Genomic DNA, 51,292 nt, shown 5'->3' on the forward strand with positions numbered 1-51,292 from the left:
TTCGTCCTGAGCCAGGATCAAACTCTCATTAAAAGTTTTGATTCAAACTCAAGCTATTGCTAGCTTTCCGTTTTATTGTTTTTGTTTTGTCATTGACGATTTATCCTTAGATAAATCACCCTGCACGTTTGGTTCGTCTTCTTTAATTTTCAAAGGTCTTGCCATTGTCGCGTCCTTGCGACAACTATCTTAGTTTATCATTTCTTCAAGGGCTTGTCAACACTTTTTTGAAACTTTTTTTCGTTTCCTTTGTATCGAACTCCCTCAAGAGACAACTCAATTATTCTATCATCTTCACTTACTATTGTCAACTACTTTTTTTAAAAAAATTTTTTTCGTTTTTTTAGCTTGAAATTTGGGCTGAAATTTAGGTAATAGGCACATTCTCATTTTAACTCATCAATGAAGGACATTTGATGAGTTGCAATCGATGATTTGTATAAACTTGAATATAGAAATAGTAAAAGCCGCAAGTTCTCTTGCGACTCAACTGTAATTCATATTTTATATTATTAGCGAACTTCAAGTAGTCCCAAATCACCATCTTCACGTTTATACAATACATTAGTTGTTCCGTCATTTGCATCTGTATAGATAAAGAAATCATGACCGAGTAACTCAAGTTGCAAGATTGCTTCTTCCATATCCATCGGTTTCAAATCAACTTGCTTTGTACGAACAACTTTTACTTCATCTTCTACTTGTTCTACCAATTCGTCTGTAAAGACTTGACCAGTTGCCACTTTTTGGCGATGTTTTCTTTCAATTTTTGTTTTATTACGACGGATTTGACGTTCAATTTTATCAACAACAAGGTCAATTGAGCCATACATCTCTTGTGAGGTATCTTCTGCTCTAAGTGTTATTCCTCCAACCGGAATCGTAACTTCTACTTTTGCTCGTTTATCTCTATAGACCTTGAGATTTACTTTGGCATTTAATTCTTGATCTTCAGCGAAATACTTTTCAATTTTTGCTACTTTTTCTTCAACGTATGTACGAAGAGCTTCTGTTACTTCAAGGTTTTCTCCACGAATACTGAATTTAATCATATTTGTACCTCTTTCTTGGCTTTCGCCTTTCTTCACTATTATTATACCATATCCTTTAAAAAATGCAACCGTTTTCTCATCTTGCTAGTGAAAATGTCTTGATTTCTTTCTTTCCTATTTTCATAATCGCATTTTTTGCCGATAATAGTGTCGATCCTGTTGTATATATATCGTCAACTAGTAGAATTTTTTCTGGGATATTTTTTTCATTTAGGAGAAAAAACTGTTGGTGCATTTCTAAACGCTCCTTCCTATTTTGCGATGATTGTTTTTTACTGTCCTGCTTTCCCAAAAGTAGTTCATAGGATATATTAGCTGCAGTCAATAACCCTTCTACTTGATTAAAACCACGTTCTTCTTTTCGATTTTCGCTAATTGGAATTGGAACAATTGTATAACCAGGGAATTGACTTAGTGCTATATTAATCTCTTTTGCAAAAACATTTCTTAAAATATAGTCCCCCTGAAATTTGTATTTACTAAAATAATTTGCCATTGCTTTATTGTATTTGAATAATGCAGTATGGGAAACTGACATTCCCTTACTTAACCAATATTGACAATCCGTGCAACGTTCGATAATTCCATTTTTATAGCAAAACGGACAATGTTTTTCTGATATTGCTTCAAAAGATGCTGAACAATCTGAGCAGATACCTGATTTTTTTCTACCAAAAATGAATATCTCCGAAAATTTTATCTGGTTTTTCAGGTTCTGGGAACAGAGCAAACAACTAGACATAACCTGCCTCCTTATTCATTTGTTTGATTTCTGCAATTGCCTTTTCAATTGACCGCGTACTTCCTTCATGAAAAAACAGAAGCAAGCCCGTCGGACGATCCATACTTCTTCCGACGCGACCTGAAATTTGCACAAGACTAGATGAGCTGTATAAGTAGTGATTGGCTTGAACGACAATGACATCTACTCCTGGGAATGTTACACCTCGCTCTAAGATTGTAGTAGAAATTAAAATTGTAATTTCTTTGTTGCGAAATCCTTCCACTATTTCAAGCCTATTGTCTGTCTGACTCGATACAAAACCAATTGTTTCTTCTGGAAAGATTTGTTCCATTATGCTTGCAAATTCCAATCCTTTCGAAATTTCTGGTACAAAAATAAGTAATGGATAGCCTGTTTCTCTTTGCTTTTGAATGGCATTCCTGAGTTTTGGAACTAATTTCTTTTTCTTCAAATATGTATCGAATTTGGAAAACCAGACCTTTTGCGGAACCACAAGCGGATTTCCATGAAAACGTCTAGGGAGACTGAGTTTTTGCAGTTTGCCTGATTTGACTTTTTTATCTAATTCATCCGTAGAGGTTGCTGTTAAAAATACTAAAACACCGTCTGCTTTAACTGCATTATCTGCTGCTCGATATAACATAGGGTTGTCTGCATAGGGGAAAGCATCTACTTCATCGATCAAGACCAAATCAAATGCCTGGTAGAACTTTAACAACTGATGAGTGGTCGCAACAACGAGTGGCGTTCTGAAATATGGGTCTGATTCCCCATGTAGCAGACTAATTGGGACCGAAAAATCATTTTGTAGTCGCTTATAGAGTTCAATACAGACATCAATTCTTGGACTGGCTAGACATACAGCACCTCCTTTATTAATTACTGATGCAACAGCATGGTACATCATTTCCGTTTTGCCCGCACCTGTTACAGCATGAACAAGCGTTGCTTGTCGTTTTTCCACATTCGCAACTAATCCATCTGATATTCGTTGTTGCCAGTCGGTCAGCACCCCCTTCCATAGAAGACAAGCATTCATTGAAAAATCTTTCTGTGGAAAATAGTAGAGTTTCTCATCTGTTCGAACTCTCCCCAAAAGGAGACAAGCCCGACAATAATACGCAGCATTTGGCAGCTTGTTTTCTTCCTCAAACGTTGTACCGCATCGGAAACAAGAATTCTTTCCTACTACACTGGAAATTGTTTTTGCTTTTTCTCTTTCTTCTGTCGTTAATTGGTATTTTGTAAAAAGTCTTCCATGGTAATTCTCTAGTTCATTCATCACTTATTTATTCGGAAATTCTTGTCAGCTTGTAAAAAAATTAGTACAATTTGATTATGAAAGAATTTAAGACAATTAAAAAAGATGGACTGGTTGAGGAAGAAATTAAGAAATCCCGCTTTATCTGCTTTATGAAACGAGTGACTAGCGAGGAGGAAGCTCGCGACTTTATCAACAAGATAAAAAAAGAACACTACAAAGCTAACCATAACTGCTCTGCATTCATCCTTGGAGAAAGTATGGAAATCAAGCGTTCCTCAGATGATGGGGAGCCCTCTGGAACAGCCGGCGTACCCATGCTAACCGTTTTAGAAAACCACGAGTTAACAAATGTTGTAGCTGTTGTCACTCGGTATTTCGGAGGCGTGAAATTAGGGGCGGGCGGTCTCATTCGTGCCTACGCAGGAGCAGTGGCTAATGCGGTGAAAAATATTGGAGTTGTAGAAGTCAAGGAACAAGAAGGAATTTCTATTATCATGTCCTACGCCCAATATCAAGAGTTTACAAATTGGAGAGCAGAGCAAGGCCTGGAAGAATTTGATACCCAGTTTACTACTGAAGTTTCATCCATGGTTTTTGTGGATAAGGATTGTTTAGAGCAAACCTTGGCAAGTCTAACTGAATTTTATCATGGAAAAATAACCGCAGAAAAAACCAACTCTCGAATTGTTGAGGTCCCAATCTATTAAAAAAAGACTATCACTGAGATAGTTTTTTTACTTATTATATAGCCGTTTATAGTTACAACTCCCCGACTACTCCCCGACCTCTGGACAAGGTCTTTTTTTATGTCCAAAAAATGCAATTTTGCAAAATGACCATCTCAAAAGCAAAGTCTATTCTTCAATTTTACCCATTTTGAGCGAATAGAAACCAAATCTAGCAACCATAATTGACAAAATCGCTATTTTGACAAAATACACTGTGTCTCGAGACCATTTTTAGCAACAAAAAAAGCCCAGCAAAAGCTGGGTTGAAATCTATTTGAATGTACCATAAGGCACAACATTACGTCGGTTTGACTCCTCGCCTGCTGCTACATACCGACGTACACCGCTACGGCTAACGTACGATACCCAAAAGTAACCGTCAGCAATATAAACAGAATCATAGTTAAATTGCTCGCCATAAGTGTAAGTGGCTACGACTTTACCATCAAGTCCAGGTTTGTCTCGGACATTGAGCAAAGACACTTTAACAGTCATTGTCCCTTGCTCGTCTTTGTATTTTCCGAGGTTGCCACTACTTGACTGAGATGGTACTGCAGTAGAATTGCTGTAAGGTGGATAAAACCAGCCGACAAGATTACTGATCTGTTGACTAGCATATTGAGCAGGACCACCGACCGACAAATTACCTACCAAGTTTTGCTCGATAGTTTGGACGGTATTGCCATTAACACCGATAATCAATCCGGTGTGACCATAGTTGATACCGTCACTTGCCCAGTAATTTTTGACGAAGATAGCCCCCGGACGTGGACGCTCTGAGGTTGGCATATAATGCACCTCGAATCCGTGTTGCTTGGCTGATTTAATCAAATCAATCGCATTGCCCCAAAGAGCCTTGCCGAAATATTTGCCACAAATCCAGTTTGGCAGGTCTACACACTGCTTGCCGTACCAACCATCATAGTCCACACCTTGACCGCGGTTGGCCAAGTCTTTGGCAAAGTTAACTACTTCATTTGCTGTTGTCATGTCCCGCTCCTTTCCACGCATCGTTCATCTCCTTGACAGCGCTCTCGATAAAGGTTTCTAGTTGAGTTTCGGTCATATAGATGTTGTATTTCTCCAATTGGCTAGTAATCCGTCGCTTGGCCATGTCTAACTTATCTACATGATGCTCTTTGTCAAGCTTGGCAATCTGTTCGACGGCATTAACAGCATTACGAGCCAAAATCTCAGTGATTTCAACGGCACGCTTACCGCCTCTTGTGATTAGATATTTTTTAACTTCATGCATTATCATTCCGCCGATAATGCCAATAATACCTGTTGCTGTACCTAAAATAAGCTCTGTTAAATGATCCATCTTTTACCTCCTACGGCATCATTCGTTGGTCTCTAACTTCTACCTTTAGTTCTGAGACCTGCTCTTTTAAATCCGCTATATCATTGCGAGTCTCGCTGGCCAAATTATTGACCGCTGTTGTCAAATGTTCCATGTGACGTTGATTGTCACTAGCAATTTGACGATTAGTTTCCATAAGTGCGTCATTCGTTTTTTGGAAATTGTTGATCAATCGCTTGACATGGGCATTTTGACTGACAACCATCGAGACAAGCATAACCGCGAGGATGACGACAACCACCCCCGCGATTTTATCTATTGTCCAAGAGGCTTTGATAGCCTCCCGAACGATGTCTTGTCCTGGCATAGGCTATTCTCCGTCGGCCACGCCGATTTCAGCCATTTCAACAAGTTCACGCACCTTCTCGCGATAACGTTTTGGCACTTGCTCCAAAGTAATCCATCCAAGTTGTACCTGCATTGCAAAATAGTTAATCATCATTGCTTCTCCTCCAATTAAAAAATCTTTAAATTTCTTCAACATCTTCTTCTGTTCCCATGACTGACGCGATTAGTTCATTGACCATCGCTGTTGTCGTCTTCATCATCTCTTCAACTCGTGTGTACTGAGTATTCGACCGCTCGAGTGATTCGTCAATTTGAGCTATCTTTGTACCTGCAAAATCCAACTGCTCACGCAATTCAGCATTAAGTGCTCTGTTTTGCTTGATAGATACCTCCAATTCATCAATTTTTTGGACCGATTCAGCCATGGCACGGTCTGCGTACTCTGACTTAAAGTAGGCCTCTTTGGCTAGTTCTACCAGTTCGACATCAGTCTTATTCAAATGATTTCCAACTATACGTTCGGTATAAGTTGCATATCCGCCTGTCGTCGACGCTATCTGGATTTCTGTATGGCTGACTTGATCATCAGTGTAAATTGGATACTTGCCAACTACATTCCAACTCCTCATTCGACTACCTCCACCGTCATATCATCGAGTCGTTTTAATAGCGACTCATTGTGTTTTTTTAAATTTGCGTTCTCTGCTTCCAGCTCATGGATGCGATTAGTAAGAGCTTGCTCTGTATTCGCTTGTTGGTCAACAGTCGCTTGCAAACTCTCATTTTGAGCTTCCAGTGTTGCGATAGTAATAGCTTTGCTTGCAATTTCAATTGCTAACTTTGATTGGATTTGTTCATTCATTTTACTTACTCCTTCTCCTTTGAATTATGTAAGTGGCAGACCTAGTTTTGAAGCGATAGATCTCAAAAACTTAATCAGATCAATCTTACCTTGGTTATCCCACTTAATGACTAGATAATCATTTTCATATCCGTATCCATGCCGGATACGAATCTCATCTCCGACAAGTTGAACCTGGTCTACAACTGTGCCGGAATATCGGCTTGGATTCGAACGGATAACACGGACACCAGCAAATGCTCCTGACGAATAATCATTTTGCGTGCCTGTATTATCTGCATTGACACCCATGGCAGTGTATACTCCATTGTAGGAATCATCCCTAAAATGGATAAATGCCGATGTACCGTTTTTTGTCCGGAAAAGTGTATTGTTTTCTGACTGAAACTCAATTTTGGCATTATCTTTAAATCGTATAAATGCATCATTAAGCCCTATTGTCATGGCTTCGTTTTGAGCGGTAATCGTTTTACCTTTCATCCACCCAATAAACGCATTCTCGATTTTAGCTTTGATAAATGCTGCATCAAGACCCTTGATATTAGACACGTCCAAATTGATGATTCTGGCTATACCTGCATCAATCTCACCGATATGTGCCGTACCGATTTGACCTTTGCCAATCTTAGCGGATGTAATCACACCGTCCTGGATGTATGTCTTACCAGTAATCTGCACGAGCTTACCGTCAATCTTAACTGACCCGTCTTTGTTTAGGTTGAGCTGATTGAGCACCGTACCAGAGTTGGTCAGATTTTTGATTGCATAAGACCCAGCAAGCGTGCTGACTTGTGTCTTAAGCCCATTAGAGCCAGATACTTCTGTGACTAACCCATTAGCCGTCTGCGTAACCTTGCTCACGTTGTCTAAGATACTACCTGTAGTACCAACGGCACCGATAGTACGTGTGTGACTGTCTACTGTGTCTGTGACATTGTGCAGAGCTGTGACGGTTGCTGTGTCATTTACAGATAGCACATAAGGTGTTGCTCTATCTCCTTTTTCGATTTTACATCGTGCATCATCTGGATAACTAACCCACAAATATTTGACATTCGTTGGTATCGTTATGGTAAAGACATTGTCCTCTCTTGCAAATCGACCGACATATGCAAAATTACTATCTAAATATGATACTCGCCAGAAATTATTTTTGCCAGATTTTGTAATCTTGCTAAATGTATATTTAGCCCCTACATCGACCAAAATCGCTGTTTTAATCGTACTGTTGTAAGGACCGACACTACTACCACTAGGGCTTGGATATGTCTCTGTGCCATACAGAATTGTGGCAGGAGTCGCATTATTTGTATCGAGCAAATTACGGTTAACTGCATCTCTCGGAATCAGCGCTTTAGTCTCGCTAATCGTACGACTAAAGCTATCTGCAGTCTCTTTGACCAGATTTTGTACAGTCGTAGCCAAAGCATAAGGTTGCAAAGCACTGCTTGTGATATAGCCACGACCTGTGATATTACTATCAACATCCGATTTAGTTTGATAGCCTTTGCTTGTCACAGTAGCGTTTACCTGAGAAGCTGTCTGATAGCCTTTAGATGTGATAGCTGACTCAACCTGCGTACTTGTCAGCCGCTTGGATATTTCCCCAGCATGAGCTTGAATAGTCGTCTCAGCGCTTGTCATACGTCCTGTCAGCGTATTGTAGTCGGTCTTTGAGACTTTAGCTGATAGCTCGTTATTAAGCGCTGTAATCTGCGTTGTGTGCTGAGTGATTGTGCTAGCGTTGCTGTTAGCTTTAGCCTGTGCACTGTCAGCTACTGCTTTAGCAGTATTGATACCAGATTGCAGACTGTTTTGCGTATTGGTTAGCTCAGTTTTCGTTGCAGCTAACTTGAGACCGTCAGCAGTTTTGGTAATGTCAAGTTTAGCGTTGGAAATTTCGGTGATAAGGTCTTCAACAGGTTTTTCCCAATAATCAGGAAAAATATCTCCAGTCGTTATCATCAACGCTCGCCAATGGAATTTACCAGATTTAGCACCATCAATTCTGACACTTAGTTCAAAACCGTTGATATTTGTGTAACTTTCTGCTGTAACCTTGCTTGATAGTTTGACGACACGATAGTTGTTGCCCGCTACTAAGTTTGTTGACCACTTATTGAAGAATGGATTATGCTTATCCCAATCAGTCCAAGTCACTTTGTTTTGTTTGTCAATGACAGCCCCCTGTATAAAGAAGCGTGGATTAATTGTGCTATCAAGCACAATGTCATCAGCTGACAAATAAACAAAGATATTGATAGTTGTCCCTGCATAAATCCCTGTGCTATCACCATAAAGGACTGTCGCTAATTTAGCGCCCCAATTGTTGTTACTGCTAATGGTAATAAAGCTATTCCACTGATCACTTGACCCAGTGGCTAGATTGCGCCCTGAAACTTTTGTCGGTATCTTTGCTTCAACTGCTGAAATAGTCTCTCGTGTTTGTTGAGCATTTTGCTCAACTTTATTTGACAGTTGAGTAAGAGTACCATCAGTAGAGTGCTTAGCTGTCTCAAGAGCAGCGACACGTCTATCGTTCGTCTCTTGATATGTAGCTAAGTTTGTTTTAGCTGTATTAGCCACTGTCTCAGTCGCTGTCAGACGTCTAGTTATACCAGCAGCATCTTCTTGATAAGTGCTCTTACCAACATAGTTATTAGCTGTCGCTGTACGCTCGGCTGTAATCTGTTTAGCTGTTTCTGTTTTAGCAGCTTCAAAGTAGGCTTGTGCACGAGTTCCCTCAGCGTTTTTAAACGTCTCAAGACTGGTTAGTCTGTTAGATAACTGCGTAGCTGTCTGATTGGCTTCGGTTTTATTTTGTGCGACCTTGCCATCTAGCGTGCTGATAGTGGATTGTAAGCCTGAATAATTTTGGTCAGCAGTCCGCTTGTACTCAGCAATTTGTTGCGCGATGTCCTCATCAGCAAGTGAGTGACCAGATGGTATAATATTACCTCTGACAAGTGTTGGCTTTTTAAATCGCATTTTACCGTTTTTTGTAAAATACAAATAAAAAGATTTTCCATCTAACACTAAATCTCTAGTAGCTTTAAAAGTTACAGCTAAATTAAACCACTTATCAGCCTGTCCTGCTATAGCTTGTGTAAAAATTGAAAGAATTAAAGAGTGATTTTTAATCGCTAAAGCTGCGCCTGCATCATTAGTGACAGAGCTATCTAAATAGACAGGTAAGAGTACCGAAAACTCTTCGCCAGCTTTTATGCTGTTGATACTTAAATCCCAACTAACACCACCCCAAGAGTTTGCTGTATAGCCAGTCGAAGTCAGCACGAAATAATCTTCTTCTGCTACTACTGTTGTATTTGCGCCATTTTGCTTAAATGGAAGTTTATCCGAATTAAGAATCAAGTTTTTTTGCCCAACCCTTAAATTCTCAAACCGCTCCGTCACCCCATCAATCCCGCTCTGCAAGTCAGCGGTTTTGCGATTGATACTATCAATCTGTCCTGTCTGAGCGTTGACTGTCTGCGTTAGGACCTCGTATTGGGCTCTGGTCTGGCTCAGAGTGTCCTCTACCGTCTTGGTCCGACTTGATACACTAGCGATGTTACCAGTGGCTTTGTTGACCGTTTTAGACAGCTCTGCGACAGTCGACCTCGTACCATCAGCTAGGGTTTCAACAGTTGATACACGGCTAGCCAATGCCGTCTGAGCTCGTGCTTGTTCCAAAATCTTGCTAGCTTGCAAGTTAAGGTCATTTCGCAAGGCTGTAGCACTTGCTTGGCTACCCCTGGCCTTTTGGTCAGCGCTAGCGATTGCCGTCTGCAGTTCAGACTTAGCTGTGTTTAACGCTTGACTAACCGTCGCAACTTGAGCTCGAGCATCTGCAATAGCTTCGGTTTTGACTTGGTTGGCTCTAGCAATTGCACTTGCTGCATCCGACTTAGCCTGGTTGGCAAGCGTTTCGACAGACTGGGTTTTAGACAGTATGTTCGCAACCTGCATGTCGTGTTCCTCAGATTGAGCTTGCATGGTCTCATTGACCTTGGCCACTTCTTCAGCAATTCGGTCTCTCAAAGCCTCGCTCTCATAAGTCCTTAAGATTTCTTCCCAGACCTCACCAGTCCATCGCAGCATGATTTTGTGTCCTTCATGCTCTGGATCTGGCTTGAACCAAATATCGTTAATCAGCACCTTACCTGGATACTTGACAGTAGGATCCTCTGTACCGTACCAGTTATTATTAAAACCGTCTGCACTCGGCAGATAATCAGGTAAGTTCTGGACAAAGTTCGAAAACTCGTTATTGACAAACTGCTCAACAGCCTTGTCCGCAATAGTTTGAGCTTTCGCTTCGTTACTTTCGCCAATTCGGTCTCCAAGCTTGATGTCGCTGGATTGATTATTCAGTCGGTTAAAGGTAATCTCGAAAATCCGAGTATCATAGTCCAATTTCTTGTCGTGCCGAACCACTCGAATCGTATCTCCAACCTTGACACCACGCAAATAGACACTAGATGTCTTCAAGGTCAACTGCGGACGTGCAGAATCCACTAAAGCCCTGTAAGTCCGTTCAATCAGTATTTCTGGATTCTCTTCTTCCGAAAAATCCACAAAGCCGATTTTAGGACGCATAGAGCCATCAGCGTTCTTGATACCATATTGCCGTGTCATCAAGGGCAATTCTAGGTATTTCTGCCCTTTAGGCTTATCAACTGGCTTGCCTTGTGTCCTTGACCAAACTACGTTTTCAAACGTGATTTTCCGACCGTAGCCGTCGCCTGTTTCCTCGCCCTTACCGCGACCGATAAGGGCAGTAAAGATGTTAGTGCGTTCCACCTCTTGTAAGATTTGCAAGGCATTGTGACCGTAGACCACACGCTTACCGACAGCCTGGCCAATCTTTTGTTTGAAGTCAATGTAACGAGCACCGATTCGATTGCCGTTCATTTCCACAAAAAATTGCATTTCCAGGTCCCAGACTACACAGACCTTTTTCAAGGCATCAAAAACAGACGTGTAGTAAAAATTGGTACTGTGTGGAGTGGTTTCGCCAACAAAACGAGCTTGCCAGTTGGTACCAGCAAGCAAGTCTGTAATCACATCACGGGCAAAGGTATTCTTTGGACGTTTGTCATAGACTGGCGACTTCCGAAGTTCCTCAATCCCCGATTGGACACCAATCAGCGTTGTCAGCTCATCAGAAAACTTCTGGGCCACGTAGAAATAATGGAAAGTGTGTGCATCTTCCATGGTCTGAATAGCCATGTACTCGACCTGTTCCAGTTCATCCGCATTCAGCCCTTTGAGTTCAACCGTCAATCGGTCAGACACGTAGCGTTCAGTGGTCAATGAGTACTTCTGCAGGGCAGTCTTGACAGCTGATTTCCTAACAATCTTTATCAGTTTTTCGTCTTTATCAAATAAATAAATCACGCTCTCTCATCCCTCCAAACTACATTTTTTACCGTGGCATTTCGTGCCGTAATCCTATCTCCGTTCTTGACCGTGAATCGTTCCAACGGGCTGAACCGCTCCAGCTCACTGAGGATACTCCTGCCGTTGTAAGTGGCAGTTACTTCCTCATCTCCAAACCTGACTACAATGTCTTTTCCTGCTGCGTATGATCCAGAGAAAGACAAAATCTTTGTGCCGTTGATAATCTGCACCTGGCTAACAGTCCCGGTCGGTGTGACCGTGATAGATTCTGGCAAGACTTCAATGGCATCAGATAAAGAAATCAGCCCAGTGGAGTTCTGGGCATTTTTCTTTTTGTAGCCGTCAGGCACTATCAGAGTGAACTTGCTGACAATGGAAAGAGATTTTTCCTCAATGTCATCCGCCCCACTAAAATAGCCATAATAGGTGTAAGTTGGTTCGTCCTTGAAGGTAATTTCCAGATACCCGCTACTTGCAAGAGTCCGCAAAATCCTGTTGAGTTTTGCGAACTTATCCCTCATGTCAGCGCTGGTTTTCGCTTCCAGTTGGTACTTGATTTCAAGCACCCGTTCATCATCAGACACATCTTCCACCCAGACACCACGGCGACCAGGTACAGAACTTGTCTTGACCGATTGACCAAGCAACCCCCTGCCTGTTACTGTCAAATGTCGGTAGCCCTCAACCAGTTGATTGAGAGGCACACCGTTGATGGACATGTTGTCGGAAGGGATAGATTCAGCGAGCTGAGTGCCTGTTGCTGTGTCTGTATAATCGTACATATCCCCTCCTAATAATTATCTAAAATCAATTCAAGATTTTGAGTGTTAGTAATATCTTCCGTAAAAGTACGAAAATTATTTGCCCCAAGTGTGAAATGGAACTCCATCGGCTGTTTTGGTCTCGTTGATTGTTCGCTATTCAAACTCAATTGACTAGCTATAGTATGCTTCATCGCACTGAACTGCTCCCCGATATTCAAAGGTTGGATGTCTGGTATAGCAGAAACCGCCAGCTTGTCAGCTACCTTGCTAACAGCTGGAATCATCCCTTCCATACCGACTACCAAGCCTTCGCCAGTGTATCCACCGAGTTTTGCCATCACCCTTGATGGCGAGTGGATATCCAAGGCCCGACGGATTGTAGCAACAACATTGCTTGCGATAGAATTGGCAACACTGTAGATATAACCAGCTTGACCAGCTAAACCATTCGCAAAACCTGCGCCAGCATAACTACCTGCCGATGCCATTTGACCTGCTAACCCTCTAAAAATCGAGATAATCTGATGACCAGATGACTGCGAAACACTCACAGCTCTACTCATTCCATTAGAAATAGCACTTACCAAAGCACTCATCGCACTTGTTGTTTGTGATCTAATTCCGTTGAATGTTGTATTGAACGTATTTTTCAGATTGTTCAAGCCGTTTTGAGATGTAGATGCAATCTTACTAAAACCACTCTGCACATTCGTAGACAAACCTTGCATGGCAGTTGAAGCCGCCGTTTTCGCTTGGTCAAAACCTGTTCGGATAGCGTTGGCAATCGCCGTTGACTGAGATTGTGCTGTAGAAGCTGCCTGTGACAATTGACCAGATATGTCACTGCTCAAACCTGCAACCGCACTTGAACCAGCTCCCTGCATAGTTTGTAAGTTGCTAGACACATTGCTATTGATAGCCTGTGCCTGACTAGTCGCATTAGCCGAAGCTGTAGCGATATTGGTTCCGATACCGTTCGCCAGTTGCAAAGTCTGATTCACACCATCCAGGTTCATACCGCTGACGGCCCCTGTCACGCCTGAAGCCATAGCTTGAGCCTGAGCTGTAGCACCGGTATTAGCAGTCGCTAAGTTAGCACCGATAGATGTAGCAAGAGACTGTACATCTGCCGTAGCTTGCATATTGGTCTGACCTGTTGCGCTGGTAACACCCAGCTGGAAGCTTTGCATATTCAAGCTCGCACTCGTTGCCATCTCAGCTGTCTTGGCAGAAACGGTAGCAGCCGTCATGCTAGTGTCAGCAGTGACTTGACTGTTGCTCTCCTTGGATTTACCTGTGATCCAATCAAATGCCGAAGTAAATCCATTCTTAATGCCTTCCCAGACACCTGTAAGAGCCTGAGGAATAGCTTCAAGCATGGCTTGACCAAGACCGATAATCAACTGAATACCTGCCACGATAATTTGTGGCAAGCCTTGGATCAAAGCACCAGCAAGCTGAACAATCATCTCTATCCCTGTCGAGATAATCGTCGGTAAGGCACCGACTAAACCCTGTATCAAGGACTGAACAATAGAAATAGCCGTTTGCACAATCTGCGGTAGATTTGTGATAATCCCCTGTGCCAAAGTTACGATAATCTGCAAACCACTCTGTAAAATAGTTGGCAGATTTGTAGCTACCGAGCTGATAAAACCTGTCACAATGCTCTGAGCAGTTGTTAGCAAAGTCGGGATATTCTGCACAACCCCCTGTGCCAACTGAACCAAGAACTGCATACCAACAGATAACAACTGAGGCAGACTGGTCAAGAGACCATTAACCAATACCCCCACAATCTGAATAGCAGAGTTAATCAACTGACCTGCATTGGCACCGACACCTTGCACCAAGGAAGAAATCAAAGCGACAGCCCCTTGGAATACCGCAGGAGCATTGGCAACAATAACCTGTGTAAATTGTTGGATTAACTGTGTCCCTTGGTTGATTAACTGAGGGATTTGACTCACTATTCCATTGACCAGATTGGTGATGATGGTCGGACCTTTTGTGACAGCTACATTGACCAATTCATTGATTTTATCTCCGAACTGCCCCTGCAACAAACCAAGACCAGCTAGAAAGACACCGAAAATCGCCGCTGGCATCAGGGCGTTCATGGCTATTCCGGCAAAGGTTGTCATAATCGAACTCATACCTGAAAATGCAGTTCCGAAAGTCCCTAAAACACCACTCAAAGCACCGGAAAAACGAGGGAACAAGGCAGTTACCCCCGAAAGTTTAGCAGTTAAGGCTGCAAACGGAGCTGTTAGTTTGGCGCCAAGAGGCGCAAATTTTGCGCTAAGAGCATCTCCCAAGTACATCCCTTTAATCGCAACAGTTTCCAGACCACCTTTTACTGTTGCCACTGCAGGTCCAAACGGAGCAAAAACATTGCTCAAATGCCCTCCGAACGTTGACAAACCAGTTTTGACCTTCGAAAATCCACCTTGAAGAGTATCCAAACCAATTCCCAATTCACCAAACTTAGCGTGTAAGCCAGCAATTCCAGCCAAAACACTTGCCCCACCAATAAATGATAAAGCCTGTTTCAAGACAGGGAATTTTTGAGCAATAAAGTCCACCTTCTCACCCAAAGAATCAAATTGATTTAGCTCTGTGCCAAATGCACGAATTTTTTCAGCTGCCTGATTCGCCCAGGTCGTGATTTGCTTCATCCCTGAAATAGCATCGTCAAAGAAAATGCTACCGATAGCAGAAGCAAGGTCTGTCCCACTTTGCTTCAAATTCCCAAGGACATTCTCAAAGCCATCTGCCTCACGACTAGCTTGACCAAGGGCACCGGACAACTCATTCCCTTCTTCCACCATGCGAAGCAAGGTTAATTGTTTCTGAGCCTCATCCAGCTCTTTGAAGGATTTACCATAGAGCTTGTTAGCTGCCGCATTCCGAGTGGTTTCTGTAGCAGAAATACCCAAAGCCGCATCATTCTCATAATTTCCTTTCAAGAAGGACTGCAAACTCTCGGTCACATCCTCGATAGAACGGTCATAAAATGCCGCGCTATCAGCCGCAACCCTAGTCGCCCGACTAGTCAAGTCTAGCGATTGAGCCGTATCCATACCTGCCGTCTTACCAAATGCCGCAATCTTCGTGAACGAATCCTTCAATCGATTGGAGCTGATATTGGTTTCAGACGAGATAGCCTTCAAGGCACTCGTCGCATCGCTCTCCAGTGTGCCAAATACCTGGCTAAATTGAGCTTGCATGGCTCTATAAGACCCTTCCGACTTGGTCGCAAAACCAACCAAGGCAGTAGTCGAAGCCCCTGCCGCTGCAATCGCAATCTTAGCCGCATTAGCAAAACCACTGGCATAAGCACTGGAAGCCTTGGTCGACACCGAACCAAAGTTTGCAATCTGCTTCTCTGCATATTTCAGCGTGCTTGTAAATCCCTTATCCACAGCCCTAAGGACCGCTTCAACAGTGTATGATTTTGACACTAATTCCCTCCTTCTCTAAATTCACGAAGCCTATTGACCCGTTGGATAAGCCGTTTATCTACCGTCTTGGTTCGCTTACCAAACAATTCTTCGTACCGTTTCTGGCGATCATAGAAATCTGACATCTCTTTATAGACATACTCACCTTTTTTATTTGTCGCCTTGGCATTACGGTTAGCCATTGCCTGCAAGTGAATGAAGTACTCCTTGTCTAAATATGACAAAAAATACCCCCTCATCCTGAGAGAGTATTCTTTCAATGTCATTCTTCTAGCCACATCGTAGTCCGTCACGCCCAACAATCCGAAAATATCCGCCAACAAACTCTCATACTGTTCTTCAGAGCTAGGGGAAGAGATTACTGTTCGACTCCGGCTCTCAACTTGTCGACTTGGAGCTTGGTAGCTGGTGCAGTCTCTAAGCTCTTTAAAAAATCTGTAAACACCGCATCCAAATCAGGCTGTTCAAAAATCCACTCTTCGATGTCCTTCTTGCTAGGAATAGACTTCAAGGTGTGGGTAGCAGATAGGATAATATCCTGCAAAATCACAGGGTTATAGGTCCCAAGATAGTACAAAGCAGACTGGATACCTGCACCAAAATGAATTCCATTGCCTGAAATACCGTATCGCTTGTCCATCTCACGAATAAAATCAAGACCATAATGCAATTCATAGGTCTTCTTGCCAATCGTAATCTCTTTCATTTCCTGCTCCTTAATCTGTAATTGCTGTCACATCTTGGAAAGCATAAGCAATTTCTTCAGCCTGTTCAGCCGTCAAAGTTGCATGGCCTTCCTGAGGTTTTCCGTCCACCTTGAACTCTGTTGACAAAGTTTCTAAGTCGTTAACGTTCGACGGCACTTCCCAAGATGCCAAACTTCCCTGCATATAGAGAGCTGGGTATTTGCCACCTTGCTTCTCGCCAGCAAGGTCAATCTCCCACACTTCCAATTTAAAGCCTTCAACTACCGAATCCTTCAACATCTTGTTCAATGGGTCGCGAGTTGTCACCGCTTCAATTTCCAACGTAACTTCCAAACCACCGACAGCGTTTACTACACCATCTTTGGTCTTCTTAGCGTCTGATTCACGCTCGTACTTGATTTTGTGTTCGATTTGTAGAGCTAATTTTGCAGCTGCAGTCTTATCTCCTAATTTACGAAACATCAGAATCTTATCTTTACCGTAGGCTGCCGCCAATTCTTTCAAATCTGTTGTCTGCTTTGCTACTGCTGTTGATGTCGTAGTAGCTTGTCCACTTGTTCCTGACATATTTTCTTTCCTTTCTTACAAAAAACGAAATGTGACATCTGCCACACCGTGATAAAGCACCTCAGGGGTACTATTGTCTTTCAAAAGTTGAGTATCACTGGTCAAGTCCATAGACCATTGCCTGCCATCTAGTCGCTTGATACGACTGCATACTTCCATCACCCTCGCCAGTGTATCTGATACAAGACGACGGTCCTTGAGAGACCCCCAGACATGAATATCTATCGCCACCGAACCAATCATTCGCGACTTGGTCGGTCTGGGCAACAAATGCGTATCTCCCATGACAATAAAGGGGTAAGCCGTCCCCAAATCAGGCAAGGTTAGGTAGATTTTCAAACCCAGCTTACTCACTTCTTCCATGATAGCATCATGGATTTGTTGATCTGGTTGCTTCATTCCAACACCTCTCCAAGAGCTTCAATAAACTCTGGCTCTACTTTTTCAAGAGCTGGCTTCATAAACGGCTGAGCTTCCTTCATAAAACGAGTTCCCTCCTCCAGATAGCCTGAATAGTCCGTCTTAGCTTCGACTGCTCCTTCAAGCCCCATCGCTCGAATTTCAGGCGTGATACTTCGCTTGGTCGCTCCTGTGGAATAACCCTTGCTAAAGAACGCTTTTCGCTTGGCAACCGTGTCTAATCGGGCTGTATAGTCTTTCACAACCCCTTTAACAGCCGTTAAATTTGCCAAAGCCTTCAAATCCTGAGCCATTTTCTTATTGCCCTTGATTTCAATCAATGCCCTAGCCATCTGGATACACCTCACTAACATACAAGACAAAGCCTTGCAGACCATGGTTGACTTTCTTCAACACCTTAAAACGTCGCCCATTCACAAAGACCTCCTGCCCAACAGGGAGTTCTCTCTGTACATGGACAGTATGCGTCGCCTCTGCCAGCTTATCCGACATCCGATTAAGTGAACGAACACTAATCGGACCCAAATGACAAGGGATAACAACCTCCTCGCTATCCCCCACCATACGCCCTAATCCAGTATCGTAACGTTCCTCAGACACCGTCACAACGGTCAATCTATCCGCATACCTCATAGCATTTTAAACCCCGCTTGGAAGTCGTTAGCAAACTGGCGGTGAATAACCTTGTCGTAGCTAGCAAAATCATCAAGGTCAAACGACATAGACAGCCCCTCGACCCCGTGACTTGACATTCCTTCCGAACCTAGCTTGTTAAATCGTTTAACCATCACTTCAACGATGATAAATTCCAGAGTGCTAGGCACAAATGCTTGATGAGTATAAGCCATGAAATGAGCTTCCGTGAGCTCCCGAATCACTTCCAAGAGATCATCTTGCAAGTTATCAGAAATCCCCAACAGAGCCTTTACCTGCTTGATAATCTCCATAAGCTTACCCTCTCAATATTCTGATGATATCTTCTTTTTTCAAGTCATCCGAAAATTCAAGACCTTTCTGTCTTGCCAGCTCGACAAGCTCGCTTTTTTTCATTTTTGAAAAATCTGGCTCGCTCGCCTGGACATTATCTTCGTAATGACGACGCAACAACATCCCCATTAGTTACCTCCAAAGCGTACTACTTTCGTATCGTCATAGAGATAAACACCATAGTGCTCATCGCCTGTGATGACCGTGGTTTTCTTCAAGATATCACGGTCAGTTTCGACAGAAACATCACGTTTCATGTTGATAACAAAAGCACCATAACGAGCATCATCCTCTGTATCTGTTGAACGTGCAGAAACGGCAACGATAAAGCCTTGGCCAGCTGGCACTTTCTTAGAACGAACGATTTCAACACCCAAGACTTCACCAAACACACCAGAGACAAGTGCTTGAGCCCCAAGCTCTGACCCACGCAAGAAGTCTTTGCCTGCTGCAGTACGTAGCTTCATGGCATCAACAGGGTTAAAGATACCAACGTAACGCACATCTTCCTCATCCGCAAAAATATCCAGTGCTTTTTGAATAGCTTCAAGCGTGTTAGGAGCATCCGTTACGTGCTGAGTAGCTGTTTTAGCCAATTCGATAATATCGTTATCGATCTTATCAGCAATAGCCATTCCCAACTGACGAACAGCCTCACCGACAGGGTCACCCAGACCAGATAGGATAGCTTCATCAGTGATTTCATAACCCGTAGCGATTTTTTTAATGGTCATTTCAGTAGTAGTTGTTCCAAGTTTATTCAATGGAATTGCTTGACCTTCTGCTACTTCGGATGCAGCACCTGTGTAAGTAAACTTAGGTACAGTCAATTTTGTACCAGGGCGACCAACAAGCGTACGTTCAATGGTTGCTAGCGGTGTAAATTTCAATAACTTAGGCAATTTGGCAGAAATATGATTCGCCATTACCTGTGGATTGATTAAATCCGCAATTTTAGTTTGTGTCATACTTTAATATCCTTTCGATAATTTCTCATATAGTTCTGGATCTGCTTTCTGTAAATCCAGTTGAGCACGATAGCTCATGCGATTAAATTGCTCTTGGGTAATACTTGACGAAGTTGTCTGTTCAACCTTCTTCGGAGTCTTACCTTTGAGCATTTCACTGACTTTCTTGTCAGCAAGGTCATTCACTAAAGCTGAAAAGCTCTCTACAGCCTCTTTGGTAGCCTCTGCGGTATCCTTAACAACAAAGCCTAGGATATTGTCATCGACCGCAATACCAACCCCAGAGAGAATTTTAGATGCTTCTTTTTCAAGACCACTACGGTTGATTGTAGCTTCCAGTTCAGCGATGTAGGCAGCCTGTTTTTGTGCCTCGTACTCTGCTTTCTGTTCCGCGTTCATCTGACGTAGCTTTTCAGCCTCATCTAACTTTTCCTGAATACGTTTGTTAAACGATTTTTCTTGCTTAGCCAAACGTTTCTCAATCAGAGAGTTTACTTCGTCTTGTGTGAATGTTTTTTCAGTAGTTTCAGCCGTTTCTGAGGTGTCGACTGTCTCTTTTTCGGTTTCAACTACTGTATCTTTAATCTCTTCTGCCATACGGCACCTCCTTTTTAAGTCCTGAGTGGACTGATAACCTTAGCTTTTAATGTCATCAAAGTTTGGACCGAAAGAAAACCGTATGGGATTTCATACGGTTTTAAGTATTTTCGAGTAGTTTCAAGTAGTCTTTCCTACCAGTCAAGATGTTTGACCACCTCCTTACCGTTTCCAAAACGGTTTCTTGGCATTACTTTTGACTACTTGCTCTTCAAGTTTGTCAAATCTCGAATTAGTAGCCTAGGCATTGCGTTCGACGATGGAACGAAGTTCAGTAATTTCGTTTGCCTGTTTGGTAATTCTAGCATTCTGTTCTGTCACAGCAGACATAAGCACATGCTCGCGAGCCAAACATTCGGCTAACTTGATTTCCAGCCAACGCTTTTTCTTGATACGCTTCTTCATAGCGACCTCCTTTCTATTTTTTTGCAACAAAAAAGCACTTAGACAGAAATCTAAGTACTAAAAGAGTAGTGGACGGTGTGCCTGTCCCGTCATTTCATGCTGTGAAGCTGCGTAGCGACACTAAAATCTCTACTTCACTTCTCTTCACTAACATTATACCATGACTACTCCTCTTTGTCATAAATTTTTGTGTTTTTTCTCAATATCCTCTTGATTGTTTTGTCAGAAACTCGCATAGCAGTGATTACTGAATTATCACGCTCGTCGCTTGATAATCTGACAGCGATGTTTATATTGTTTTCAATACCTTTACCTAAAACCAATATACTATCCTTGTTTTTATGATCGACAAGAATTTTATCTGGATTTTTGATAACTTTACGAACGCTCCCTTTTACGTCTTTGCCAATATCGGCATGACCTTCAAGGATATGGTCTAATCGTTCCCGACGTAAAACTACAACCGATTTGTTGAAAAAAGGAAATGATTCAAAAACTTTCTCTTCAGCTCGCTTTGGAAAATGCTCCTCAAATAAAATTTCTCTAAAATTATCCGTTTTTTTGTTTTGTTGCTTCTTCACCATTTCCGTTTTGGATTTCTGACTATTCCAAACACCATTTGGAGCTTCACGGTCAACCGAATAATAAGCCCCTGTCGAGCAATGGCACCACGGATGCATAGGTGCAGCGTTCTCACCAGGAATCATATCCTCGACTTTGAAAATCTTCCCGTCTTTCTTGGCGCAGTTTGGACATGCTGATGGCTCTGCAATAAATTCGTACTCATCTATCTCGTTCGCAATATAAGCTTGTTTCTGACCTTCGGTTGATACACGAGCCCCTTCAGTTATCGCCAGCCGTTTTGCTTCACTGGCAGTTACATTGAACTCCTTCCGAAGTTTGGCAACCATGGTAGTCGGATTCTTTCCTTGTAACAACAATCGTTCTGTCATGCGAGCGACAACTTCACGCAAAGCATTTTGCCTTTGCCAAATTCTTTCAGACCAGACAACGCCCTCAAAAGGCGTGTTTAGCACCGATTGAGCAACTGTTTTAATTTGACTAGCTGACAATACAGACTGACCAAGCAATCCTGATTGCACTTCAATCGCTTTGACGAACTCATCATTCAAAAAACGCTCCGTCAAATTTCGCTCGTCCTCTGCCAGAGCAATCAACTCCAGATCTAGTTGATACTGCAACAAGGCTAACCGATTGGTCTTCATTTTCAAGTTATACAAAGCCAGCTCAGAGTTTGCCCGTGCAGAAAAATTCTTCTCAGCCACGTACCGTTTAGCCTTTTCCTCAAAAGCCTTTACATCGAAATCATCAACCCGAGCCTTCACTTCAGCTAAGGACAAACCATTTTTATCAGCGTAACGTTGCTCAAAGGCTCTAATTTCCTTTTCTAGCTCGTTAAAGTGATAGGAGTATAATCTATCCATCTCCTCGCCTAACGTCGCACCACGCTCCATTTTGGCTAGTTGTTCGGCTCGTATCCGCTTCTTCCAATAGTCACTCGCCATTCGCTATCACCTTCTGACTATCTGGGTGAAGGTTTTTGTCAGTCATGCGTTCATTGATAGCGATTTGCTTAGATAACAAGCTGGAACTCTCTTCCTCCTCTGCCATCTTATCCAGTTCATCTTGTGGGTTATCCACGATAGATAAGACAGACAACTTAGTCGCATTGGAAACCTGACCTGAAAGCTGGGCCACAATTTGGGCTTCTTCAAGGACGTTGCGCGGAACATTTCTTGTGAATTGGTACTTGATACCCGTCCAGCCATCACTTGGGACGCTTGCCATCGGCACGTTAAAGACAATTTCATACAGACGATTAAAGGCAGACTGCATCTTCCTATCTTTCATCTTGGCTAGATTATCCATAGCTTGTAATTTAAACGCTAGGGCAGTCCCTGAAGCATTTCCAAAATCTTCTTCAGACAGATTCGCGACCATGGACACTGCGAAGATAGACTCTTTGAGTAAAGTAATTAGATTTTCTTGAGTTGTGTCTGAGTTTGGCTTTTCCAGGAATCCAACGTCGGGCAATGGACCATCCGAACCATTCTTCCACAAGTTAAAGATACGATTTTCGCGAATCTGCCCAGCCATATCTCCGTCCAGCTCAACACCTACTACTTTGAGATACGCATCAGCAAAATAATCAACATCATTAGCTTTCTCGCTTGCAGCCTTGTTTAGAGCATTGATAAGTGTCTTAACGCTGTCAAAGATTCCTTGTCGTTCCTCATTCTCAACCAATTCAACCACTGGCAATCTGCCGTAGATATGAGGTGTGCGATCTCCGAACGTGACGCCACCTCCCTGTTTAAAAGTTGCATCAATGACTTCCGACGCAGTGATAACCTGTCCATACCCAGTTTCCGCACCTTCATCAAATGCGTACCGAACCGCAAACAACGGCTTTTCTTGGATGCTATCATCATGAACAATAAGCATATTTACTGGGCTATTGTAGGTCGTTCTGGTATTCCCTTCCTCATCCTGATAGACATATAGAAAAGCATGACCAAAAATATCAGCAATCTTCGCTAATTCAAATTCCGTATCCTCCATGTCGTTCAGTTTACGGAAATTGCCAATAAAATCTGCAATAACAATATCGTCATGCGTGACCTTTACGGGCACACCAATTTGATAACCACTGAATGTGTCCACGATATATTTAGCATAATTGATGACTAGTCTATTATCTGGTTTCCACGGATCTTTAGGGCTACCTTTTAAAATACTATGATTAGACATGTACATGTCTTCATTTTCAAAATAGTCCTTAAGTAATTTTGAACGATGCAATTCAACAGCATCTGACACCAGCTCTGGCGTAATTTCTTCCGCTGATGTTGTCATTAACTTGCGTTTGTTTAAACTTACTAGCGACATTAAAATCCTCCCTTGAATAGTTTGATTTTGCTACCTACACCTTTGAATTTCGAATAAATCGCATACCGCAACGCGTCTAGCACATCATCATTCTTCTTTTCTGGTTCGCCAGTTTTCTCATTCCAGACATACTGGTAAACCTCATCCTTGAACTTATCAACCTTCTCAGAACAAACAAAAAAGCGACCTTGCTTCATCAGCTTAGCCACTTGTTCGATTCCGCTCAAAACAGATTTATCCGCATTCACACATTTTAGATGCTCCCGTTCAAAGCGTGCGACATGTTCAGGACGGGCAGAATCGGCATAGAAATAGATATTCCCATATCGTGATTTGATATCTTGAGCAATCTCTACCCAATAATCAATTTCTTGGTACTGTGCCGAATGTTCTTCCAAGAGATAGACACGACCATCTGCCGTTTGTCCACATACGACAATAGATCCATAGTGCTCATATCCCCAGTCAACACCAGCGTGGTAGATTGTGATGTCGTCTGTTGGTATGTCCTTGCCAGGTATTAGCATGTCTTCCTTAAAATCACGATAGACAGCCCCTTCACCACTAACCCAACGCCCATAGATGCCACGTTCTGTAAACATTCCGCTTGGTGTTGTTGCGATAAGGTTCTCAATATACCGCTGGTTCAAAAAGGTATTATCAAATATCGTAAAGTGATTGGCGATAATGCTCTTGTCATCTGCCTTGTCAATATAATCCTTTTTTAACCAATGATTCGGGTGGTCTGGGTTGGTATCGCAAATAATACGAGCACCGAAACCAGAACAGCGCTTGCGGATTTCGTCAAAGACTTCCTTGTTCGCTAGCGTTGCTTCGTTGATATAAGCCCCGTAAGCCGTCATACCACGGATAGCACGCAAACCAGCGACAGAACCCGTAAAGGTCGTGACCACATAGACGCCAAACAATGTGAAATTCCCATGCTTATCAAACTTGAAATCAATGCCATACTTCTCTGATAGTTCCTGCAGAATGTTGGTCCGCAAGGTACCAGCACTAGTAGCACCAAGGATATACATAGGATTATCCACACCGCAAGACTTAGCGTTTTTCTTGGCTCTACGCAATTCCATCAGGAATAGATCATTATCCAGCTGGGTCTTCCCTGCACGGACAGCTCCGTGGTTAATCATCATGTACCAATCTTCACGCAAAGCCCGCTTTAAGATACTGAGTTGCTTATCGTGGTATAGTCTGTCAATTCCCATTTATTTCCTCTTCTAATTTGTCAAACAGCCTGCCAATAGCGTCTTCTTGTGATTCGGTGCCTTCGAGAGCTGATTTTCGTTTTTCGTTTTCCAACTGTATCGCTTTGATGCGTTCTCGTTGTTCCTGTTTGTCCAGTTTGTCCTTGGTGTCAATAGCAACTAACTTACTGATTTGCTCAAAAGCTCTAACGTTACCTTTCATCGCTTTTTGCATCATGACCATTGCGAGAGCCATTTCGTTCGTTGCCTCAAAACCAAATTCTTCCAACTGTTTTTTTATCATTGGACTGGCGACATCAGCTTGTAAGATAGTCTCAAAGGCTTTTTTTAAATTTGCTTTTTTTCGCCGAGCTTTTCCCGAAGCGATACCACCTTTTTTTCCATTTTTTCGAGCTTCATCCGAGCTTGGAACTATCAAATTTTGCTCATTAGCCATCGCCTCACTTCCTTACTTGTTTATTCAATCAAGACAGCTGTTTGTCCCGTTGTTTCCTCCCAGCGTCTAATTGTTCTCTCTACATAAATAGGATCTAGTTCCATAGCGTAACAAATTCTTTCTGTCTGCTCACATACCATAAGAGTTGACCCACCACCATTGAAACTATCCAAAACTCGCTCGCCTTTCTTACTCGAGTTCAATACACACCTAGCGATCAATTTTAGCGGTTTCATTGTAGGGTGTATATCATTTCTGACCGGTTTGTCTTCGTAAAAAATTGTAGTCGGGGCATTCTCTTGCATCGTCTTGATATACGCAATGAGTTCACTTTTAGACATTTCTTTGAGATTTTCTTCGTCCTCTTCGATTACCGTCGATAACGATCTATTGTCAATAAAATAATGACTTCCGCCATCTTTCCATCCATAAAGACAAGGCTCGTGTTTCCATTGATAATCTTGTCTACCTAAAACTATTGCATTTTTTACCCAAATAATGTTTTGTTTTAGTAACCATCCTGTTTCTTTGACAGCCGCTCTAAAGTTAAGTCCCTCTGAGTCAGCGTGCCAAATGTAAAACGCTCCTCCTGACTTGAGATGAGTACTTGCTACTGCAAATGCATCACGAAGAAATTGCCTAAAGCTAGCATCGTCCATACTATCGTTCATGATTGTCATAGCTTCCTCAGTCCCGCCTTCGTATGCAACATTGTAAGGCGGGTCAGTAACGTATAAATCAATAGTCGCACCATCAATCAGTTTAGCCATATCCTCTGCGCTTGTACTATCCCCGCACATTAAACGATGACGGCCTAATTGGAAAATATCTCCATAATTCACAAATGAATCTTGGACCGTTTCCTCGCCTTGTTCTAATTCAGAGTTATCATCTTCGCGAATGTCGTCTAACCGGTAATCCGCATCTTCAAAACCAAACAATGTCATATCCAAATTTTGAATATCTGAGAGCTCATCAAATAATAATTCAAAATTCCATTCAGCTATTTCCGACGTTTTGTTGTCTGCAAGTCTGAACGCTTTAACTTGTTCATCTGTTAAGTCATCTGCAATAATTACAGGGACATTTTTAAGCCCCAATAACTTAGCGGCCTTTAACCTTGTGTGCCCGTTAATAACCTCGCCATCTGGACTCGCAACAATCGGAACTTTAAAACCAAACTCTTTGATTGAATTCGCAACTGGCTCAACAGCGTTGTCATTATCTCGCGGGTTATTTTGATAAGGTTTTAACCAGTCTAATGGTTTCTCAAAAAATTTCATCTCGCCTCCAACAAAAAAGGGACTCAATGTTATTAAGTCCCGATTAACCTTGAAATATAAAGAATAATCGCTTTAGAGTCCCTTTGTGCATTATTTGTACATCATAATCACCGCCTCTCAGGCGGTAGTATCCAATTATTTGATACTACCATTTTAACGTCTTACTAACCGTTAGAACTACGGAAAAACTTTTGGTTTCTTGGGAAAAACTCTAATTTTCAACAAGCAAGCAACCACTTCGATACTGCTCTGCAAACGATAGCAGTGCATCGTTGAGTTCGATATAGAAACTAGCCTCTGATAAGTACAAGTCGTTGTAGATTTCAAAATCATACCGCTTGCCTGCATAAAGATACTTTTCATAAAGAATGCGTCTATGCGTAGGATTGAGTAAGTTGTTAATTGCGTATTCAATCGCTTCGAGTTCCGCTTCCGCGTCTACTCTGTTGATTGCTAATCGCTCAACAGGTCTACTTGGATTACCGCTAGTTTGTCTTGGCTCGAAAGTATACACGGCAGTAACTTTCTGTCCATCCACATCATTTGCGACCCGTCGCCAACGAGGATACTCTCTCAATTTTCGTTTTGCGTTCGCTTTGGTTTTTTCTGTGTTTATTTCGGGGAAAAAAGTCATCTGCCAGCACCTTTCTATGATATAATAGTTTTAGGTTTTTACTCACAGTCAGTACAAGTGTGCTGACTTTTTTATTTCCACACGATAACTTGATTTTCTGTTTTAACTTTCCATGACTCTCTATCAAGTGGATCGATTTGGCAGAAAGTTGCTCTGCTTCCAGCTTTTGTCCTCCGTTTTTTGTTCACGATCTCATAATAAAGCTCATTGATTCTAATCATGTACTTCAATCTTTGTTGGACACCGTTCATCCAATTAACAACTGACGTCCCATATTTTGCCCCAACCAATTGAGCAAGACTGTCGTATGACAGCCTGTAATGTCGTTTGATAGTACCGATTTTTTCAATGATATCAATACCATCATCAACCATAAATTCTTTTGCCTTATCATAGATTTTACGGACTTTCTGCATAGCGTCTTCAGGAGGATTATTTTTCCCCTCCCAGTACCAGTACGTTCCCTTTGAAATATGTAGTTCTTCCGCCATCTCTTCCACTGTCAAGCCTAGTTTTAACCGAAAATCTCGTAGTGTCAATTCAATCATAGCTCCTCCAACGCTACCCAACGGAATTGTGGGTATTTTTTAGCTTCTTCTTGGGTACAACAACATCCATAGGCTCTAACGAATAATTCCGAATCCGTATCAAGAATCCTATGTTTCCCATCCGTTCTGACAAGGACAGAATACTTTGCCATTCTCGGCTCTGGCACATCGATCAGTAGCACGCCTAGTTTTTTGTTAGTCATTTCGTTCTTTCTCCTTTTGTTTTTTAGCCTTACTCGAACGAATTCTCGATTCAATTCTCGTTAATGGAAATAACAGAATTAAAAGTACAAAAACTAGCAGTTCTGTTATAAACAGCATAATGCTGGCATATATGTTTAACAATTTGCCGATTGGATAAAAAGTCTTAGAATCATATAGACACCAATCAAAGTATCTCTCCCAACCTTTTTTATTTTCAGGAAATATTTCCCAAAATAGCTTCTTCATTTCCCCTCCTCCACCAATTCAGGATTCTCATAGATGTTGCCAATGATTTCGATTTCAGTTTCTATATCAACGAACCCACTTTTATAATTCCATAATAGGTCATAAGTGTCTTTTTCGTCGACTATAACAAAAGAAAAATCCTTTAAGCAGACAACGCCGACATATTCGTACTCACCTTTTTCTGTTACTGTGTAACATTTAACAACATCCCCCTCAAAAATCTCCTTGCCGTTTTTATCAAACAGCCCTGTGGATTGCATGAGTATTGCATTGTCTAAAGGTAATTCAAAAGGCTCTTCTCCCGTACGGGAAAGGTCTTTAGCTAGACCATCAAGCCCAATGTATATATCATGTCTCCACGCATGAGATGCCTTATCCCACGCCCTAAATTTCTGTGTCATCGTTTACCTCCTTCCTTTTACTATATAAAATTCGGTGTTCTTTACAACAAAATTTTTGATTCCCTTTTGGTTGAAATTCTTTTTTGCAAACAGGGCAAAATTTAGAGCTTGCTTGATAATATTTTTTTCGACATCGTTTACTACAAAAAAGTTGTGGTCCGTAGACTTGGTATTTTTGCCTGCAGTAAAAACAAACTCCCCAAACTGCCATCACTCCGCCTCCTATTTTTCGAAAAACATACCAATCATGCCGATGATAATAGCCCAAATAATAGTCAAAATCGCTATTAGTCCGGATAGGATGATGAGATTAAATAAAAAGTCTAATATCGGCCAATCCATCACTCCACCTCCGTTTTTCTCAGCAATTCAATCGCACTCTTGTACGACTCGATTAGTCGTTCAGCGTTCTCTTTGTCCTCAATTCGATTTTCATCATAGAGGCTCTTGATGCTATCTAGTGCCTCTGATAAGCATTCGATTGGTGTTGTAAAATCATCTGTTGTGTAAAATTCTGACTCAAATTCGTTAAGCTCGTCACGAAGAATCACTACATCTTCCACTCTATCAAAATCTGTTGTTCTCACAACATTCCGCTCTAATTCCTCAATCACTTCCTGTTTATTCATTTTTATCTTCCACAGGCTCAGCAAACCCTGCATCCCAAGCCCACTTAAAATCCTGTTTGATTTCGGCTTCGGTGAGTTGGTACTCGGTATGGTTTTTCCAATCAATGGGAAAGACATCCATTTGGCTAATGAAAACCGTGCCGTCATCAAACTTTTCTAAAGCAGTAAGACTGTCACTATTCGGATTCGGTATCTCCACCGTATACAGCTTTTCCTTCTCGACCTCGTAGCCGAATAAATGCATCTGAACAAGTATCAAAATTGAATTATCTTCGTAAACAAGCCATCCTTCAAACGTATCCAGCAAATCATCGTTCTCCCCATTGACTTTTCTATACGTTCCAGTGATTGTGCTATATATTGCAGTATTGATATCATCTTTATTTCTTTCGTACCACTCCGCCACAAATTTCGGTATAACCACCTTCTGCGGACTAATCTTGTCAATTGTATTTACGACAATTTCAAGAGGTACGTGGTCAACCCATTCGGTCTCTGCTACAGTCTCGCCTGCTTTAAATATTACCCTTTCTCTGTTAGCTATTTTTATCTTTGATTGTTCGATTGTTTCAATCACTTCCTGCTTATTCATCTGTTTCCTCCGCAAGTTCCGCAATGGCATTTAGCCTTATTTCCATGCTCGTCAAAAAACTCTGGGGCTTTAGCACCGTTATATTCTAATTCGGTCAACACTCCATTCATGCGACAAAATGGACAGGTATCTTCGCTATAAGTCCATTCATCACACACCGGACAGGTTGGAATAACAGAATATTCTAGCTCTCCTAGCATATTCACTCCAATTTCTTTTTTGTAAATAACTTTCGCCATCATAACCTCCTTGCTATCGCTTCAATCACATTTACCGTGACTGAGTTGCCAGCCTGTTTATATAGCTGGCTATTACTATTTACTGCTTGCGCTCGGTCAAATGCCCAATCTGGGAATCCTTGCAACCTCCAGCACTCACGAGGTGTCAGCTTGCGGATATGTATACCGTTCAACAAGTGATTGTTCTCCTGCCAGCTATTGCTAGTCAATGTAGGTGCTGTATCATGCTCTCCGCCTTGATTGTAACCATGCCCACGTTGGATGATTTTGGGCTCAAGGCCGCCGCCTTGCATGGTTCGGATGGTTGGAGCGATTCCCTCTGGGTCGTATACTCGATTCGGCATCTCAAACTTGCCAGAGAGCTGGCCTGCAATCAAAACCTTTAGCGGATCTTTCTGTGTGGTAGTGCTACATAATGTTGGGGCAAGGCTATCAACAGAGACTACGTCGCCACTCTGTGATTTGCCCATCTTACGGATGTTCCCAACCTTGTTTATTTTTGATTGTTTACTATCAACCGCTGTGTCATTTCCTCCGAAAGGAAAAACCGCTCGTCCACCTTCTTCTCTAAGATGTCCGATAATAAACACCCGCTCTCTGTTTTGGGGGACTCCAAAATTCTTGCTGTTGAACACTTGCCATTCCGCATCATACCCCAATTCATCCAACGCTCCGAGGATGGTCTCGAATGTATTTCCGTTGCCGTGGTTGAGCAATCCTGTGACGTTTTCAAGGAATAAATATTTAGGTCGGAGAATAGATGCGAACCGAGCAATCTCAAAGAATAAAGTCCCTCGAGTATCTTCAAATCCTGCTCGTTTTCCAGCAATGCTGAAAGCCTGGCACGGAAATCCTCCACAGATAACATCCACACGTCCGATTCCTCGAACAGACTCATCTGTAACTCCTTTGATGTCATGAAATTCAAATTCTCCTTCCGTATCGTGTATTGCTTTGTAACTCTTTCTAGCAAACGGGTCAATCTCACAAAAGCCGACACATTCATGTCCTGCGCGTTCCATGCCAAGACGAAATCCACCGATGCCTGCGAATAAGTCTAGGAATTTCAAGATACATCCTCCACTTTCCCACATTTTAGGCATTGACGTTTAGGAGAAATTTTCCCAGTATTCAACGCGATAAAGCGTGGTAATTCCTTCCAAGAATGCTTGCAAAACAATTGTTTTATATCATTTATTAATTTCATCGACTTCCTCCAAAACTAAAAATTTGTCGTCGGTTGTCTAAGGCTCTGTTCTCTCAAGTAGTTAAGAGTATTCAAATCATGGATTAACTTAATTACTTCTTTCAGTGGTTTCTTTGTTACAACTTCATTTTGGTAATAATAAGGCGTTTCTCCGTATGGGCCTGTATTCCCTGTTCCGAATCCTTCTAATTCGACAACTGTAACTAATGCACTGTCACTATTGTTTGGATTTATCGGCCTTTCGTAGATTTGAATTATTTTGTCGGCATTTATATAGCTATCGTTTAATTTAATTAATCTCATCAGTCGTCATCCCCTCACCCATTCTAAAATTCTATGCATCTCATCCTCGTTTGGTAAGTCATTAAAGTAAATCCGCTCGACACGCTTCTCTGGTATCCCAGTCGCTTCGCTGACAACCTCAAACGGGATGTTATCGCGGTTAATTTCTTTTTTTAATAAATTTCCAATATCCAACGGTTTTACTGCGTCGGATATTTTCGGAGCGTGTTTCGCCCGATTAACAAATCTTCTGCTACGTATCATAGGTCCTCCGCTTCGATTTCAATCCTTGGTCTTGGACTATACACCTTTCTCGTCGTGTGCTCGACGATAATGTTGTCATCAGTCCAGACAATTTCTGCTTTACTGATGCTGTCATAAACAGCTTTCTCTAAATTGTCCAAGTCGGGCTTTTTATCTACGTAAATCCGCTCGTTGATAAAATCATCGTACTCCTGCACCTTCTTAGCTTTAGACCGAGGTTTAGGCGGTGTAGACATAGACTTCGGAGCAGGCATGTAGAATGTCATTTCTACCTTGATTGGTCCGTCAAAATACGGTCCGTCATACAGTTGTCTAACAAGTTCGGTGCACTTCTTTCTCCAAGCAACCATCTTTCCGTCTTCGTAAACCGTTGCGTGTCTACCTCGTACACTAGCTCTCGGTCTGCTTTGTGGTCTTGGTTCAATCGGTATAATCAACCTCATATAATGACTCTGTGGAATCCTAATTCCTCAAACAAATTCTTTTTGTTTCCCTCGATAAATTCAAACAAGGTCTGGATTTCTTTTATGTCCTTTCCTACTTCTTTCGCAATATTGGAATCATCAAGGAAGAGCTTATCTGGATATTCTGCTTCTAAAACCAGTCTGTATTCTGGTTCAAACATATCTCCGTTTTCATCTAGCGATATTTGGTTATCTAGCACAACAAACTCCGCTTTGATATTCCATAGGCCACCACCAATAATTTCCATACTTTGTTCTGATTCACTTGTCACAAGTGTGAAAGGCGTTTTTAAAATTGCTGTTTTTTCATTTTTTTCTTTCCAAAATCCAGCGACTGCCATTGTGTGAGTTTAGCTAAATACGGGCAGTCGCTGTCGTCCAACTGTCAACTGATTGCTTGCAGTTGACGCGCTTTCTAGTTCGCTTTTAGCGTGGTTCACGGCACGTTAGTTTTGTGTATTTATCAATTACGTTCAACACATCATTTTCTGAGATAAAATTTTCAACGCCCAAACGTAATACTCGGTATTCCTTTAATGCTTTAATTTCGTGGAATAATAGATCACGTAGGTTGTCAGCAGGACTGTCAGTGAATCCTAGTAGATAGGCTAGATTTACCTCAAAATAGTCAGCGAGCGCCTGGGCTTTGTCTAATTTTATTGTACTTTCTCCATTTTCCCAACGAGATATGGTTTTTTCATTTATGCCCAGATAGTCAGCTAACTCTTTCTGAGATAGCTTTTTTTCTTGCCTTAATTCTTTCAATCTATTCATCCGACTTGTCCTTTCGGTTACTACGCTCACCGACTAGATAGCCCAGCATGAGCCACAAGACAGCCATTCCTACTTCTTTTGTAAATTCAATCATTTTTAATCCATTCCCTCATATAGACTTTTCCCTAACTGTTCCTCAAAATCCGCTTGATTTTTTGGGTCTAGCATTGCTAAGGATGTCACAATTTTTATTTTTGTTTCTCTGCACGGCTGATAACCATACTTTGCATATCTCATTAGTCTGTTAAAAGTGCTAACCGGATAAGGTAATCTATCATCTACAACTAATCTTTTTGTGTGTAGATGCTCAAAAAAATCTTCATGAAATAATACTTCAAAAACAGCCATATAATCATCTTCATCTACATTTTTATAGTTTTTGTAGTAAGCAAATTTTGTAATTGTGAAATCAAAATTTGAAATAACATTTTTAGGTGTTCCGTATGTATTTCTAATAAGTTCAAGACGAACTTTTTCTTTGACTGAATAGATTGACCAACAATTTTTATTCTCATAAGAAAACCTCCAATCAGCAGGATTTTCTTTCAATTGTTTCTTATAGTAACTTTTTGCCTCCAAAAAATCTTTTTCACTTTCAAAGAAAATATCTAAGTCTTTAACACGCTCGCTATTAAAAATGTTTTTGAAACAGCCACCAGCAATAAAACCTTTATGCCCAGCTAGAAATTTATCAAGCCACCAAAGCTGCCTATAATTTAGTAAATCACTTTTTTTGAATGTCATTTGTCTTCTCCCTTTGGATCTTTCCACCAATCAAGCAAGTCAGCCTGATTGTCCTTGATGTAGTTTTCAAATATTTGGAATTGGAGGATAGCCCAGCGTAAACTGTGCATACCCTCTCCACCCCTAGAGCAAAAACCGCTGACTTTGAAAACTGGCACAATGCTACCAATAATACCTGGACTAAGTTCGTCAATATTGACTACATTCTCAGTTCGATACCCAAGATCAAGGACGAACTCATCTCCTAAGTCATGGATGACTTGTAGCCTCTTACCGTCTGAGTAGATGGCTACACTATCTGATACTGTTCTGATTTCCATAGATCCCTCCTAAAACGGTAATACCTCAATGCAAATCCAATCATTAGAGACATTCCAAACCTTGTAAACATAAGCCTCTAGTAAGTCATTTTCAGAGTGGCAACTAGTTCTGTTCCTAACATCTTCATTCTATCCAGTGAATTTTATTTTTTTGGTGTCAAACTGTCTAGGCATTTTAAAGGTTGCTATGCACTCATTTTTGTTTTGGTGGATTGCTATTGTTATGCCGTGATTAAACGGTTCAAGCTCATCAATTACTTGTTTTACTTGCTTATCCATTCTTACCACCCACACAATTCATTGAGCTGTTCTTGAGTTACTGGCTCAATCCGTTGATAGCCACTAACCTGATAATTTTGCTTGTGTTCAAAACCAAGCTCTGACAGTCCTGCCTTGAATAAGTCCTTTTCTGCCGTGTTGGCAAAATAGACTTCTAAGGTCATTTTTTGAGTGTACTTTTTCGGCTCATTTTCAGCCCCTCTGAGCGTGTCAGGCTCATTTTGGGATAATTGCCCACCGTCCAAAATCTCGCCTGTTTCTGGGTCAACTTTTGGGGTCTCTGTTGATTTCTGAGCCTGTGCCTGCTGTTTCGCTCGCTGCTCTGCCAAAAGTTGTTCTCTTTCAGCCTCAGCTTGTCGCATTTTTTGCTTTTCTTGCTCAAAGAGATAGTCCGATATAATTTGTTGCATTACATCAGCCAAAGACATTGACTGCAACATACGGATATACGGCTGATCAGTCATGCCATACTCAGCACATTGTCCAGAGATGGTGGCTTTTTCTTTTTCGTGCTCTTGTTGTTTTTGGTATTCAAAGGTGACCATATCCTCAAGAGATTTCATTGTGACTTTTTTTAGGGTCACGCCATCAGCCATAAAGTCTGAGGCCTTAATGTATTCCAAGGCTTTTTCATCAAAGAGTCTAGGGTCTAGCATATATTCAGCCGCTTTGTTAGCCAGGTAACTCTTGACAGTATCAAGGCGGACAGCTTTTTGATTATCCTCAAACTCTTTGACATCAGCGGCAATTTTCTCAATTACATTATCAATCGGTGAGGCAGCTTTTTTGATGTATCCATCAATTTCATCTATCGGCTGTGACAGCTCACGCTTAATCTTGATACGCTCATCAGAGATTTGTTTTTTGAGTTTGCGTAGGTCAGCTAAAACTTGCTTGTCGTCCTTAATGGTTGCAGCCGTGACCGTGTAATTTTCATACTTGGCCACAATATCAGCTATCCCCTGCTCAAACCTTTCACGGTCAATGATTTCAACCTGTGCCTGTGTTACTTTCGCTTGTAATTCTTGCATGTTGCCCTCCTAGTATTCCAAATCTTCCAGTAGCTCACCTTGTATCGGTTCATCATCAGGACCAATCACATCATCAGTTGGATAGCTTGTGTCAATCTGTCTCTGAGCTTGTTCCTGTTTCATCTGCTCAATTTGAGCCATTTTGCGTGCCATAACATACTCACGGCTTTCAACAGGTTCCGCCTGTTTGATACGGTCAAAAGTTTCACCGCCATCATCTTCCGTGTACATATTTCCCAAATCCTCAGGGAATGCCTCACGCAGAGCATTTACTAAGGCTGTCTTCCTGATCATTGTTGCTGGCATAGCGTTCCATGTACTCTGTTTCTTGTCATATTCTTCACGACTGACAAAGATTTCTACAGGTACTTTGAAATTTTTCCGATAGACTCTAGCCCAACCACCTACCAAGGTATCACCAGGCAACATTAGAGCTCCTTTGCGTTCGTGCATAACTCCATCAGTATCCACGGTTACAACACCTGCCTCAAATCCCTCATAGTTTGGATTTTGGGCAGCACGCTTGAGGAATGCCTCTTTTGAGACAATCAAGCTAAACTCTGTACCTCCAGTTTTTTTCTTGTAGGCAACGATATAGACTTCATTGGCCAAAGGGTTCAAGTTGCGTCCCTTGATAAGAGATAAGGCCTGCCCTACTTGTTTTTCAGTCAGCAAGTTTTGAGGGTCAAAATAGCGTTTGACATCCTGAAAAGTCCAAACACTGGTATCAATGGCAATATCACGTTTGGTCTGTGTTGATAATTGATTGTTAGTCATTTTCTTCTCCTTTTGGTCTTCCTTAAATTGAAATTTTCACGCTTTAAGCGTCTGTTTTCGTTGGTAATTGAGATTATCTTGTCATGTTGCTCATTGATAATCTCTCCTAGCTCGTAGCAAAGCTCTAGGTAACGTTTCCGCCAGTAAGCATTGTCTTCATAGCGTTCTCTTTCCATAGGCTAAACCTGCTCATCTTTCCACCTGTCATAAGCCTCATCTTCATCAACCTCAGGCTCTGAGTAGGGTTCAGGGGGCGTGCTAAGCCAAGTATCATAGTCAAACCATGGGTAAGTACCTTCCATGTCATCCTCCAAGATTACTGAATGGCACATCCCATTCATAATTTGAAAACTTATCATTACAAATATCTTTGATGATATTACCTTTCGAAATTTCAATTTCCTGTGTAAATTGCATACCCATTTCAAAAGTGAAAATTTTAATATCAACATCGAACTTACTAGAAATTTCTTGATAGTTCTCTGCGATAGCTGCCCACGCCTGTTTGAAGTTTTGTAACTCGACAATCAAAAAGTCTTGGTCAAGCCAAAATTCTAAGCTATCAGTTTCAATAAAACCACGCCTAGTACCATTTATGTAAAAGTAAGGAGCGGTGGTTTCAAATATTAATTTTTCTCCATCCCATTCTTCTTTTACAGTGACAGCATTATCACAAAACATATATTTCAATGCTGATGCTATATTTTCTGCTCTACCTCTTAATTTAATTGTTCCTTCTGCCCAATTTGGCATAATTGTTTCCTCCATGCGTTTCAATTCTTACCTAAAACTCCTTCAAGCCGCATACTTCCTGCCTAGCTCTCTAACAAGGCGGATATACCCTGCCTTATCAGCTAGACCTGTATCCAGTAGCTTTTCCTTCTCTCCTGCCGTGGCACGTTGCCAGACAAGGTTTTCACGTAGTTCAAATCTTTTCATGATTTTCCCTCCTGTGGATAACTTCTGTAAATCCCTATATATATTATTTATATATAACGATTAGTTTGTTTTTAAGTTAGTCAGAGGCTTTAGCCTCTTATTGTTCATTAGTGGGCGATAGCCCCTAGATTATTATTAAGTTAGTCTTTATTGTTATTTAGTTATTATTAGTGTCGGGTTTTTCAACTTTTGAACTATTCAACTTCCGTAAAGTTCAACTTTTGAACTATTCAACTTCCGTAAAGTCAGTAAGTTGTAAAATCACTCTGACGATTCATCTGTGGATAACTCATTATCGACCTTTTCTTTCCAATACTCCCAATAGCTATCCGTGATAGGTACATCCGATACCAAAGGAAAATTCTGGACACCTTTTCTACGACCAAGACTTTTCTGATAAATCCGGATATATCCTGCATCTTTTAATTCATCATAAGCTGTCCTATGAGCATCACGCCCATTTTTCGATCGTTTGGAAAGTTCTTCGATGTAAGGCTTCCAGGTGTCTTTATTGGACATCAGCACAAATAATAACCCTTTGGCTTGTAAACTAAGTTCACTGTTTTGAGCAGAATGATTATTCAACTGCGTATAGTTTTTATGGATATTCCTGACAAGGTGTTGCATAAGCCATAACCATTCCTCCTAAACTCCAACAATCGCAAGCCGATGCGTATTATCAATCGCTGTCATGTTCGTCATATTCCAAGATCCTTTCTACATCCTCAAGATGTTCAACGTCGCCTGTCCGAAGAAATCGGTCGTACGATTGGGTTATAAGTTCTAATCTGACTAGATTATTCATGCCTACTCTCCAGCTTCTGCTTCAACCATGCAATTTCGTCCCTCAACCGCTGATTCTCGATACGGTATTCATTCCGTTGTTCAGCGATTTCACGTACCATGTCGTGCAATAACTCATTTTCTCGCTCCAGAGAATAGAGCGGACGCGGGATGGCAGGTTCTTGTTTTAAAAATTTATCCAACCATTTCTGCATATCTTTTCCACTCCTTATCCACTTGCTGAGCGTCTCTTTTAAGTCTGTTGCGAATGCTTTCTGTGTTGCAAGTACTCTGATACCCCATGCCTGCTTTAAAGCCGTATAGGTAGTCTCTGTGGCGAATTTCTTCAAACTCCCTGCACTTCCGCTCCTTCTCTGCTTTCCGCTGTTCCACAATCGCACCAACCAAAACTGGCACTGCGAAAATTGATAATGTAAACAATGCTTCTGTCATAAATTATTTCCTCACTTCAGACCTTGTCCAGATTGGTCTTTTAGTCTTTTTCGCTAAGCCAAATTTTAATGGCTCTTTTCTTCCATTTTGTCCCCTCTTGTTCTTTAGGGAAATTCGGTAATTTTCTGTATTTATCAAAGACGGTCCCGTCTACCTTTAGAAATCTGATGCAATCCTTTCGGTTCATCATTTCTGAGAAACCATCATCATTGTCGTGCTCTAGTAAAATCTCGTTAACTACTTCTCTTACTGCACTTTTTATTATCGATTTTATCCAGTCGGACAAATCAACAACAAACTTGTCCATAATAGGCCTCCTGTGTTATAATTTAAGTGTAATTTTTAGTAAGCCACTGTTCCCCGCAGTGGTTTTTTTGCGTATCAGGCATAACCTGCGGTTTTTGTAAATATATGCCATATCCCACGCTTGGTATGTCCACAATCGTAAATAGTACCAGACAAACCATTAGTGACAACGACATATAAGCAATTGTTTGGTGGGATATCGTCTTTATACTTATCGTACAAATCTGATAATCTGACATTATCGCATTCCGTCTGCACATCTAGTTTTGTCAGATTTCCAAAGATAATATCGCCACTAAACACAGTCACGATTTCTCCGAAAATTTTGGTATTCCCGTCGACCACATTACCTAAAACAACTGGATTGTATCCGCATGGAATCCCTCGCAAGTTTTCTTCCATCCCCTTCTCTTTTCTAAGCTACTTTCCAAATTTGACAAAATGAGATGAGTTCGCTTTCTGGAACTTTAATTCTCCAACTATTGCCATAAACACCATCTGCCTCATAACCACAAGATTTCAGATACTCAATAGCTTCATCTTTGGTTGCAAACGATTTTGCCTTGAGGTCTGTTTCTCCTACCGGACAAAAATCGGTACCAATCATCCCAAAACTCTCGCTCTGAGTATCGGCATTGGTAACGTGAATTGATACGACATACATTTTGTAATCTCCTTTCTAGTTTGGTTGGCTCTCCTCACTGTGATATAATAAACACGGAAAGGAGGTGAATCACATGGAGCCTAACTACTTCCATGTTCGATTCAAGCAAAGTGACAATGTGTCCTACTCAACACCATCTGCTGAAGGTAGAGAAATCATCTCTATCAAAGGTGCTGAAGTGACAAAAATGCTCTTTGCTGACGGCAATGAATTATTGAATGTTATTCACGATGGCTTCGTCGATGTCTACGCAACGTTCCCAATCGTTCTTAAACACCAATAATTCTCCATTTCTATACCAACAATCGCCCTCTACTGCGTTTGTTGGTTTTTCATTTCCATGAAAAATTCGATTCTGTTGCATACTGTTTCCTTCCTAGTTCGGTTGGTTTTGTTCAAATATACGTTTTAATTCGTAATTTGTTCCTAAAAAAATATCATCTTGTGCTACTTTGTAAAAATCAGCCAATTGAGCAAGTAAATCTGCCCGAATTCGACTGCTATCATTTTCATATTTCAAAAGCGTTTGATGATGAATGCCAATCATATCTGCTACCTCTTTCGCAGTAAGACCTGCATTAACACGCAATGCTTTTAAGGACCATTTCAATACCCCTCACCCCTTTCTAAATTCATCCAGGCTGACATCCAAAGCGTCAGCGATTTTAACAACATCCTCAAACTTCAGGGACTTCTTTCTCCCCATTTTTAAATCAATCAAGCTATTTTTATTGATACCTGCAAGCGTAGCAAGCTTATTTTTAGTCAGCCCTCTTTCTTTGAGTAATCTTTCAATCGTTTCCCACATATTTATCCTCCAGTTACTATATATAGTATTCAAAAAGTTATCCACAACTACATGTTGATTTTTCAATAACTATTTGCTATAATATTCTCATGAATAAAACCTTTACACTCTTTATTCATAAAATTTGATAGAAAGGAGATTAATATGGATATAACACAGATTAATTTGACTCAAATTCTAGTTACATTCTTGACAGCTTGTGTGCCATCCATTGTTACATACTTTGTGACTAAAAAGCGAATGGATTCAAAAATCAAGGAAGTTGAAATACGGTCTGCGAGCGAAATCAAACGCCTTGAAAAAGAAACCGAATTGCGTATTAAAGAGTCACAGCAGAACCAACAAATGGAATGGACAAACAAAGTCATTTCTGGCGAGCTAGATATTGAGAAACTGACCCAAACATTCGGACAGCTCGCTCAATTGCAAAATGTAATCAATCAATTTCAGAAGTAGAGTCGCTTGACTCTGCTTTTTTTGGCAAAGAACGCAATACTTCTATTGCTCCGCTTAAGCCATCCAACCATCCTTGGATGTAATCCACTGAATGCTCGGACGCAAACTGTAAAAACTTTTCTTCCGGCGTCATTTCTCCTTCCTCCACTTCACAATCTGCCGTATGACAAACGACAAAACCAACAAACCAGCTAACCAATAGATCATTGCTTTCTTTGGCAAATGGTGGTATACTCAAATAAGAGGTTGGGGCTTTCGCCCCTAGCTCTTAATCTTTGTTTTGTAAGTTCTGCTTGTGCTCAAGCACTTGTTTGTGCCATAAGCGAGCTTCTCTTACTAAGCCTAAGACGATTAGAACTGTGCCGAGTTCTTCTGGTTTTAGGCTTTTTAGTATGTCCACCATTTGCTGTTCCTCCTGTTTTGATTCGGTCAATTCCTTAACCTTGACTATATTTTACTACGAATTAAATCGTATGTCAACTATTTTTACGAAAAAAGTCGAAAAAATTTTGTATTTTTATTTTACAATTACGAAATAATTCGATATTATATAGTAAAGATGAAAAAAGGAGATAATGATTATGGTTCGCGGTAGAGGAAAATTAACACCGCAAGAAATCGAATTGATGAGCGTGATTTCTGCAAACATCAATAGATATCTAACGGAACAGAATAAGAAACAAATAGACTTATCAAGAGGTACAGGTATCCCGCCTAGCACACTAACTGGATACGTGAAAGGAACATCACTTCCGATTCCTGGTAATGTCCAAAAAATCGCAGATTATTTCGGATTGAAGAAATCGGATATCGACCCACGGTTTAAATCTACCCGACCGTCTGTATCCATCCCCTTCCAAAATTTCGACCCACGCAAGACCATTCTGCTATCCAACTACGACAAGCTCAATGAAACACGCAAGAATAAGCTCCTAGCAACCTCTGAGACGCTCCTAGCCGAGGAGCAAGGGAAAATCATTGACATCTCGGAAAAACGGGCAGAATACGACGCTAGAAAGCGTATCAGCCTACCCGTACCAGGCAAGGTATCCGCAGGTACAGGCTACTGGCAAGAAGATGACTACGACACCATGGTAGACTTCTACGCAGACGAAATTCCAGACGAAAAGGACTATGACACAGTTGCTGTCGTGGTTGGACACTCCATGGAACCCAAAATAAAAAATGGTGACTTCCTCTTTATCAAACTCAAGGACCAGGTTGACCTAAACAAAATCGGCATCTTCCAAATCGACGGCGAAAACTACGTCAAGAAATTAAAAAGTGACTGCTTAGAATCGCTCAATAAAGACTATGATAACATCCAGATCACAGAAAATATGAGGACTATCGGTGAAGTCGTGGATGTGTATAGGGAAGGGTAATATCTCGATTGTCGAGTCTTTACAATCGAGGAGTTTAATAATTTAGTTAATTAAAAATACGTGCTCCCCTGAATCACGAATAAAAGCAGGGTAGGAAGATTGTTATTATGGCAGTAAAACGTTGCCCACGTTGTGGAAGCAGTCAAGTGCAGTTTATGAACCAGGAACGAAAAGGATTTAATGGTTGCGTCGGTTGTATCGGTTTCTTGATCGCTTGGCCTTTCCTGTTACTAGGGTTAGTTGGGAAGAAAGGTAAAAATAATTGGCATTGTCAGTCATGTGGAAATACCTTTAAAACGAAATAAAAAATCCCCACACTTCCAACCGACCAAAGCCGAAGTGCAGGGCAACCTAATAAGCAAAGACCAGCTATTCAGCAGGACCTTTTGCGTACTCTAATTATATCACTTTAAGGAGGTGATGCCAATATCCTTTCAAAAAACCTTGTCCAGATTGGTCTTACAGAAAGGAAAAGAGAATGAAATATACAAAAACAAAATACCCAAATATTTTTACGTACGAAACCCAAAAAGGATTGCGCTATTATGTCCGCAGAGGATACTTTGTTAATGGCGACAAGAAAGAATTTACCAAAAGTGGACTACGCAGTTTGAAGGACGCCCAGAGAATTCTAAGGGATATTGAAGAAAGAATTTATCGTGATGAGATGGATGTTAACCTAGAACTGACCTTAAATGAATACTGGGAAATCTACTCAGCAAAGAAAGAAAAAACAGGTCAATGGAATGATACATCCATCTACACCAACGCAGGCATTTATCGTACCATGATAAAGGAAAAGTGGGGAAACATACCGCTTAAAAAAATAAATCGCAACGATTATGAAGAACATCTAGCAGAAATGCTTGGCCAGTACCGCAGAAATAGTGTGCTTACCAGTAATCGACTTTTGAATTCCATTTTAAACGATGCTGTCAAAAACGGAAATCTTAGACAAAATAAATTGTCTGGTATTTATCTTGGGGAATCAGAGTTAGAACCTCTTAATAAAGAGTTAAAAATCGATGATTTTAAAACGTGGATAAAAACCGCAGAAGAATTGCTATCGACCACACATTTTGCATTTGTCTACCTGACTATTTTTGGACTTAGACGTGGAGAAGTCTGTGGCATCAGGTTCATGGACGTTACTTTCAATTCGGATAATCGAGCAGTCTTAAACATAAGAGACTCTCGTTCAAACAGGACAAAAGATGGCGCTGGGAGAACAAAAACAGAAAGTTCTGTGCGTTATATCGTTTTAAACGAAAGAGGTAGTGAGCTGTTGTTACAAATCATGGAAACAGCAAGACAAGTTAAAAAGAAAGCAGACGTCATTGTTGAACAGGAAAAGGATTACCTGAGCATACGAATAAAGAATAATAAATACTATTTGGAAAGACCTGCCTTTTTAAACAAAATTTTTAAACGAGTAAGCGAGGAATGTGGCATCTATATCACTCCGCACATTATGCGTCACTTCTTTACCACTCAATCGCTCATCGCTGGAGCTAGACCAGAAGATGTCATGCACTTCCTGGGACACGCAAGCCTTCAAACAACCAAGCAATACACCCACATCAAAGAAGAGCGAGCACATAATGTTACCGATCTATTTGACAAGAAAATTCTATAATTTTCCCCGACTTCTTCCCGACAATTCCCCGACAACCACACCGAGTTATGACAATATCGACAATAAACATTTTTTCAAAAAGCTAGTAGTATCAATATTTTCAAATTGTTACATAAATACCACGATTGGTTTGGTATAGCTTTTTCTTAACACTGAGATAGTTTTTTTATATTATACTTTTTTCATTTTCTACTATATAATAATCAGTAACTTTAAATGGAGGTGCCTTATGGCTATTTATCAAAATATTACTCAATTAGTAGGAAACACACCAATTATTAAACTCAACAATATCGTACCTGAAGGTGCGGCAGAAGTCTATGTTAAGTTGGAAGCTTTTAACCCTGGTTCTTCTGTTAAAGATCGTATTGCTTTGGCAATGATTGAGGATGCAGAAAAAGCTGGTACTATCAAACCAGGTGATACAATTGTGGAGCCAACAAGTGGTAATACCGGAATCGGACTTGCATGGGTTGGTGCGGCAAAAGGTTATAAAGTGATTATTGTTATGCCTGAAACAATGAGTATTGAGCGTCGCAAAATTATCCAAGCTTATGGGGCTGATTTAGTACTTACTCCAGGTAGTGAAGGCATGAAAGGTGCAATTGCTAAAGCACAAGAAATTGCTAAAGAAAAAAATGGTTGGGTCCCATTCCAGTTTGCCAACCCTTCAAATCCAAAAATTCATGAATATACAACAGGACAGGAAATTTTGGAAGATTTTGGTCCAACTGGGTTAGACGCTTTTATATCTGGTGTTGGTACCGGAGGTACAGTAAGTGGCGTTTCTCATGTTTTGAAAGCTGCCAATCCTAACATTGCTGTATATGCTGTAGAAGCTGATGAGTCCGCTGTTCTTTCCGGCGAAGCACCTGGCCCACATAAGATTCAGGGAATTTCAGCTGGTTTCATTCCAGATACTTTGGATACCGATTCATACGACGGTATCATTCGAGTAAAATCTGATGATGCTTTAGCTACTGGACGTGCCATCGGTGGACAAGAAGGTTTCCTTGCTGGTATTTCATCTGGTGCAGCGATACACGCAGCTATTGAAGTTGCCAAGGAATTAGGTGCAGGCAAAAAAGTTTTAGCAATTTTGGCAGATAATGGCGAACGCTATTTATCAACTGCACTTTACGAATTTAATGACTAATTTTCAATGAAAATTAAAAGAGTCAATGATTGGACTCTACTATATTCTTATTTTTAGAGAACAGATCGGAAGCTCCCCTTGGAGCTTTTTGCTTGTTATGGTTGTTGACAACTGATAATGTAGATCGCGAAAAACATACTAATCGAGTAGGGACTAATTTCTAGTCCCTCTCACACCACCGTGCGTGCCGTTCGGCACACGGCGGTTCAACTAACTTTTAACGCATGTCATTTTAGATAATAATCTAGGCAAGAAACCAGTCCACGTTTTGCGAGGACTGGTTTTGATATGGCACGTTTCAGTACAGACCTCTGAGCCACTAATTGATAATGGTCTCCCCAGCCAGATACTTTATCCGCTATCCACTTCGGTACTCCTAGTTTGAGAAGTCCCCATAGTCGCCTAGATTTCTTCTTCCATTGTTTCCAGATAATAACTCTTATTCGAGTTCTTAGTCGTTCATCAATGCTTTCCATGGCTGATTTCATGTTCGTCATAGAAAAGTAGTTTATCCAACCTCGGATGACCCAGTTTAGTCGCTCAATTCGGCTGTCTAAGTCAATACTCCACTTACGGGACGTTAGTTTCTTGAGTTTTCTCTTGAAACTCTGTACGCTATCCTGATGCGGACGACTTTTCCAACCCCCCGATGATTTCCAGAACCCAAATCCTAGATACTTCAATTTGCTCGGTCTCACAATCTTGGTCTTGGTCATGTTGACTTTCAAACCTAATCGTTTTTCAATATAACGACTAATTGAATGCATCACACGTTTAGCCGCCGCCTCACTACCAACTGTGATGACGCAGTCATCTGCGTAGCGAACAAAGCGAAGTCCGCGATTTTCCAACTCTTTATCTAGCTCATTAAGCATGATATTGGACAGGAGCGGTGATAGGTTTCCTCCCTGTGGCGTTCCAACTAGTGTTTTATGCCGTTGTCCGTTGATGACTACACCTGAATGAAGGTACTTACGAATCAGAGATTCTGTATCCCCATCCTGGATAATGTTATGAACAAGTGACATCAGTCTATCTTGAGGAACGGTATCGAAAAACTTCTCGAGGTCTATGTCCACTATCCACTCATAACCGTCATTAAGGTATTCTAATAACTGGACAACGGCATGTTCGCAGGAACGATTGGGTCTGAATCCGTAGCTCTTATCAGAGAAATAGGGTTCACAGATAGGACTAATGACTTGGACAATGGCTTGTTGTATCATTCTATCCATGACCGTTGGGATGCCTAGTTGGCGAACTCCGCCATTAGGCTTGGGAATTTCAACTCGTAAAACTGGCTGAGGCTTGTACTTTCTCTGCTTTATGAGTTCTTTAGTTGAACGCTAGTGTTTGCGGAGATAGTCATCTATTTCGTCAATAGTTACGCCGTCAATTCCTGCTGAACCTTTATTGGCTCTAACTTGATTGTAAGCATCCAACATATTTGAACGTGATAGGATATTATCTAGTAACTGTGACATGTGTGTATTCCTTTCTTGTTTCGGTGTCTGTAGGATATCTTATATTGGCGAACTTTCTTCTAGTCATTACGTGACTGCCTCCAGTTCTATCAGACCATTCTTTACAGACACAATCGAAGTAGGTATACTTCGGTTTGACAGCCTTTATTTTCAATGTCAAACTTTCAACAGTCACTCCCCTGACTGTTGAAATATTCAGCCCTTCGCTCCGTTTCCATTACAGAAACTTCGTCGCTACTATGACCTCGGCTGAGAGTCTGCCCCAGCCATTGTTGTCCAACGAAGAATGAGTTGATGACAACAATAGGCGAGGGTACTTCTCATGGTTCGTTGTTACTACGTCTTATCGACGCCCATGAGACCTCACGGGATAAGTCGTACATCTTTCCTCGTTTAGACAAGATATGAGGACGTAAAAGGTCTAAGTGAAAATAGGAATTCTGACGAAGAGTCCAGTGACTCTAGGAGGAATTATCTTTTTCACACTGACCTTAGTCCGAATTCAATTACACTCGTGATTTACGCAAATAGGTTACGACTACCTTTTTGGACTTTAGTGTTGAAAGCCACCTTATCCGCTAAATACGCCTTTGTATCACGTTTCTGTTCGTAGTGCCACGATTTCGCTATCCCTTCCTCTGACGATCTTGGTTTCTAGCGTCAGACTTAAAACGGTCTCTCCCCAGACCGTTTTAATCCGCTACCTCACGATAGTCAGGCTTGGGAGTCGCTATTGGGTTCACCGGTAGCGGGTGCCCACGGAGGACTTTCACCTCAGATGTACGACATGCCCGTCGTACTTTCAAAAAGGCTAAGGGAAATACCTAAGCCTTTTTCGTTTTATCTAAAAATTCTTTTGTTTCCTTAATCCATGTTGGCAACTGTTTGGCTAACGGAGCAAACCCTATTTTATGACGTTCATTCGTAAAACGGTGATGACGAGGAATTTTTTGTTGTTCTTCTTCAAGTGTGCGAGTAGATAAACTCGCTTTTCCTGAATATTCATCATAATCAACAACCTGTACAAACACTTCCTGACCTAGTTTAAGATAATCAAATATATTATCAACAAATCCAGTCTTAATTTCAGAAATATGAATGAGCCCAGTTTGACCATTGTCCAAATCTACAAAGGCCCCGTATGGTTGAATACCCGTAACTGTCCCTTTAACCTTATCACCGATTTTCATTTTAATCCTCAATCTCGATTGTCTCAATCACAACATCTTCATGCGGTCGATCTGCTGAATCCGTCGCCACCGCTGCAATGGTATCTAATACATCAAATGATGCTGTATCCATTAAATGTCCAAATACTGTATGCCGTTGATCTAAATGCGGTGTTCCACCATTGTCAACATATGCTTCAGCAATTTGTTTTGGCCAACCACCACGTTCTAACTCTTTTGCATTATAAGGAAAATGTTGATTTTGGACAATAAAGAATTGACTGCCATTGGTATTTGGACCGGCATTCGCCATTGAGAGGGCACCACGAAGGTTAAAGGCTTCCATAGAAAACTCATCTTCGAATGAACCACCATAGATTGATTCACCACCCATACCAGTTCCAGTTGGATCTCCACCTTGAATCATGAAATCTTTGATAATCCGATGGAAAATAATACCATCATAATAGCCATCCTTAGAAAGAGCTACAAAGTTTGCTACTGTTTTTGGAGCAATCTCAGGGAAAAGTTTTACATTTAAAACTCCATGATTCGTCTTAATATGCGCAACTGGACCTTCAGCCTTAACCACGTCTAATTGTGGATAGGTTTTTTCTTTCTCGACCATACCTAATTTCTCCAAGGCATCAAAAATGCCATCTTCTTCTACTTTTTTTGTAATATAATCAGCACGTTTTTGCAATTCTGGATGTGAATGCCCCATTGCAATTGCAATCCCTGCATACTCAAATAATTCAATGTCATTGAGCTCATCCCCAAAAACAAGGACATTCTCTGGTTTTAAACCAAGTTTTTCAACTATTTTAGCCACACCAGCTGCCTTAGAGGAATCTTTTAATACAATATCTGACGAAATAGCATCCCAACGAACCGTTCGCAAATCTTCCTGCAATTGAGCTGGCAACACGACTTTTTGTCCATCATTTTCAAAGGTCAACATTTGATAAATATCATTCCCCTTGTAAAATTCAGGGTCGGTTTCCAGGCCATCATAAATCAAATCAATCACTTGACTAATCCGATCGGTCCGAGCTGATAGAGTTCCTTTTTTACTACCTAGCAATCCATATTCAATTCCAACTTCCTTCGTCCAGTCTATTACAGACTTCACCAACTCAGATGACATTGGTTGATGGTAGACTACTTGGCCTTTGGCATTTTCGACATATGAGCCATTAATCATGGCAAAATAATCTGGTTGCAGTGCCTTAATTTCTGGAACTATTCCATATGGTGTACGACCAGAAGCAATTCCTGTTAGAATACCCTTTTCTTTCAAGGATTTAAAAACCTGATGAATAGATTCTGGCATATATCCAGTGGTTTTAACCCGAAGTGTATCATCAATATCAAAAAAGACTATCTTGATTTTTTTGGCTCTATATTTTAATTTTGCATCCACTATATTCGATATCCTTTCCGGAAGCTAACTAACTATCTTTTTATTATATCACTATTCTTCATCTTGTGCTACAAGACCATGCTGAAACGCATAAACAACTGCTTGTGTCCGATCACTGACCGCTAGCTTAGATAAAATACTAGATACGTGAGTTTTGACCGTCTTCAAAGAAATAAAGGATTCATCAGCAATTCGTTGATTATCATACCCCTTTGCTAAAAGGGTTAATATTTCACGCTCGCGAGCCGTCAAGTCCTCATGTAAATCTGGGTAACGCTTGTGATGCTCCACTTTTTTCTCAACCTCAGTTTCGATTGCATATTCTCCACGGGCAACTTTACGAATTGCGGACAAAATTTCATCTGCACTCGATGTTTTTAACATATAGCCTCGTGCACCTGCTTCTAACACTGGGTAAATCTTTTCATTATCTAAATAGGATGTTAGTATCAAAATTTGTGCTTGAGGCCATTCCTTCAACAATGCTAAAGTAGCTTCGACGCCAGTCATTTTAGGCATAACTAAGTCCATCACAACGACATCTGGTTTGACATCAAGTGCCTTTGTTAAACCTTCTTCACCGTCTCCAGCTTCCGCTACTACTTCAACATCTGGCTGTAAGTTTAAGTAACTTTTTAATCCTAAACGGACCATTTCATGGTCATCAATCAACATCACTCGAATCGTATTCATCTTCTTTTCCTTTCAATAGCGGAATTCGAATATCAATGGCAACTCCCTTATTGGGAGCCGTTCGAATTTTAATCGTCCCAGCCATATCCTCAACCCGCTCACGTATATTTTGTAATCCGTAACTCAATTCATCATCAGCACCCTGTTGAAAACCAATACCATCATCAGTCATTTTCAACTGTAACTCTGTCTCTTTTTGCAATAAGTACACATCCAAATGTTTGGCTTTGGCATGCCGCAACGTATTGCTAATGATCTCCTGTGCAATACGGAAAAGGTGTTCTTCTATTAACTTTGGTAATTCACTTACTTCATGTTGAAAATGGACAACAATACTACTTTTATCGCTCACTTCACGTAATATAAGTTCAAATCCTTCTACTAAGGTCTTGCTTTCAAGTTCACTTGGACGTAGATGAAGCAATAATATTCTTAAATCTCTTTGAGCAGACTCAATCATATCCTTTACTAAAACCAACTGTTCCTGAACGGTTTCTTGTGGAAGCGAGGCAATATTAGACGAAAGACCAGACAAAATCATACTCGTCGCAAACAATTCTTGACTAACCGTATCATGCAAATCCCTTGCAATCCTTTTTCTTTCCCCCTCGACAATCTCTTCACGATTTACCAAGTCTTGATTATCTAACAATTGAACCTGTCTAGTTAACGTTTTAACTTTATCAGATAATTGTAATAAAAGAGGATCTTCTTCATGGTTGTCCTTAATCGACTTGTTTTTCAAAATTGCCTGCAATTTTAAGCGCATTACTTGCGTGGATACGAGGGATACTGTTTGGACCAAAATTCCTAAAAAGAGGCTCAGTACAATAATCAATAGAACGATTGTCATTATAAATTGATTCGTAGAAACCCAGAGAGACGGATTCAATAACGAATAATTCAACAATGGTAATACGGATGCAATGACTACTAATACAATCAGTGCTGATAGCCAAACAAGCAGAAAATAGGTTCTTCTTTTGATCATACGCGGATTACCTCCACATCACCAAATAAACTATTGACTACTACTTTTACCCGTTTATGCGAATCACGATAACCAGGGCTAGCTATAGAAATACTTTCATTTCGCAAATCCCAAAATGAGAGATCTAAAAATTGAACACGACCATATATGCTTGAAGCAGATACAGAAATTTCAACATCGATAGGCAAAATAATTTTTGTTTTTCCAAATGTTTTGCGTATAACAACAATATTATCGCGACCAACAAGTACTGTTTGGTCTAAGTCAACTACATCGTTACCAAAGAGACGGACAATATTAATATCTTCAAATCCATACCGATCCTGCGAATGGTTTTGACCACCAAACCACCTATTTTTTTCTTTTTGGGCAACCAATGCATGATCATCAAAAATAATATGAGTATACTGATTTCGTTTTTCATATCGTGAAAAGAAGTTCACCAACATATACACCACGAGCATCATTATGCCAATGATAAAGAACGGATTTAATACAAATACTAAAAACGCCAAGGATATCGCACTAATTAGTAAAACACTATTTAGCTCTCTACCCACAAAATTCCAAATTACTAAAAGTAATACCGCAAGCAATAACAAGGTTCGACTTGCTTCATTGGCAACCACATCAAATAAGGCCAAGGTAAACAGAATACTCTCTAGCAATAGAAACATTCGAATTTTCCACATATTCAAACTTCCTTTCAATATTATTTTATCAAAATTTTAGAAAAAGAACTCCATCTGTGGATGGAATTTCGGTAAGCGCCCCATAACAAGGTACCTATCCAATCATTCACTCCTCCAGTATACTGTAATAAAAAAACTGGAGGATTTTTTTATGTCACAACCCATTGTCCCATTGAC

Annotated in this window: 70 protein-coding genes and 2 pseudogenes; 7 read left to right on the forward strand and 65 right to left on the reverse strand. The window is 41.0% G+C overall.

The window, feature by feature from the left end:
- Positions 1 to 512: 512 nt before the first annotated feature.
- The 3 genes from hpf to K6V43_RS05925 all read right to left on the reverse strand — a co-directional run bounded on the left by hpf (position 513) and on the right by K6V43_RS05925 (position 3,079).
- Positions 513 to 1,052, reverse strand: a complete 540-nt coding sequence (gene hpf, locus K6V43_RS05915; RefSeq protein WP_024404153.1) for a ribosome hibernation-promoting factor, HPF/YfiA family — start codon at positions 1,050 to 1,052, stop codon at positions 513 to 515.
- A 76-nt stretch (positions 1,053 to 1,128) separates the two neighbouring features.
- On the reverse strand, positions 1,129 to 1,794 hold the full coding sequence (locus tag K6V43_RS05920) for a ComF family protein (protein WP_105126048.1): 666 nt from the start codon (positions 1,792 to 1,794) through the stop codon (positions 1,129 to 1,131).
- Entirely contained in the window at positions 1,787 to 3,079 is a 1,293-nt protein-coding gene (locus K6V43_RS05925) for an ATP-dependent helicase ComFA (protein ID WP_222382192.1), read from the reverse strand. The genes K6V43_RS05920 and K6V43_RS05925 overlap by 8 nt, the downstream gene beginning before the upstream one ends.
- Positions 3,080 to 3,135: 56 nt before the next feature.
- On the opposite strand from K6V43_RS05925, the gene K6V43_RS05930 reads away from it, so the two are divergent.
- Positions 3,136 to 3,768: a YigZ family protein gene (locus tag K6V43_RS05930; protein ID WP_024391841.1), complete on the forward strand. Its 633-nt coding sequence runs from the start codon at positions 3,136 to 3,138 to the stop codon at positions 3,766 to 3,768.
- Positions 3,769 to 4,059: 291 nt separating this feature from the next.
- Here the strand turns inward: K6V43_RS05930 and K6V43_RS05935 are convergent, their stop codons facing one another.
- The 52 genes and pseudogenes from K6V43_RS05935 to K6V43_RS06180 form a co-directional block, all read right to left on the reverse strand.
- Positions 4,060 to 4,779, reverse strand: a complete 720-nt coding sequence (locus K6V43_RS05935) for a CHAP domain-containing protein (RefSeq protein WP_222382194.1) — start codon at positions 4,777 to 4,779, stop codon at positions 4,060 to 4,062.
- The gene (locus tag K6V43_RS05940) at positions 4,763 to 5,113 is read right to left on the reverse strand and encodes a phage holin (RefSeq protein WP_222382196.1); all 351 of its coding nucleotides are present in this window, start codon (positions 5,111 to 5,113) and stop codon (positions 4,763 to 4,765) included. Before K6V43_RS05940 ends, K6V43_RS05935 begins: the two co-directional genes overlap by 17 nt.
- Positions 5,114 to 5,123: 10 nt before the next feature.
- Complete coding sequence (locus tag K6V43_RS05945) at positions 5,124 to 5,459, reverse strand: hypothetical protein (RefSeq protein WP_222382198.1); 336 nt, start codon at positions 5,457 to 5,459, stop codon at positions 5,124 to 5,126.
- Positions 5,460 to 5,462: 3 nt separating this feature from the next.
- Complete coding sequence (locus K6V43_RS11505; RefSeq protein WP_261311789.1) at positions 5,463 to 5,594, reverse strand: CD1375 family protein; 132 nt, start codon at positions 5,592 to 5,594, stop codon at positions 5,463 to 5,465.
- Between the two features lie 25 nt (positions 5,595 to 5,619).
- Positions 5,620 to 6,069 (reverse strand): coiled-coil domain-containing protein, encoded by a 450-nt coding sequence (locus K6V43_RS05950; protein ID WP_222382199.1) that lies wholly within the window; start codon positions 6,067 to 6,069, stop codon positions 5,620 to 5,622.
- Positions 6,066 to 6,302 carry a hypothetical protein gene (locus tag K6V43_RS05955; RefSeq protein WP_222382201.1) on the reverse strand — a complete coding sequence of 79 codons (237 nt, stop codon included), beginning with the start codon at positions 6,300 to 6,302 and terminating at the stop codon, positions 6,066 to 6,068. The genes K6V43_RS05950 and K6V43_RS05955 overlap by 4 nt, the downstream gene beginning before the upstream one ends.
- A 24-nt stretch (positions 6,303 to 6,326) precedes the next feature.
- Entirely contained in the window at positions 6,327 to 11,702 is a 5,376-nt protein-coding gene (locus K6V43_RS05960) for a phage tail spike protein (RefSeq protein ID WP_222382203.1), read from the reverse strand.
- Positions 11,699 to 12,487 carry a distal tail protein Dit gene (locus K6V43_RS05965; protein WP_222382205.1) on the reverse strand — a complete coding sequence of 263 codons (789 nt, stop codon included), beginning with the start codon at positions 12,485 to 12,487 and terminating at the stop codon, positions 11,699 to 11,701. The genes K6V43_RS05960 and K6V43_RS05965 overlap by 4 nt, the downstream gene beginning before the upstream one ends.
- An 8-nt stretch (positions 12,488 to 12,495) precedes the next feature.
- Positions 12,496 to 15,933 carry a phage tail family protein gene (locus K6V43_RS05970; protein WP_222382207.1) on the reverse strand — a complete coding sequence of 1,146 codons (3,438 nt, stop codon included), beginning with the start codon at positions 15,931 to 15,933 and terminating at the stop codon, positions 12,496 to 12,498.
- Complete coding sequence (locus K6V43_RS05975; RefSeq protein WP_105100370.1) at positions 15,933 to 16,253, reverse strand: hypothetical protein; 321 nt, start codon at positions 16,251 to 16,253, stop codon at positions 15,933 to 15,935. Before K6V43_RS05975 ends, K6V43_RS05970 begins: the two co-directional genes overlap by 1 nt.
- 38 nt (positions 16,254 to 16,291) lie before the next feature.
- Positions 16,292 to 16,639 (reverse strand): tail assembly chaperone, encoded by a 348-nt coding sequence (locus K6V43_RS05980; protein ID WP_105106943.1) that lies wholly within the window; start codon positions 16,637 to 16,639, stop codon positions 16,292 to 16,294.
- Positions 16,640 to 16,649: 10 nt separating this feature from the next.
- The gene (locus K6V43_RS05985; RefSeq protein ID WP_222382209.1) at positions 16,650 to 17,207 is read right to left on the reverse strand and encodes a phage major tail protein, TP901-1 family; all 558 of its coding nucleotides are present in this window, start codon (positions 17,205 to 17,207) and stop codon (positions 16,650 to 16,652) included.
- Between the two features lie 15 nt (positions 17,208 to 17,222).
- Positions 17,223 to 17,606: a hypothetical protein gene (locus K6V43_RS05990; RefSeq protein ID WP_222382211.1), complete on the reverse strand. Its 384-nt coding sequence runs from the start codon at positions 17,604 to 17,606 to the stop codon at positions 17,223 to 17,225.
- Positions 17,603 to 17,959 carry an HK97-gp10 family putative phage morphogenesis protein gene (locus K6V43_RS05995; RefSeq protein WP_222382213.1) on the reverse strand — a complete coding sequence of 119 codons (357 nt, stop codon included), beginning with the start codon at positions 17,957 to 17,959 and terminating at the stop codon, positions 17,603 to 17,605. Before K6V43_RS05995 ends, K6V43_RS05990 begins: the two co-directional genes overlap by 4 nt.
- Positions 17,952 to 18,260 carry a hypothetical protein gene (locus K6V43_RS06000; protein ID WP_222382215.1) on the reverse strand — a complete coding sequence of 103 codons (309 nt, stop codon included), beginning with the start codon at positions 18,258 to 18,260 and terminating at the stop codon, positions 17,952 to 17,954. The genes K6V43_RS05995 and K6V43_RS06000 overlap by 8 nt, the downstream gene beginning before the upstream one ends.
- On the reverse strand, positions 18,257 to 18,574 hold the full coding sequence (locus K6V43_RS06005) for a phage head-tail connector protein (RefSeq protein WP_222382217.1): 318 nt from the start codon (positions 18,572 to 18,574) through the stop codon (positions 18,257 to 18,259). Before K6V43_RS06005 ends, K6V43_RS06000 begins: the two co-directional genes overlap by 4 nt.
- A gap of 4 nt (positions 18,575 to 18,578) precedes the next feature.
- Positions 18,579 to 18,743 carry a hypothetical protein gene (locus tag K6V43_RS06010; protein ID WP_222382219.1) on the reverse strand — a complete coding sequence of 55 codons (165 nt, stop codon included), beginning with the start codon at positions 18,741 to 18,743 and terminating at the stop codon, positions 18,579 to 18,581.
- Positions 18,743 to 19,582: a N4-gp56 family major capsid protein gene (locus K6V43_RS06015; protein WP_105100365.1), complete on the reverse strand. Its 840-nt coding sequence runs from the start codon at positions 19,580 to 19,582 to the stop codon at positions 18,743 to 18,745. The genes K6V43_RS06010 and K6V43_RS06015 overlap by 1 nt, the downstream gene beginning before the upstream one ends.
- 3 nt (positions 19,583 to 19,585) lie before the next feature.
- A complete protein-coding gene (locus K6V43_RS06020) occupies positions 19,586 to 20,179 on the reverse strand; it encodes a DUF4355 domain-containing protein (RefSeq protein WP_105100364.1) in 594 nt (197 codons plus the stop codon).
- A gap of 240 nt (positions 20,180 to 20,419) precedes the next feature.
- Positions 20,420 to 20,584 carry a hypothetical protein gene (locus K6V43_RS06025; RefSeq protein WP_222382221.1) on the reverse strand — a complete coding sequence of 55 codons (165 nt, stop codon included), beginning with the start codon at positions 20,582 to 20,584 and terminating at the stop codon, positions 20,420 to 20,422.
- Positions 20,585 to 20,748: 164 nt separating this feature from the next.
- A complete protein-coding gene (locus K6V43_RS06030; RefSeq protein WP_222382223.1) occupies positions 20,749 to 22,110 on the reverse strand; it encodes a minor capsid protein in 1,362 nt (453 codons plus the stop codon).
- Positions 22,100 to 23,494 carry a phage portal protein gene (locus tag K6V43_RS06035; protein WP_222382225.1) on the reverse strand — a complete coding sequence of 465 codons (1,395 nt, stop codon included), beginning with the start codon at positions 23,492 to 23,494 and terminating at the stop codon, positions 22,100 to 22,102. The genes K6V43_RS06030 and K6V43_RS06035 overlap by 11 nt, the downstream gene beginning before the upstream one ends.
- Complete coding sequence (locus tag K6V43_RS06040; protein ID WP_105100360.1) at positions 23,494 to 24,723, reverse strand: PBSX family phage terminase large subunit; 1,230 nt, start codon at positions 24,721 to 24,723, stop codon at positions 23,494 to 23,496. The genes K6V43_RS06035 and K6V43_RS06040 overlap by 1 nt, the downstream gene beginning before the upstream one ends.
- A complete protein-coding gene (locus K6V43_RS06045) occupies positions 24,713 to 25,159 on the reverse strand; it encodes a stress-induced protein (protein WP_222382226.1) in 447 nt (148 codons plus the stop codon). The genes K6V43_RS06040 and K6V43_RS06045 overlap by 11 nt, the downstream gene beginning before the upstream one ends.
- A 20-nt stretch (positions 25,160 to 25,179) precedes the next feature.
- The gene (locus K6V43_RS06050; RefSeq protein ID WP_222382228.1) at positions 25,180 to 26,442 is read right to left on the reverse strand and encodes a DNA modification methylase; all 1,263 of its coding nucleotides are present in this window, start codon (positions 26,440 to 26,442) and stop codon (positions 25,180 to 25,182) included.
- A 211-nt stretch (positions 26,443 to 26,653) separates the two neighbouring features.
- Positions 26,654 to 27,076 carry an ArpU family phage packaging/lysis transcriptional regulator gene (locus K6V43_RS06055; protein ID WP_222382229.1) on the reverse strand — a complete coding sequence of 141 codons (423 nt, stop codon included), beginning with the start codon at positions 27,074 to 27,076 and terminating at the stop codon, positions 26,654 to 26,656.
- 71 nt (positions 27,077 to 27,147) lie between these two features.
- Positions 27,148 to 27,624 carry a helix-turn-helix domain-containing protein gene (locus K6V43_RS06060; RefSeq protein WP_222382231.1) on the reverse strand — a complete coding sequence of 159 codons (477 nt, stop codon included), beginning with the start codon at positions 27,622 to 27,624 and terminating at the stop codon, positions 27,148 to 27,150.
- 195 nt (positions 27,625 to 27,819) lie between these two features.
- Positions 27,820 to 28,074 carry a hypothetical protein gene (locus K6V43_RS06065; RefSeq protein WP_222382233.1) on the reverse strand — a complete coding sequence of 85 codons (255 nt, stop codon included), beginning with the start codon at positions 28,072 to 28,074 and terminating at the stop codon, positions 27,820 to 27,822.
- Positions 28,071 to 28,475 carry a YopX family protein gene (locus tag K6V43_RS06070; RefSeq protein ID WP_222382235.1) on the reverse strand — a complete coding sequence of 135 codons (405 nt, stop codon included), beginning with the start codon at positions 28,473 to 28,475 and terminating at the stop codon, positions 28,071 to 28,073. The genes K6V43_RS06065 and K6V43_RS06070 overlap by 4 nt, the downstream gene beginning before the upstream one ends.
- 341 nt (positions 28,476 to 28,816) lie before the next feature.
- Entirely contained in the window at positions 28,817 to 29,104 is a 288-nt protein-coding gene (locus K6V43_RS06075) for a hypothetical protein (protein WP_222382237.1), read from the reverse strand.
- Positions 29,097 to 29,696, reverse strand: coding sequence for a DUF1642 domain-containing protein (locus K6V43_RS06080; protein WP_222382239.1), 600 nt, complete (start codon positions 29,694 to 29,696; stop codon positions 29,097 to 29,099). Before K6V43_RS06080 ends, K6V43_RS06075 begins: the two co-directional genes overlap by 8 nt.
- Complete coding sequence (locus K6V43_RS06085) at positions 29,693 to 29,938, reverse strand: hypothetical protein (protein ID WP_222382241.1); 246 nt, start codon at positions 29,936 to 29,938, stop codon at positions 29,693 to 29,695. Before K6V43_RS06085 ends, K6V43_RS06080 begins: the two co-directional genes overlap by 4 nt.
- Entirely contained in the window at positions 29,935 to 31,005 is a 1,071-nt protein-coding gene (locus tag K6V43_RS06090) for a DNA cytosine methyltransferase (RefSeq protein WP_222382243.1), read from the reverse strand. The genes K6V43_RS06085 and K6V43_RS06090 overlap by 4 nt, the downstream gene beginning before the upstream one ends.
- Positions 31,006 to 31,157: 152 nt before the next feature.
- The gene (locus K6V43_RS06095; protein ID WP_222382245.1) at positions 31,158 to 31,445 is read right to left on the reverse strand and encodes a hypothetical protein; all 288 of its coding nucleotides are present in this window, start codon (positions 31,443 to 31,445) and stop codon (positions 31,158 to 31,160) included.
- Between the two features lie 6 nt (positions 31,446 to 31,451).
- Positions 31,452 to 31,688 carry a hypothetical protein gene (locus tag K6V43_RS06100; protein ID WP_222382247.1) on the reverse strand — a complete coding sequence of 79 codons (237 nt, stop codon included), beginning with the start codon at positions 31,686 to 31,688 and terminating at the stop codon, positions 31,452 to 31,454.
- Positions 31,685 to 32,131, reverse strand: coding sequence for a RusA family crossover junction endodeoxyribonuclease (locus K6V43_RS06105; RefSeq protein WP_222382248.1), 447 nt, complete (start codon positions 32,129 to 32,131; stop codon positions 31,685 to 31,687). The genes K6V43_RS06100 and K6V43_RS06105 overlap by 4 nt, the downstream gene beginning before the upstream one ends.
- Positions 32,128 to 32,493: a hypothetical protein gene (locus K6V43_RS06110; RefSeq protein WP_222382250.1), complete on the reverse strand. Its 366-nt coding sequence runs from the start codon at positions 32,491 to 32,493 to the stop codon at positions 32,128 to 32,130. Before K6V43_RS06110 ends, K6V43_RS06105 begins: the two co-directional genes overlap by 4 nt.
- 244 nt (positions 32,494 to 32,737) lie before the next feature.
- Positions 32,738 to 32,926, reverse strand: a pseudogene (locus K6V43_RS06115) (helix-turn-helix domain-containing protein); the annotation flags it as partial.
- Between the two features lie 96 nt (positions 32,927 to 33,022).
- Complete coding sequence (locus K6V43_RS06120) at positions 33,023 to 33,670, reverse strand: Gabija anti-defense Gad2 family protein (RefSeq protein WP_222382252.1); 648 nt, start codon at positions 33,668 to 33,670, stop codon at positions 33,023 to 33,025.
- Positions 33,667 to 33,990, reverse strand: a complete 324-nt coding sequence (locus tag K6V43_RS06125; protein ID WP_222382254.1) for a hypothetical protein — start codon at positions 33,988 to 33,990, stop codon at positions 33,667 to 33,669. The genes K6V43_RS06120 and K6V43_RS06125 overlap by 4 nt, the downstream gene beginning before the upstream one ends.
- 129 nt (positions 33,991 to 34,119) lie before the next feature.
- A complete protein-coding gene (locus tag K6V43_RS11510) occupies positions 34,120 to 34,269 on the reverse strand; it encodes a hypothetical protein (protein ID WP_261311791.1) in 150 nt (49 codons plus the stop codon).
- 2 nt (positions 34,270 to 34,271) lie between these two features.
- Positions 34,272 to 35,300, reverse strand: coding sequence for a DUF1351 domain-containing protein (locus tag K6V43_RS06135; RefSeq protein WP_222382255.1), 1,029 nt, complete (start codon positions 35,298 to 35,300; stop codon positions 34,272 to 34,274).
- 9 nt (positions 35,301 to 35,309) lie between these two features.
- Positions 35,310 to 36,077 (reverse strand): phage recombination protein Bet, encoded by a 768-nt coding sequence (bet, locus tag K6V43_RS06140; protein ID WP_222382257.1) that lies wholly within the window; start codon positions 36,075 to 36,077, stop codon positions 35,310 to 35,312.
- Between the two features lie 179 nt (positions 36,078 to 36,256).
- Complete coding sequence (locus tag K6V43_RS11520; protein WP_261311792.1) at positions 36,257 to 36,379, reverse strand: hypothetical protein; 123 nt, start codon at positions 36,377 to 36,379, stop codon at positions 36,257 to 36,259.
- 1 nt (position 36,380) lies between these two features.
- On the reverse strand, positions 36,381 to 36,830 hold the full coding sequence (locus K6V43_RS06145) for a hypothetical protein (protein WP_222382259.1): 450 nt from the start codon (positions 36,828 to 36,830) through the stop codon (positions 36,381 to 36,383).
- Between the two features lie 42 nt (positions 36,831 to 36,872).
- On the reverse strand, positions 36,873 to 37,016 hold the full coding sequence (locus tag K6V43_RS06150) for a hypothetical protein (protein ID WP_222382261.1): 144 nt from the start codon (positions 37,014 to 37,016) through the stop codon (positions 36,873 to 36,875).
- Between the two features lie 261 nt (positions 37,017 to 37,277).
- A complete protein-coding gene (locus K6V43_RS06155; RefSeq protein WP_172136553.1) occupies positions 37,278 to 37,643 on the reverse strand; it encodes a helix-turn-helix domain-containing protein in 366 nt (121 codons plus the stop codon).
- A gap of 170 nt (positions 37,644 to 37,813) precedes the next feature.
- Entirely contained in the window at positions 37,814 to 38,014 is a 201-nt protein-coding gene (locus K6V43_RS06160; protein ID WP_222382263.1) for a hypothetical protein, read from the reverse strand.
- Positions 37,995 to 38,252, reverse strand: a complete 258-nt coding sequence (locus K6V43_RS06165; protein WP_222382265.1) for a hypothetical protein — start codon at positions 38,250 to 38,252, stop codon at positions 37,995 to 37,997. Before K6V43_RS06165 ends, K6V43_RS06160 begins: the two co-directional genes overlap by 20 nt.
- A 40-nt stretch (positions 38,253 to 38,292) precedes the next feature.
- A complete protein-coding gene (locus K6V43_RS06170) occupies positions 38,293 to 38,559 on the reverse strand; it encodes a hypothetical protein (RefSeq protein WP_222382267.1) in 267 nt (88 codons plus the stop codon).
- A 74-nt stretch (positions 38,560 to 38,633) separates the two neighbouring features.
- On the reverse strand, positions 38,634 to 38,960 hold the full coding sequence (locus tag K6V43_RS06175) for a hypothetical protein (RefSeq protein WP_222382269.1): 327 nt from the start codon (positions 38,958 to 38,960) through the stop codon (positions 38,634 to 38,636).
- A 13-nt stretch (positions 38,961 to 38,973) separates the two neighbouring features.
- Positions 38,974 to 39,222 (reverse strand): hypothetical protein, encoded by a 249-nt coding sequence (locus K6V43_RS06180; RefSeq protein WP_222382270.1) that lies wholly within the window; start codon positions 39,220 to 39,222, stop codon positions 38,974 to 38,976.
- A 73-nt stretch (positions 39,223 to 39,295) separates the two neighbouring features.
- Here K6V43_RS06180 and K6V43_RS06185 point away from each other — a divergent pair, with 73 nt between their 5' ends.
- Positions 39,296 to 39,505: a hypothetical protein gene (locus K6V43_RS06185; RefSeq protein ID WP_099806568.1), complete on the forward strand. Its 210-nt coding sequence runs from the start codon at positions 39,296 to 39,298 to the stop codon at positions 39,503 to 39,505.
- Between the two features lie 93 nt (positions 39,506 to 39,598).
- On the opposite strand, the gene K6V43_RS06190 is transcribed toward K6V43_RS06185, so the two are convergent.
- Positions 39,599 to 39,832, reverse strand: coding sequence for a helix-turn-helix domain-containing protein (locus K6V43_RS06190; RefSeq protein WP_222350691.1), 234 nt, complete (start codon positions 39,830 to 39,832; stop codon positions 39,599 to 39,601).
- Positions 39,833 to 39,838: 6 nt separating this feature from the next.
- A complete protein-coding gene (locus K6V43_RS06195) occupies positions 39,839 to 40,030 on the reverse strand; it encodes a helix-turn-helix domain-containing protein (protein ID WP_222382271.1) in 192 nt (63 codons plus the stop codon).
- A gap of 144 nt (positions 40,031 to 40,174) precedes the next feature.
- Between K6V43_RS06195 and K6V43_RS06200 the strand changes: the two genes are divergently transcribed.
- Positions 40,175 to 40,486, forward strand: a complete 312-nt coding sequence (locus K6V43_RS06200; protein ID WP_222382272.1) for a peptidoglycan DD-metalloendopeptidase family protein — start codon at positions 40,175 to 40,177, stop codon at positions 40,484 to 40,486.
- Here the strand turns inward: K6V43_RS06200 and K6V43_RS06205 are convergent.
- Together K6V43_RS06205 and K6V43_RS11525 are read right to left on the reverse strand one after the other, a co-directional pair.
- The gene (locus tag K6V43_RS06205) at positions 40,467 to 40,619 is read right to left on the reverse strand and encodes a hypothetical protein (protein WP_222382273.1); all 153 of its coding nucleotides are present in this window, start codon (positions 40,617 to 40,619) and stop codon (positions 40,467 to 40,469) included. The genes K6V43_RS06200 and K6V43_RS06205 overlap by 20 nt on opposite strands.
- A 135-nt stretch (positions 40,620 to 40,754) precedes the next feature.
- Positions 40,755 to 40,889: a hypothetical protein gene (locus K6V43_RS11525; RefSeq protein ID WP_261311793.1), complete on the reverse strand. Its 135-nt coding sequence runs from the start codon at positions 40,887 to 40,889 to the stop codon at positions 40,755 to 40,757.
- A gap of 178 nt (positions 40,890 to 41,067) precedes the next feature.
- Between K6V43_RS11525 and K6V43_RS06210 the strand changes: the two genes are divergently transcribed.
- From K6V43_RS06210 to cysK, 4 genes are all read left to right on the forward strand, one after another.
- A complete protein-coding gene (locus tag K6V43_RS06210; protein WP_222382274.1) occupies positions 41,068 to 41,871 on the forward strand; it encodes an XRE family transcriptional regulator in 804 nt (267 codons plus the stop codon).
- Positions 41,872 to 41,978: 107 nt separating this feature from the next.
- Positions 41,979 to 42,176 (forward strand): hypothetical protein, encoded by a 198-nt coding sequence (locus K6V43_RS06215; protein ID WP_044672905.1) that lies wholly within the window; start codon positions 41,979 to 41,981, stop codon positions 42,174 to 42,176.
- Positions 42,177 to 42,349: 173 nt separating this feature from the next.
- Positions 42,350 to 43,507: a site-specific integrase gene (locus K6V43_RS06220; RefSeq protein WP_222382275.1), complete on the forward strand. Its 1,158-nt coding sequence runs from the start codon at positions 42,350 to 42,352 to the stop codon at positions 43,505 to 43,507.
- A 229-nt stretch (positions 43,508 to 43,736) separates the two neighbouring features.
- On the forward strand, positions 43,737 to 44,663 hold the full coding sequence (gene cysK, locus K6V43_RS06225) for a cysteine synthase A (protein WP_222382276.1): 927 nt from the start codon (positions 43,737 to 43,739) through the stop codon (positions 44,661 to 44,663).
- A gap of 227 nt (positions 44,664 to 44,890) precedes the next feature.
- Here cysK and ltrA read toward each other — a convergent pair.
- The 6 genes and pseudogenes from ltrA to liaF form a co-directional block, all read right to left on the reverse strand.
- A pseudogene (gene ltrA, locus K6V43_RS06230) lies at positions 44,891 to 46,147 on the reverse strand (group II intron reverse transcriptase/maturase).
- Between the two features lie 824 nt (positions 46,148 to 46,971).
- On the reverse strand, positions 46,972 to 47,337 hold the full coding sequence (locus K6V43_RS06235; protein WP_024403898.1) for a S1 RNA-binding domain-containing protein: 366 nt from the start codon (positions 47,335 to 47,337) through the stop codon (positions 46,972 to 46,974).
- A gap of 1 nt (position 47,338) precedes the next feature.
- Entirely contained in the window at positions 47,339 to 48,739 is a 1,401-nt protein-coding gene (locus K6V43_RS11645) for a Cof-type HAD-IIB family hydrolase (protein ID WP_222382277.1), read from the reverse strand.
- A 51-nt stretch (positions 48,740 to 48,790) separates the two neighbouring features.
- Entirely contained in the window at positions 48,791 to 49,432 is a 642-nt protein-coding gene (locus K6V43_RS06245) for a response regulator transcription factor (protein ID WP_222382278.1), read from the reverse strand.
- Positions 49,404 to 50,420, reverse strand: coding sequence for an envelope stress sensor histidine kinase LiaS (locus tag K6V43_RS06250; RefSeq protein WP_024391836.1), 1,017 nt, complete (start codon positions 50,418 to 50,420; stop codon positions 49,404 to 49,406). The genes K6V43_RS06245 and K6V43_RS06250 overlap by 29 nt, the downstream gene beginning before the upstream one ends.
- Positions 50,420 to 51,115 (reverse strand): cell wall-active antibiotics response protein LiaF, encoded by a 696-nt coding sequence (liaF, locus tag K6V43_RS06255; protein WP_024403902.1) that lies wholly within the window; start codon positions 51,113 to 51,115, stop codon positions 50,420 to 50,422. The genes K6V43_RS06250 and liaF overlap by 1 nt, the downstream gene beginning before the upstream one ends.
- Between the last annotated feature and the right edge of the window lie 177 nt (positions 51,116 to 51,292).

The sequence above is a fragment of the Streptococcus suis genome, from assembly GCF_019794615.1.
Classification (GTDB): domain Bacteria; phylum Bacillota; class Bacilli; order Lactobacillales; family Streptococcaceae; genus Streptococcus; species Streptococcus suis_AI.

Bases quoted from the DNA above. Each gene is read 5' to 3' on its own strand.
- K6V43_RS05930 (WP_024391841.1), top strand. From the start codon at position 3,136: ATGAAAGAATTTAAGACAATTAAAAAAGATGGACTGGTTGAGGAAGAA.
- K6V43_RS05940 (WP_222382196.1), bottom strand. From the start codon at position 5,113: ATGGATCATTTAACAGAGCTTATTTTAGGTACAGCAACAGGTATTATT.
- K6V43_RS06015 (WP_105100365.1), bottom strand. From the start codon at position 19,582: ATGACACAAACTAAAATTGCGGATTTAATCAATCCACAGGTAATGGCG.
- K6V43_RS06195 (WP_222382271.1), bottom strand. From the start codon at position 40,030: ATGTGGGAAACGATTGAAAGATTACTCAAAGAAAGAGGGCTGACTAAA.
- K6V43_RS06180 (WP_222382270.1), bottom strand. From the start codon at position 39,222: ATGTATGTCGTATCAATTCACGTTACCAATGCCGATACTCAGAGCGAG.
- K6V43_RS06120 (WP_222382252.1), bottom strand. From the start codon at position 33,670: ATGACATTCAAAAAAAGTGATTTACTAAATTATAGGCAGCTTTGGTGG.
- K6V43_RS06200 (WP_222382272.1), top strand. From the start codon at position 40,175: ATGGATATAACACAGATTAATTTGACTCAAATTCTAGTTACATTCTTG.
- K6V43_RS05955 (WP_222382201.1), bottom strand. From the start codon at position 6,302: ATGAATGAACAAATCCAATCAAAGTTAGCAATTGAAATTGCAAGCAAA.
- K6V43_RS05925 (WP_222382192.1), bottom strand. From the start codon at position 3,079: ATGAATGAACTAGAGAATTACCATGGAAGACTTTTTACAAAATACCAA.
- K6V43_RS06125 (WP_222382254.1), bottom strand. From the start codon at position 33,990: ATGGAAATCAGAACAGTATCAGATAGTGTAGCCATCTACTCAGACGGT.
- K6V43_RS06075 (WP_222382237.1), bottom strand. From the start codon at position 29,104: ATGAATAAACAGGAAGTGATTGAGGAATTAGAGCGGAATGTTGTGAGA.
- K6V43_RS05920 (WP_105126048.1), bottom strand. From the start codon at position 1,794: ATGTCTAGTTGTTTGCTCTGTTCCCAGAACCTGAAAAACCAGATAAAA.
- K6V43_RS11520 (WP_261311792.1), bottom strand. From the start codon at position 36,379: ATGGAAGGTACTTACCCATGGTTTGACTATGATACTTGGCTTAGCACG.
- K6V43_RS06185 (WP_099806568.1), top strand. From the start codon at position 39,296: ATGGAGCCTAACTACTTCCATGTTCGATTCAAGCAAAGTGACAATGTG.
- liaF (WP_024403902.1), bottom strand. From the start codon at position 51,115: ATGTGGAAAATTCGAATGTTTCTATTGCTAGAGAGTATTCTGTTTACC.
- K6V43_RS05965 (WP_222382205.1), bottom strand. From the start codon at position 12,487: ATGTACGATTATACAGACACAGCAACAGGCACTCAGCTCGCTGAATCT.
- K6V43_RS06070 (WP_222382235.1), bottom strand. From the start codon at position 28,475: ATGACACAGAAATTTAGGGCGTGGGATAAGGCATCTCATGCGTGGAGA.
- K6V43_RS06205 (WP_222382273.1), bottom strand. From the start codon at position 40,619: ATGACGCCGGAAGAAAAGTTTTTACAGTTTGCGTCCGAGCATTCAGTG.
- K6V43_RS06095 (WP_222382245.1), bottom strand. From the start codon at position 31,445: ATGAGATTAATTAAATTAAACGATAGCTATATAAATGCCGACAAAATA.
- K6V43_RS06210 (WP_222382274.1), top strand. From the start codon at position 41,068: ATGGTTCGCGGTAGAGGAAAATTAACACCGCAAGAAATCGAATTGATG.
- K6V43_RS06050 (WP_222382228.1), bottom strand. From the start codon at position 26,442: ATGAAATTTTTTGAGAAACCATTAGACTGGTTAAAACCTTATCAAAAT.
- K6V43_RS06170 (WP_222382267.1), bottom strand. From the start codon at position 38,559: ATGGACAAGTTTGTTGTTGATTTGTCCGACTGGATAAAATCGATAATA.
- K6V43_RS06100 (WP_222382247.1), bottom strand. From the start codon at position 31,688: ATGATACGTAGCAGAAGATTTGTTAATCGGGCGAAACACGCTCCGAAA.
- K6V43_RS06005 (WP_222382217.1), bottom strand. From the start codon at position 18,574: ATGGAGATTATCAAGCAGGTAAAGGCTCTGTTGGGGATTTCTGATAAC.
- K6V43_RS06080 (WP_222382239.1), bottom strand. From the start codon at position 29,696: ATGAATAAGCAGGAAGTGATTGAAACAATCGAACAATCAAAGATAAAA.
- K6V43_RS06145 (WP_222382259.1), bottom strand. From the start codon at position 36,830: ATGCCAAATTGGGCAGAAGGAACAATTAAATTAAGAGGTAGAGCAGAA.
- K6V43_RS06215 (WP_044672905.1), top strand. From the start codon at position 41,979: ATGGCAGTAAAACGTTGCCCACGTTGTGGAAGCAGTCAAGTGCAGTTT.
- K6V43_RS06105 (WP_222382248.1), bottom strand. From the start codon at position 32,131: ATGAGGTTGATTATACCGATTGAACCAAGACCACAAAGCAGACCGAGA.
- K6V43_RS11510 (WP_261311791.1), bottom strand. From the start codon at position 34,269: ATGGATAAGCAAGTAAAACAAGTAATTGATGAGCTTGAACCGTTTAAT.
- cysK (WP_222382276.1), top strand. From the start codon at position 43,737: ATGGCTATTTATCAAAATATTACTCAATTAGTAGGAAACACACCAATT.
- K6V43_RS05985 (WP_222382209.1), bottom strand. From the start codon at position 17,207: ATGTCAGGAACAAGTGGACAAGCTACTACGACATCAACAGCAGTAGCA.
- K6V43_RS06020 (WP_105100364.1), bottom strand. From the start codon at position 20,179: ATGGCAGAAGAGATTAAAGATACAGTAGTTGAAACCGAAAAAGAGACA.
- K6V43_RS06135 (WP_222382255.1), bottom strand. From the start codon at position 35,300: ATGCAAGAATTACAAGCGAAAGTAACACAGGCACAGGTTGAAATCATT.
- K6V43_RS05950 (WP_222382199.1), bottom strand. From the start codon at position 6,069: ATGAGGAGTTGGAATGTAGTTGGCAAGTATCCAATTTACACTGATGAT.
- K6V43_RS06000 (WP_222382215.1), bottom strand. From the start codon at position 18,260: ATGAGGTATGCGGATAGATTGACCGTTGTGACGGTGTCTGAGGAACGT.
- K6V43_RS11525 (WP_261311793.1), bottom strand. From the start codon at position 40,889: ATGGTGGACATACTAAAAAGCCTAAAACCAGAAGAACTCGGCACAGTT.
- K6V43_RS05945 (WP_222382198.1), bottom strand. From the start codon at position 5,459: ATGCCAGGACAAGACATCGTTCGGGAGGCTATCAAAGCCTCTTGGACA.
- K6V43_RS06065 (WP_222382233.1), bottom strand. From the start codon at position 28,074: ATGAAGAAGCTATTTTGGGAAATATTTCCTGAAAATAAAAAAGGTTGG.
- K6V43_RS06030 (WP_222382223.1), bottom strand. From the start codon at position 22,110: ATGGCGAGTGACTATTGGAAGAAGCGGATACGAGCCGAACAACTAGCC.
- K6V43_RS06055 (WP_222382229.1), bottom strand. From the start codon at position 27,076: ATGACTTTTTTCCCCGAAATAAACACAGAAAAAACCAAAGCGAACGCA.
- K6V43_RS06040 (WP_105100360.1), bottom strand. From the start codon at position 24,723: ATGGGAATTGACAGACTATACCACGATAAGCAACTCAGTATCTTAAAG.
- K6V43_RS05980 (WP_105106943.1), bottom strand. From the start codon at position 16,639: ATGAAAGAGATTACGATTGGCAAGAAGACCTATGAATTGCATTATGGT.
- K6V43_RS06155 (WP_172136553.1), bottom strand. From the start codon at position 37,643: ATGCAACACCTTGTCAGGAATATCCATAAAAACTATACGCAGTTGAAT.
- K6V43_RS06245 (WP_222382278.1), bottom strand. From the start codon at position 49,432: ATGAATACGATTCGAGTGATGTTGATTGATGACCATGAAATGGTCCGT.
- K6V43_RS06010 (WP_222382219.1), bottom strand. From the start codon at position 18,743: ATGGGGATGTTGTTGCGTCGTCATTACGAAGATAATGTCCAGGCGAGC.
- K6V43_RS05990 (WP_222382211.1), bottom strand. From the start codon at position 17,606: ATGAAGCAACCAGATCAACAAATCCATGATGCTATCATGGAAGAAGTG.
- hpf (WP_024404153.1), bottom strand. From the start codon at position 1,052: ATGATTAAATTCAGTATTCGTGGAGAAAACCTTGAAGTAACAGAAGCT.
- K6V43_RS06160 (WP_222382263.1), bottom strand. From the start codon at position 38,014: ATGCAGAAATGGTTGGATAAATTTTTAAAACAAGAACCTGCCATCCCG.
- K6V43_RS06150 (WP_222382261.1), bottom strand. From the start codon at position 37,016: ATGAAAAGATTTGAACTACGTGAAAACCTTGTCTGGCAACGTGCCACG.
- K6V43_RS06220 (WP_222382275.1), top strand. From the start codon at position 42,350: ATGAAATATACAAAAACAAAATACCCAAATATTTTTACGTACGAAACC.
- K6V43_RS06045 (WP_222382226.1), bottom strand. From the start codon at position 25,159: ATGGCTAATGAGCAAAATTTGATAGTTCCAAGCTCGGATGAAGCTCGA.
- K6V43_RS06235 (WP_024403898.1), bottom strand. From the start codon at position 47,337: ATGAAAATCGGTGATAAGGTTAAAGGGACAGTTACGGGTATTCAACCA.
- K6V43_RS06110 (WP_222382250.1), bottom strand. From the start codon at position 32,493: ATGGCAGTCGCTGGATTTTGGAAAGAAAAAAATGAAAAAACAGCAATT.
- K6V43_RS05995 (WP_222382213.1), bottom strand. From the start codon at position 17,959: ATGGCTAGGGCATTGATTGAAATCAAGGGCAATAAGAAAATGGCTCAG.
- K6V43_RS06060 (WP_222382231.1), bottom strand. From the start codon at position 27,624: ATGATTGAATTGACACTACGAGATTTTCGGTTAAAACTAGGCTTGACA.
- K6V43_RS06035 (WP_222382225.1), bottom strand. From the start codon at position 23,494: ATGTCGCTAGTAAGTTTAAACAAACGCAAGTTAATGACAACATCAGCG.
- K6V43_RS11505 (WP_261311789.1), bottom strand. From the start codon at position 5,594: ATGATGATTAACTATTTTGCAATGCAGGTACAACTTGGATGGATTACT.
- K6V43_RS06175 (WP_222382269.1), bottom strand. From the start codon at position 38,960: ATGGAAGAAAACTTGCGAGGGATTCCATGCGGATACAATCCAGTTGTT.
- K6V43_RS06165 (WP_222382265.1), bottom strand. From the start codon at position 38,252: ATGACAGAAGCATTGTTTACATTATCAATTTTCGCAGTGCCAGTTTTG.
- K6V43_RS06025 (WP_222382221.1), bottom strand. From the start codon at position 20,584: ATGAAGAAGCGTATCAAGAAAAAGCGTTGGCTGGAAATCAAGTTAGCC.
- K6V43_RS05935 (WP_222382194.1), bottom strand. From the start codon at position 4,779: ATGACAACAGCAAATGAAGTAGTTAACTTTGCCAAAGACTTGGCCAAC.
- bet (WP_222382257.1), bottom strand. From the start codon at position 36,077: ATGACTAACAATCAATTATCAACACAGACCAAACGTGATATTGCCATT.
- K6V43_RS06085 (WP_222382241.1), bottom strand. From the start codon at position 29,938: ATGATGGCGAAAGTTATTTACAAAAAAGAAATTGGAGTGAATATGCTA.